Annotated in this window: 50 protein-coding genes; 18 read left to right on the top strand and 32 right to left on the bottom strand. The window is 66.0% G+C overall.

The window, feature by feature from the left end; genetic code table 11:
• Window positions 1-123 precede the first annotated feature (123 nt).
• The 4 genes from DXK93_RS29865 to DXK93_RS29850 form a co-directional block, all read right to left on the bottom strand.
• The gene (locus tag DXK93_RS29865; RefSeq protein WP_119452020.1) at window positions 124-1752 is read right to left on the bottom strand and encodes a PepSY domain-containing protein; all 1629 of its coding nucleotides are present in this window, start codon (window positions 1750-1752) and stop codon (window positions 124-126) included.
• A gap of 15 nt (window positions 1753-1767) precedes the next feature.
• Entirely contained in the window at window positions 1768-2058 is a 291-nt protein-coding gene (locus tag DXK93_RS29860) for a hypothetical protein (protein ID WP_054451890.1), read from the bottom strand.
• Complete coding sequence (locus DXK93_RS29855; protein ID WP_054451891.1) at window positions 2045-2332, bottom strand: hypothetical protein; 288 nt, start codon at window positions 2330-2332, stop codon at window positions 2045-2047. The genes DXK93_RS29860 and DXK93_RS29855 overlap by 14 nt, the downstream gene beginning before the upstream one ends.
• A 91-nt stretch (window positions 2333-2423) precedes the next feature.
• Window positions 2424-4598, bottom strand: coding sequence for a TonB-dependent siderophore receptor (locus DXK93_RS29850; RefSeq protein ID WP_119452019.1), 2175 nt, complete (start codon window positions 4596-4598; stop codon window positions 2424-2426).
• 333 nt (window positions 4599-4931) lie between these two features.
• Between DXK93_RS29850 and DXK93_RS29845 the strand changes: the two genes are divergently transcribed.
• Window positions 4932-5603, top strand: a complete 672-nt coding sequence (locus DXK93_RS29845) for a lysozyme inhibitor LprI family protein (RefSeq protein WP_119452018.1) — start codon at window positions 4932-4934, stop codon at window positions 5601-5603.
• Between the two features lie 27 nt (window positions 5604-5630).
• Here DXK93_RS29845 and DXK93_RS29840 read toward each other — a convergent pair whose 3' ends face one another.
• The gene (locus tag DXK93_RS29840; RefSeq protein WP_119452021.1) at window positions 5631-6530 is read right to left on the bottom strand and encodes an arginase family protein; all 900 of its coding nucleotides are present in this window, start codon (window positions 6528-6530) and stop codon (window positions 5631-5633) included.
• A 147-nt stretch (window positions 6531-6677) separates the two neighbouring features.
• Window positions 6678-7859, bottom strand: coding sequence for an MFS transporter (locus tag DXK93_RS29835; RefSeq protein WP_119452017.1), 1182 nt, complete (start codon window positions 7857-7859; stop codon window positions 6678-6680).
• Between the two features lie 331 nt (window positions 7860-8190).
• Here DXK93_RS29835 and DXK93_RS29830 point away from each other — a divergent pair, with 331 nt between their 5' ends.
• Complete coding sequence (locus tag DXK93_RS29830; protein ID WP_119452016.1) at window positions 8191-9399, top strand: GGDEF domain-containing protein; 1209 nt, start codon at window positions 8191-8193, stop codon at window positions 9397-9399.
• 71 nt (window positions 9400-9470) lie between these two features.
• Here DXK93_RS29830 and DXK93_RS29825 read toward each other — a convergent pair whose 3' ends face one another.
• The 6 genes from DXK93_RS29825 to DXK93_RS29800 all read right to left on the bottom strand — a co-directional run bounded on the left by DXK93_RS29825 (window position 9471) and on the right by DXK93_RS29800 (window position 14428).
• Complete coding sequence (locus DXK93_RS29825) at window positions 9471-10478, bottom strand: hypothetical protein (RefSeq protein WP_233564640.1); 1008 nt, start codon at window positions 10476-10478, stop codon at window positions 9471-9473.
• A gap of 10 nt (window positions 10479-10488) precedes the next feature.
• The gene (locus DXK93_RS29820; protein WP_119452014.1) at window positions 10489-11070 is read right to left on the bottom strand and encodes an SMI1/KNR4 family protein; all 582 of its coding nucleotides are present in this window, start codon (window positions 11068-11070) and stop codon (window positions 10489-10491) included.
• A gap of 142 nt (window positions 11071-11212) precedes the next feature.
• Complete coding sequence (locus DXK93_RS29815; RefSeq protein ID WP_119452013.1) at window positions 11213-11821, bottom strand: hypothetical protein; 609 nt, start codon at window positions 11819-11821, stop codon at window positions 11213-11215.
• Window positions 11822-11958: 137 nt separating this feature from the next.
• Window positions 11959-12357 (bottom strand): hypothetical protein, encoded by a 399-nt coding sequence (locus DXK93_RS29810; RefSeq protein ID WP_119452012.1) that lies wholly within the window; start codon window positions 12355-12357, stop codon window positions 11959-11961.
• An 11-nt stretch (window positions 12358-12368) separates the two neighbouring features.
• Window positions 12369-13298: a DMT family transporter gene (locus tag DXK93_RS29805; RefSeq protein WP_225588888.1), complete on the bottom strand. Its 930-nt coding sequence runs from the start codon at window positions 13296-13298 to the stop codon at window positions 12369-12371.
• 152 nt (window positions 13299-13450) lie between these two features.
• Complete coding sequence (locus DXK93_RS29800; RefSeq protein WP_119452010.1) at window positions 13451-14428, bottom strand: alpha/beta fold hydrolase; 978 nt, start codon at window positions 14426-14428, stop codon at window positions 13451-13453.
• A gap of 71 nt (window positions 14429-14499) precedes the next feature.
• Here DXK93_RS29800 and DXK93_RS29795 point away from each other — a divergent pair, with 71 nt between their 5' ends.
• The gene (locus DXK93_RS29795; RefSeq protein ID WP_119452009.1) at window positions 14500-14925 is read left to right on the top strand and encodes an Rrf2 family transcriptional regulator; all 426 of its coding nucleotides are present in this window, start codon (window positions 14500-14502) and stop codon (window positions 14923-14925) included.
• 51 nt (window positions 14926-14976) lie between these two features.
• On the opposite strand, the gene DXK93_RS29790 is transcribed toward DXK93_RS29795, so the two are convergent.
• Window positions 14977-15960, bottom strand: a complete 984-nt coding sequence (locus tag DXK93_RS29790; protein ID WP_119452008.1) for a tripartite tricarboxylate transporter substrate binding protein — start codon at window positions 15958-15960, stop codon at window positions 14977-14979.
• A 182-nt stretch (window positions 15961-16142) separates the two neighbouring features.
• Window positions 16143-16493, bottom strand: coding sequence for a hypothetical protein (locus tag DXK93_RS29785; RefSeq protein ID WP_119452007.1), 351 nt, complete (start codon window positions 16491-16493; stop codon window positions 16143-16145).
• 369 nt (window positions 16494-16862) lie between these two features.
• Here DXK93_RS29785 and groES point away from each other — a divergent pair, with 369 nt between their 5' ends.
• The 3 genes from groES to DXK93_RS29770 all read left to right on the top strand — a co-directional run bounded on the left by groES (window position 16863) and on the right by DXK93_RS29770 (window position 19946).
• Entirely contained in the window at window positions 16863-17150 is a 288-nt protein-coding gene (gene groES / locus DXK93_RS29780) for a co-chaperone GroES (RefSeq protein WP_006221616.1), read from the top strand.
• A gap of 37 nt (window positions 17151-17187) precedes the next feature.
• Entirely contained in the window at window positions 17188-18828 is a 1641-nt protein-coding gene (groL, locus tag DXK93_RS29775; RefSeq protein WP_054451905.1) for a chaperonin GroEL, read from the top strand.
• 200 nt (window positions 18829-19028) lie between these two features.
• The gene (locus tag DXK93_RS29770) at window positions 19029-19946 is read left to right on the top strand and encodes a YihY/virulence factor BrkB family protein (protein ID WP_054451906.1); all 918 of its coding nucleotides are present in this window, start codon (window positions 19029-19031) and stop codon (window positions 19944-19946) included.
• Window positions 19947-19957: 11 nt separating this feature from the next.
• Here DXK93_RS29770 and DXK93_RS29765 read toward each other — a convergent pair whose 3' ends face one another.
• On the bottom strand, window positions 19958-20449 hold the full coding sequence (locus DXK93_RS29765) for a MarR family winged helix-turn-helix transcriptional regulator (RefSeq protein WP_119452006.1): 492 nt from the start codon (window positions 20447-20449) through the stop codon (window positions 19958-19960).
• 141 nt (window positions 20450-20590) lie between these two features.
• Here DXK93_RS29765 and DXK93_RS29760 point away from each other — a divergent pair, with 141 nt between their 5' ends.
• The 5 genes from DXK93_RS29760 (at window position 20591) to DXK93_RS29740 (ending at window position 25246) form a co-directional block, all read left to right on the top strand.
• A complete protein-coding gene (locus DXK93_RS29760; protein WP_119452005.1) occupies window positions 20591-22048 on the top strand; it encodes a 2-hydroxymuconic semialdehyde dehydrogenase in 1458 nt (485 codons plus the stop codon).
• 24 nt (window positions 22049-22072) lie between these two features.
• On the top strand, window positions 22073-22510 hold the full coding sequence (locus DXK93_RS29755; protein WP_119452004.1) for a RidA family protein: 438 nt from the start codon (window positions 22073-22075) through the stop codon (window positions 22508-22510).
• A gap of 6 nt (window positions 22511-22516) precedes the next feature.
• The gene (locus DXK93_RS29750) at window positions 22517-23485 is read left to right on the top strand and encodes a LysR substrate-binding domain-containing protein (protein ID WP_054451910.1); all 969 of its coding nucleotides are present in this window, start codon (window positions 22517-22519) and stop codon (window positions 23483-23485) included.
• 139 nt (window positions 23486-23624) lie between these two features.
• Complete coding sequence (locus DXK93_RS29745; RefSeq protein ID WP_119452003.1) at window positions 23625-24176, top strand: 3-hydroxyanthranilate 3,4-dioxygenase; 552 nt, start codon at window positions 23625-23627, stop codon at window positions 24174-24176.
• 68 nt (window positions 24177-24244) lie between these two features.
• Entirely contained in the window at window positions 24245-25246 is a 1002-nt protein-coding gene (locus tag DXK93_RS29740) for an amidohydrolase family protein (protein ID WP_119452002.1), read from the top strand.
• A 28-nt stretch (window positions 25247-25274) separates the two neighbouring features.
• Here DXK93_RS29740 and DXK93_RS29735 read toward each other — a convergent pair whose 3' ends face one another.
• From DXK93_RS29735 to DXK93_RS29685, 11 genes are all read right to left on the bottom strand, one after another.
• Complete coding sequence (locus DXK93_RS29735) at window positions 25275-26339, bottom strand: Ldh family oxidoreductase (RefSeq protein WP_119452001.1); 1065 nt, start codon at window positions 26337-26339, stop codon at window positions 25275-25277.
• 40 nt (window positions 26340-26379) lie between these two features.
• Window positions 26380-27942: a mannitol dehydrogenase family protein gene (locus tag DXK93_RS29730; RefSeq protein ID WP_119452000.1), complete on the bottom strand. Its 1563-nt coding sequence runs from the start codon at window positions 27940-27942 to the stop codon at window positions 26380-26382.
• 3 nt (window positions 27943-27945) lie between these two features.
• Window positions 27946-29157 (bottom strand): D-mannonate dehydratase ManD, encoded by a 1212-nt coding sequence (manD, locus tag DXK93_RS29725; protein WP_119451999.1) that lies wholly within the window; start codon window positions 29155-29157, stop codon window positions 27946-27948.
• 46 nt (window positions 29158-29203) lie between these two features.
• Window positions 29204-30739 (bottom strand): UxaA family hydrolase, encoded by a 1536-nt coding sequence (locus DXK93_RS29720; protein ID WP_119451998.1) that lies wholly within the window; start codon window positions 30737-30739, stop codon window positions 29204-29206.
• A 26-nt stretch (window positions 30740-30765) separates the two neighbouring features.
• On the bottom strand, window positions 30766-31632 hold the full coding sequence (locus tag DXK93_RS29715) for a fumarylacetoacetate hydrolase family protein (RefSeq protein ID WP_054451917.1): 867 nt from the start codon (window positions 31630-31632) through the stop codon (window positions 30766-30768).
• 29 nt (window positions 31633-31661) lie between these two features.
• The gene (locus DXK93_RS29710) at window positions 31662-32408 is read right to left on the bottom strand and encodes an SDR family oxidoreductase (RefSeq protein WP_054451918.1); all 747 of its coding nucleotides are present in this window, start codon (window positions 32406-32408) and stop codon (window positions 31662-31664) included.
• A gap of 13 nt (window positions 32409-32421) precedes the next feature.
• Window positions 32422-33828: a TRAP transporter large permease gene (locus DXK93_RS29705; protein WP_054451919.1), complete on the bottom strand. Its 1407-nt coding sequence runs from the start codon at window positions 33826-33828 to the stop codon at window positions 32422-32424.
• Window positions 33829-33872: 44 nt separating this feature from the next.
• Complete coding sequence (locus DXK93_RS29700) at window positions 33873-34499, bottom strand: TRAP transporter small permease (protein WP_119451997.1); 627 nt, start codon at window positions 34497-34499, stop codon at window positions 33873-33875.
• Between the two features lie 63 nt (window positions 34500-34562).
• Window positions 34563-35537 carry a sialic acid TRAP transporter substrate-binding protein SiaP gene (locus tag DXK93_RS29695; protein WP_054451920.1) on the bottom strand — a complete coding sequence of 325 codons (975 nt, stop codon included), beginning with the start codon at window positions 35535-35537 and terminating at the stop codon, window positions 34563-34565.
• 62 nt (window positions 35538-35599) lie between these two features.
• Entirely contained in the window at window positions 35600-36670 is a 1071-nt protein-coding gene (locus DXK93_RS29690) for an L-idonate 5-dehydrogenase (protein WP_342357251.1), read from the bottom strand.
• Between the two features lie 13 nt (window positions 36671-36683).
• Window positions 36684-37421: a FadR/GntR family transcriptional regulator gene (locus DXK93_RS29685; RefSeq protein ID WP_119451995.1), complete on the bottom strand. Its 738-nt coding sequence runs from the start codon at window positions 37419-37421 to the stop codon at window positions 36684-36686.
• Window positions 37422-37603: 182 nt separating this feature from the next.
• Between DXK93_RS29685 and DXK93_RS29680 the strand changes: the two genes are divergently transcribed.
• The 3 genes from DXK93_RS29680 to pyrF are packed head-to-tail and all read left to right on the top strand — an operon-like array spanning window position 37604 to window position 40196.
• Window positions 37604-38002, top strand: a complete 399-nt coding sequence (locus DXK93_RS29680) for a diacylglycerol kinase (protein WP_054451923.1) — start codon at window positions 37604-37606, stop codon at window positions 38000-38002.
• Window positions 38003-38051: 49 nt separating this feature from the next.
• On the top strand, window positions 38052-39371 hold the full coding sequence (locus tag DXK93_RS29675; RefSeq protein WP_054451924.1) for an NAD(P)/FAD-dependent oxidoreductase: 1320 nt from the start codon (window positions 38052-38054) through the stop codon (window positions 39369-39371).
• Between the two features lie 6 nt (window positions 39372-39377).
• Entirely contained in the window at window positions 39378-40196 is an 819-nt protein-coding gene (pyrF, locus tag DXK93_RS29670) for an orotidine-5'-phosphate decarboxylase (RefSeq protein WP_119451994.1), read from the top strand.
• 45 nt (window positions 40197-40241) lie between these two features.
• Here pyrF and DXK93_RS29665 read toward each other — a convergent pair whose 3' ends face one another.
• The 6 genes from DXK93_RS29665 to ribBA all read right to left on the bottom strand — a co-directional run bounded on the left by DXK93_RS29665 (window position 40242) and on the right by ribBA (window position 44740).
• The gene (locus tag DXK93_RS29665; RefSeq protein ID WP_054451926.1) at window positions 40242-40808 is read right to left on the bottom strand and encodes a CinA family protein; all 567 of its coding nucleotides are present in this window, start codon (window positions 40806-40808) and stop codon (window positions 40242-40244) included.
• A complete protein-coding gene (locus DXK93_RS29660; RefSeq protein WP_054452311.1) occupies window positions 40805-41311 on the bottom strand; it encodes a phosphatidylglycerophosphatase A in 507 nt (168 codons plus the stop codon). The genes DXK93_RS29665 and DXK93_RS29660 overlap by 4 nt, the downstream gene beginning before the upstream one ends.
• A gap of 56 nt (window positions 41312-41367) precedes the next feature.
• Complete coding sequence (gene thiL, locus DXK93_RS29655; protein WP_119451993.1) at window positions 41368-42333, bottom strand: thiamine-phosphate kinase; 966 nt, start codon at window positions 42331-42333, stop codon at window positions 41368-41370.
• A gap of 227 nt (window positions 42334-42560) precedes the next feature.
• A complete protein-coding gene (gene nusB / locus DXK93_RS29650) occupies window positions 42561-43055 on the bottom strand; it encodes a transcription antitermination factor NusB (protein ID WP_054451928.1) in 495 nt (164 codons plus the stop codon).
• On the bottom strand, window positions 43024-43554 hold the full coding sequence (ribH, locus tag DXK93_RS29645) for a 6,7-dimethyl-8-ribityllumazine synthase (protein ID WP_006391339.1): 531 nt from the start codon (window positions 43552-43554) through the stop codon (window positions 43024-43026). The genes nusB and ribH overlap by 32 nt, the downstream gene beginning before the upstream one ends.
• 10 nt (window positions 43555-43564) lie before the next feature.
• Window positions 43565-44740 carry a bifunctional 3,4-dihydroxy-2-butanone-4-phosphate synthase/GTP cyclohydrolase II gene (ribBA, locus tag DXK93_RS29640; protein ID WP_054451929.1) on the bottom strand — a complete coding sequence of 392 codons (1176 nt, stop codon included), beginning with the start codon at window positions 44738-44740 and terminating at the stop codon, window positions 43565-43567.
• Window positions 44741-44891: 151 nt separating this feature from the next.
• Here ribBA and DXK93_RS29635 point away from each other — a divergent pair, with 151 nt between their 5' ends.
• From DXK93_RS29635 to DXK93_RS29620, 4 genes are all read left to right on the top strand, one after another.
• A complete protein-coding gene (locus DXK93_RS29635) occupies window positions 44892-45707 on the top strand; it encodes an HAD-IIB family hydrolase (RefSeq protein ID WP_054451930.1) in 816 nt (271 codons plus the stop codon).
• Between the two features lie 12 nt (window positions 45708-45719).
• On the top strand, window positions 45720-46538 hold the full coding sequence (locus DXK93_RS29630) for an IclR family transcriptional regulator (RefSeq protein ID WP_054451931.1): 819 nt from the start codon (window positions 45720-45722) through the stop codon (window positions 46536-46538).
• Between the two features lie 165 nt (window positions 46539-46703).
• Entirely contained in the window at window positions 46704-47702 is a 999-nt protein-coding gene (gene phnD / locus DXK93_RS29625; protein ID WP_054451932.1) for a phosphate/phosphite/phosphonate ABC transporter substrate-binding protein, read from the top strand.
• A 6-nt stretch (window positions 47703-47708) separates the two neighbouring features.
• The coding region (locus tag DXK93_RS29620; protein ID WP_147400299.1) for a phosphonate ABC transporter ATP-binding protein at window positions 47709-48366 on the top strand (658 nt) is incomplete at its 3' end.

The following is a 48366-nucleotide window of genomic DNA, read 5'->3' as shown; positions in this document are numbered from 1 at the left end:
AGATGTGTATAAGAGACAGGACACCGCCAGCGCAGCCGACGACATCCAATCCCGCCATTCCAATCTGTTCTTTTTACGCATGTTCATCCATTCGTTTGTTCACGGCCCGTTCGCGGCGGTCCGCTATCCCTCGCGCGCGGCGAGCCTTCTGGGCGCCCATACGCTGTCCGCGTCGCCCCGTCCGATCCTGCGCGCGCTGGCCTTTGCCATCCAGGCAAATCCCAGCCCTGCCGCCAGGGCCGTCGCGTCCACTGCCAGCGCCGCGGCCGACGTGTGCGCCCAAAGCCCGGAGGCAGGAAACAGCCCGCCCACGAGCGAGGCCGCGGGTATCGCCAGCGTCAATGCTGCCGCGACCCATAGCAGATGCACCCCTGCCGCCGCGCCTCCGCGCAGGAAGGCCCAGGCCAGGCTGGCGAAGAACGCCATGTAGTACAGCGCCCGCAGCCAGGCATTCAGATCGCCGACGTGCCCGCTCAACCCTTTGGACGCGACCATCATCAACGAAATGCCACACACGCATCCCAGGCAGACGCCCACTGTCGCCGACGCCATCAGCCGCGTGTCCAAGCGCTGCACTGGAATCTCGCCCGTCTGCCGGTTGGCGCGCTTGCGGCGGGTTTCTATCCACAGCAGGTTGCCGCTATAGAACAGCCATGCGCCCGCCAGTCCAAGCAGGAAATAAAGCCACTGCACTGCCGCGCCGCCGAAGGAAGCCATGTGCAGCGCGAAGAAACTGCTGACCCAGAGGTTGGGCGCGTCCTGTCCGCCCGGCAGATAGTCGCGGTTGAGCACCTTCCCGCTGTAGGGATCGAGCGCCACGAAGCCGCCTCGCGCCCGCGGCGATACCGCACTGTCGTCCTTGCCCCAGACGCGTACGATGGCGCGCGGGCTGGCGACCTGTTGATACTGCAACCCATAAGGCTCGAAGCCCGGGGCGAGGGCGCGCGCCTGGGCCAGCAGTTCCGCCGGCGTCAGCATGTCTGCAGGATTCCGGACCTCTCCAGCCGGCGCGCCGCCGCCGGACCGCTGGAAGACGGATTCCAGCTTGCCTTCGTACATGAGCTTGTCCTGCAGATCGTAGATTCCGTCGTGGAACGCGAACACGACGGAACTCAGCGCCATGACGATGTGAAATGGCAGCGAAACAATGCCCACCACGTTATGCGCATCCAGCCACATGCGCTTCAGGTTCTTCCCGACCCGCAACGCGAAAAAGTCCTTGGCCAGCGACGGCAGCAGCACGATCACTCCCGACACCAGGGCAATTGCATAGAGCGATGCGACGATGCCCATGAACCAGCGGTTGGGATCGCTGTCGACAGGCAGGCCCACCACGCGGTGAAGCACATCGATGAACGGCATCAGCCCGCTGGGCGCGGCCTCCTCCAACCGCAGCTCGCCGCGCGCATCCAGATAGGCGACATGGTGGCGGATCGACGATTCATCGTGATCGTCGGCCTGCCCGTCACGGACTTCCCAGGACATACGGGCCGGCACGTGCTCGGCGTCCTGCAGATGGATGCTGAACCCCTTGGCCACATCCGGCCGCGCTTGCAGGGTTCTGGCGATAAGGTCGGGCGCTTCTTCCAGCGCCACGGGCGCGACGGCCGCGGGCGGCGTAGCCCAACGGGTCAGCGGCTCTTTGAATACGGTCAGCGCACCGGCGTAGAAGGCGATGAACAGCGCCATGCCGGTCAGGATGCCCGTCCAGGTATGGACGGATTTGTAGATGCGTATGTAGTCGGCTCTCATGATCGCGGACTCCCTTCAGATCGCCTTGACGACAAGCAGTCCGCCATAGAGCAGCACGCAGGCTCCGCCCAGCCAGATCCACGCGCGCAGGCCGCTGGCGAAAAAGTAGACGGTACTCGCGACGCCGAGCCAGACGGGCGGCACCAGCCACATGGCCAGCTGCGAACGCGTCGCCAACGGAATGCCGGCAGTCAATGCGGCCAGCGTTGCGCTGGCGCCCATGGCCAGCGCGAAGCCGAGCAATGCGCCCGCCAGGCTCTTCGATATCCAGTCGCGCCGGATCGGCGCGGGCTTAACGGGCTTCATGCGTATCGCTACCGCGCAGGCCCGCCAGTACGCCCAGGTACGGCATGAGGCTGAAGAACAACATCAAGGCGGTGCAGAAAACGAACACGGCCGCGACGGCAGAGAATGCGCGCAGGCAACCCCAGCCGCCCAGCGCGAGCAGCAGAATGCCAGCGACGCGGGCGGGCAGGACCGGCCAGGACGTGGCGCCCCATCGCTGGTTGGGCGAAGCGCGATAGATACAGAAGCTGCCCAGGAACAGGCTCGCCAGGCTGAAAAGAATCAGGACTTCCATGGTCACCCCAGGATGAATTGCCCGAGACCTGCCTGCCAATCCCTGCTCCGAATCGACTGTCCGGAACAGGGACCGGCAAAACATCCCGCATTCAGAAACTGATGCTGGCGGATGCGGTTACGGTGCGCGCCGGCCCCAGCGTCACGATAGGCGTCGTGTCGCTGAAACTGCCGGCGTAATAGTGCTTGTCGAACACGTTGTTGACATTCAGCCGGTACACGACGTCCCGGCCGTTGATCTGCGTGGCGTAGCGGGCGCCCAGGTCCAGTTGGCCCCAGCCCGGGATCTGCAGTTTGTTGGCCGCATCCGCGTACTGGCTCGAAGTCGCCTGCACGCGCGCGCTCAGCGTCACGCCGGGCACCCACGGCGTGTCCCATTCCAGCCCGGCATTGGCCTGCCAGCGCGGCGCGCCCACCGCGGTATTGCCGTCATAGCGGCCATACGAGGTCTTGACCTGCGTGCCTTGCGTGTAAGTGACGCCGCCCAGCACGCGCACGCCCGCAGCCAACTCGCCGAAGGTATTCCACTCCACGCCGCGGACACGCTTCTCGCCGCCGTCCGCATACGTGGGCTTGGCCGTAGAGCCCTCCGTCACCAGCATGGGTTTGTCTATCTGGAAGAATGCCAGGGTATTGGTGAAAGTGCCGGCATTCCACTTGACGCCCAGCTCCTGCTGCTTGGTCTTGTAGGGCGCGAACACCTGGCCATAGTTGCTGGCGCTGGTGTCCGTGACGCTATCGCCCTTGCTCAGGCCCTGCACGTAGTTGGCATACAGCGAGACGTCCGGTCCCCAAGGTTTGACGACGATGGCGACAGCCGGTGTCACGGCGTCCTCGTCATAGCGGGCCGTCGTCTTGCCGGTCTTGTCGAAGTTCGTCGTCTTCACGCGCTGGTTGCGCAGGCCGCCGGTCAGGAGCAGCTTGTCGTCGAAGAAGGACATGGTATCCACCAGCGCCAGGCTGGACAGCGTGTTCTCCGCCGTCTTGGGCGCGCTGCCCGGCACCGCAGGCATGACCGGCGTGATCGGGTCGTAGATATTCGACCTGAAAGTCGATGCCGGCCCGGTGGCCGACCCGTCCTCCAGCTTCAGCAAGGAAGCCTGGAGCACCAGCTCGTGCCGTACGCTGCCCGTGTTGAACCGCGTGCGCAGCCCGCCCTCGGCCGAGGTGGCATCCGTGTAGGCGCGCTGGCCGATGATGGAGCCGGTGAAATTGCCATTGGCGTCGATCTGCCGCGCGTGGGTGCCATTGATCAGGCCCGATTGATGGCTGTCGCGCCTGCCCACACCGGCAAAGGCCGATACGCTGTCATTGAAGCGGTATTCAGCCCGCGCCATGACGGCGTTGCTCTGGATGCTGCCATAGCCGGTGCTGAACTGGTTGATGCGAGGATCGGGCGCTTCGGGCACGACCGAACCGCCGAACCAGAACATGGCCGGCGTGCCGCCCGAAAACGACTCCTGGCTATGGTAGGCGTCTATCGACGCGCTCAGGGCGCTGCCGCGATAGTCCAGGCCGGCGGACAGGAACTCGCGTTTTCTGGATTGGCCGTCCAGCGTGGTGGCGCCGTCGCTGAAGGAACCGTTGACGCGCGCGCCCCATTCATTGGCCGAGCCGAAACGGCGGCCGGCATCGATGGTCGTGCCCAGCTGGCCGTCGGCCTGCCAGTTCACGCCGAAGGTGGCATTGGGCGTGTCTTCCGCCCGCTTGGGAACCAGGTTGATCGTGCCGCCCACCGCGCCGCTGGGCGCCATGCCGCTGAACAAGGCGTTCGGGCCTTTCAGCACCTCCACCCGCTCGACGAACTCCAGCGGCGTGCGCCCCATGGGCGCCAGGCCATACATGCCGTTGATCGCCACGTCGTTCTGGTTGACGTCGAAGCCGCGGATGCGGAAGTTCTCGTAGGCGTGTCCGCTCGACGTCGTGAACCGCACGGAAGGATCGTTGGCCATCACGTCCGCCAACGTGCGCGCCTGCTGGTTCTGGATCAGCTCGGAGGTATAGCTGGTGACGTTGAATGGCGTATCCATCACGTCCTGATTGCCCATCAGGCCCAGGCGCGCGCCCTGCGCCACCTGCCCGCCGGCATAGGGCGCGGGCAAGTCTTCCTCCGAGACCGAACCCGCGGTCACGGTGACGGGCTGCAGCGTCGTGGTTTGCGCCGCGTTCTGGGCGGCGGCGCTGGCGGGAAGAATCAAGGACAGCGCGACTGCCGGGCTAAAGCACTGGACGCACAGCGAGATAGTCAACTGAGTTTTCTTGGCCACAATTCATCGTTCCGATATCTAAATGCGAATGCTTATCAGATGAATTATATATTTAAGAAAGCACCGTTCGCCAAGAAATCAGGAGTCCGCGGCCAGAATCCGCTCGAATTGGCACGCGATTCAATAAGAATCAAAGGCTTATATTTTTTTGATTGACATCCCAACGCAAAATTCTGCGGCCTCGGTTTGGAAGTCGCCAGCGCGGGCGCGCTTGGCAGAAGCGACAAGGCCATCCCGGCGTCCCCAAGCACAGTCCCCGCCGGTAAACTGCGCAGTCCTCTCGGCGCCGACAGGCCCATCGAACGCTTATATAACCCTGGAGAGCTACACAAGATGATCCGTCATCTGGTCCTTGCAGCATCGTTGGCCGTGGCAGGCAGCGCCGTGGCAGCCCCCTCTTTCAACTGCGCCAAGGCCGCGACTCCGGTCGAAAAAGCCATTTGCGCCCACCCGGCGCTGGCCGACCAGGACGCGGCCATCGCGCAGCAGTACAAGGCGGTACGCGGCAAGCTCGACGCCGAGGCAGTCAAATCGCTGACCGCCGACCAACGTTATTTCCTGGGCGTGCGGGACAATATCTATGCCGAGCCCTTTTCGGGCAGCACGCCGGTCAAGGAGATCGGCACCAGCATGCGCTACCGCCTGAATTTTCTGAAGTCCATCGATCCGCAGCCGCCTGCCGGCTTTGTCGGCAAGTGGAAGAACGTCGAAGGTGAAATTGAAATCACCCGCGGCGCCGACGGCCAACTGCTCGTGGCCGCCAATTCGGCCCAGCCCTACAACGGCCGCTGGGTCTGCGATCTGAGCGGCAAGGCTGTCGCCGTAGGCGACAGCATCATCGTCACCTATCAGGACGGGCCGCCGTGGACGCTGGACCTGACGCGCCGCGGCGCTGTGCTGGTGGTGCGAGAAACGCCGCCCGCCGGGGGCGAGAAAGACGGCTTCGGTCCGCCGTTCTGCGGCATGAACGGCAGCCTGGAGGGAGACTGGTTCGCGGTGCGCTGATCAAAGGCGTGCCGCCGGACACCACGATTACACCGATGACGCAGCCGTTCCGAGGGCTGCGGCCAGCAAATCGGCCAGGCCACGCCCGGCGCCGCCATCTTCATCAAGACGCGGATTGTAGATAGTGATCTCAAGGCCAACGGCCTTGCCGCTCGACAGGGCAATCCGCAGCGCGGCCGTCAGCTCTTCCCACGACAAGCCGCCAGGCACGCGGAAATCGACGGCCGGCATGATGGCGTCGTCAAGACAGTCTGCGTCGAGGTGGATAAAGAAACCATCCAGCTCTGCTCGCGTCAGATGATCGACTGCCTGCCGCGCAGCAGCCTCGATGCCCATCGAACGTACTGCGGGGAGATCAAGCGTCTTGAGCGTTTCAGGGAGCGGCTGGCTGCCGTACTCTTCCTGGTCCTCATGATCGCGATACGCGAACGCAACGGCGTCTTCAGGGCGGACCAACGGCCCGCGCCCTTCGATGTCGGCCAATAACGGCGGACCATGGCCGGTGACGAAGGCAAGATCCATCGAAGCGCCTTCGCCGTTGGGTTCCGCCTCCGGTTGGAAAAAGTCCGCGTTGCCGTCGATGAAGAGCAGACCGTAACGGCCGCGCCTGCGCAACGCGAGCATGGAACCCAGCAGGATTGTGCAATCGCCGCCTAGCAGCACCGGAAACTCGCCCGCATCAAGCAGCGCGCCCACCGCGTCGGCAAGCTTGGGCGACCACACCGCAATGGCCTTGGCGTTCAGGGTGCCGGTCTCGGGATCCGGCGTCGGATTCTTGGGAGGCACGGCAAGTCGCCCGGCGCGGCGTGCATGGATGCGCTCAGCAAGGCCGTAGGCCAGGAGCTGATCAGGCAGGCATTCCACACCGTCGGTCGCCAAGCCTAGCGTGGAAGGGGCTTCGAGGATTGCATAGGAGAGAGTCGGCATCAGCGCCTCCGGGGCGGCCATTCCGCAAAAAATATGATGCCAGACTACAAATTGCGGCGCGAAAGCTCAATCCGACACCGTATCTTCCGTTTCCCTACGGAGACGCGGGCGGCTCCCATGACCCGTGCGAGCCCAGGAGCAAGGCCCTCAAGCCTGCGCGCGGCGCGGCAGCCAGCGCCAGAACACGCCGGCCGCCACCAGCCCCAGCGTGCCAACACCGAACGATGCGCCGCCGAGCGACACCAGGGCGGTCAGCACCGACAGCGCCACGGGTCCGCCGCTTGAGCCAAGGTCGGCCATGAAACGCCAGATGCCAAGGAACTGCGTGCGCGCGCCCGCTGGGGCGGCGTCGGCGCCCAACGTCATGACGATGCCCGATCCGATGCCGTTGCCGAAGCCCAGCAGCGCCGACACCAGGATGAAGCTCGCCACCCCGTCGGTAAGCGGGATCGCCATCAGGCTCAGCCCCATCAGCAGCGTGCAAGGCAATGCCACCCACAAGCGGCCGCGCTGGTCCATCACTTTGCCCGCCGGATAGAACACCGACATATCGACTGCGGCGACCAGCCCGTAGATGAGCGAAGTGGTGGCGGCGTCGAGGCCCAGGTGGTCTGCCCATAGGGGAATCACCACCTGGCGCGACGCGCGCAGCGCGCTGATCAGCATCACGCCCACGCCGAGCGTGGCGTACACGCCGCGATGGTCGCGCGCAACCTCGCCCATGCGTGCGCGCGGCGCGCCCGCGCCCGCGCCCGCCGAAGGCTCGATATCAGGCGCCTTGATGGCGATGAGTCCTGCGCCGAGCATGGCGCAGATGGCAATCCAATAGGCGCCATCCAGCCCCACGAAATGAATCAGGGCCGCACCCGCGAACGGGCCGAAGAAAGTACCGATCCGCGTCGTACCGCCGAGCGTGGACAGGGCGCGCGCCCTGTACGCCAGCGGCACGACCTCGATCATGTAGCTCTGGCGCGCCAGCTGAAACACCGACTGCGCGCATCCTTGCATCAGCATGGCCAACGCCAGCACCCAGAGGTTGGGCACGCCAATCACGAGCAGCAGGCCGACCACGCTCAACACCGCCGCGCCAGCCATGGCGCGCTTCTCGCCGAAGCGATGGGTGATCAGCGCGGACGGAATATTGGAAAGCAGCGAGCCAACCCCGATGAGGGCGGCTATCAGGCCGGCGGTGGCTATCGACGCTCCTTGATCGCGGGCGGTGAGCGCGATCACGGGAAGAATGGCGCCGTTGCTGATGCCATAGAGCAGCGACGGGCCGAACGCCGGCACGGCGATCTGCTTCAGATTGAACGAATCGGGTTGCGACATGGCGGGAGAATGGGAGACCGGCCGCCTGTCCGCCGCCTTGCCACAGGGCACGGGACCGGTCCGGCGGACATTGGCGCGGGATGCCGGAAGTGTAGCTGGCGCCCCTCGCGCCCGCCTGTCGGCTAGCTGACAGCCGCCGCGTCTCTGGCCAGCTGTTCAACGTCCGGCAGATACCGGCTTTCCCTTCCCGGCGAAGCTGGCCGCATCGCTTGACAATCCTTGACTGTTGAGTCCTGGCGATACATTGCAACACACTGTAATCTTTTTCCATACAAATTGTGTCGGCCGAGCATGCGCTCGACTGTGTACCGTTCCACGCATTCGCCTGTCCATGCCCGCAACCCTTCTTGAATGGTCCGTGCCTGCAGCGATCCTGATGTGCGCCATCGGACTCTGCGCTGCACGCTTCATCGGCTTCAATACGCTCCGGTGGGGCTGCGCCCTGGCCAGCCTGGGCACAGGCTACGCCATCATGCTGGTGCAGGCCAGCGCACTTTCCCCATATAAACAGGTTGTCGAGGATGCTTTCATTCTGGGCGGCGTCATCCTCGCCTGTCGCGCCCTCCAGAGCCGCAGGCGCAGCCAGGTTCCCCCCTACTTCGATGCTGCGGTCCTGCTTGCCTCGACGGCGATGGTAGTTGTCTCGGTAGTGCTGTTTGCCAGTGCGAAGCTGGAAACGTTCTTCGTGCAAGCCTGTTGCGCGCTCGTGACCTGGCGGGCCACGCTGTCCTTCGCCAGGCATGCCGTGACCACGTCGGACAGGGTGCTCACCGCCGCGTTCCTCTTCATCTCCCTCGTCTTGACGGGCCAGTGCATCCTGTACATTGCCGCCCCGATTCCGCCGCTCTCAACGGGCGAATGGAGAACGTCGGTCTGGGGCATCCTGATCCAATACACCGGACTGCTCGGGAGCATAGTCCTGACCTTCGCGGTCTTCATCGCGACGAGCTACGACGCCATAGAGAAGTACCGTCGCCACGCCCATACCGACGCCTTGACGGGCCTGCTGAACCGCCAAGGACTCGATAGTCTGCTTGCCTCCGGGCGCGCATTCTCGGATGCGGCGACGCCGACCGCGCTGATCATGGCCGATATCGACAACTTCAAGCGCATCAACGATGTCTTCGGCCACGCGTTTGGCGACATGGTGCTTGCCCGATTCGGCGCCCTGCTCAGGCCGATAGCGGACACCCGCATCCATGCGGCCCGGCTGGGAGGAGAAGAATTCCTGCTGCTGCTGCCCACGGCAAGCCTGGAAAGCGCCACCGCAATCGCCGAAGAGATCCGTGCCAGTTTCGTGGCGCAGCGCTGGACGCCACAGGTTCCAGATTCCTGCTTCACCGCAAGCATGGGAGTGACCGTCGTGCAGGCAGGAGAACCTTTCGCCAGCGCGTTGAAACGGGCAGACGACCTGCTTTACGAGGCGAAGCGACGAGGACGGAACTGCACGGTTGCGGGCATGGCGCCGGCCGATGCCGGGCATGGCCGCCACGCGCCTGGCGACAACGCAAGCACTCAAGCGTGTTGCGCACAGGCATGATGTCGCCGGCGCGGCCCGCGCCGCCCGCAGAGATCCCGGCAGGGTTCAATGCGGCGGGCAGCGCGCCGCGCTCATAGCGTCATGACCGGCTCGTCTTCAACCCGAAAGAACAAGGCGCTCGGCCCCATGATGCCCGTTCCGTCGAGATACTCGAAGGCAACGCGCTGGCCCGGCGCGGCAGCTTGCCCTAAATGCTCGACCCGGTACATCACGCCCCCGATGCGATAGTTGTGAACCAGCGTGGAAATGTTCGAGTTGGACGCGCGCACGCGATAGGTCACGACTTCCTCGACCAAGCCGCGTACCCCGTGCTTGTAGCGGGCCCGCTTCAGCCTGGGGCTGCGCATGCCCAGCACGAATCCCGTGAGAACGAAGAATGCGGCCAGCAGGATCAAGGGCCCCAGGAACAGGCTGCCGACCAGCGGCGCCAGGGCGAGCACGTAGAAGAACTTGCGCAGGCTCAATTCTTCCTTGCGCACGGCGTCGCGGTCGGCATTGCTGACTTCCTCGACCGAATTCCAGGCCTGCGCGCTCATCGGGTACTCGGCCAGCAACAGCACGGGTGGCGCGTCGGGGTCCAGCGTCAGCAAGTGCAGGCGCACGGGTAGGTCCGTCAGCGCCACGGCCGTCACAGGCCGGAAGCCTTCTCGAGTGTCCCTGGCGATCTCGTTCCAAAACGGCAGAGCTACGTCCACGCGCTGTTCGCCGAAGACGTAGCAGATACCGGGACTCCCGGCCGGACCAAAACCGGTCAGGTGTCCGGAAACGATCTGCTTGGGTACACGCCCCTTCAACACCCGATTGAAGCGGCGCCAGGCTTGCGGCAGGCGCAGCAACCTGCGTCCAAGAAAGACCGCGAAGCAAGTCATCGCCACTGTGCACAACAGGATCACCACGCCGTCAGCGCCGCGGCGCAGGCTGCGATCGGACGCGCCAAGCACGACGAACATGATCGCGCTGCTCGCCAGTAGCAGGAACATCAGCCCCGCGAACACGGCCGTCAGGAATCTGCCGCGACGGCCACGGCGCAGCAGCACGATGTCCTCATCGGCCAGGGGTTCTTCTGTGACTTGCAGCATTGCGCTCATGCTAACCCGGCAGCTTGCGCTGCTTGCGCGCCGCGCGTTCGGCCAGCCGCCGCGCCATATCCTGCTGGCGCTGCAGCAGATCGGCTATCTGCTCGGCGTAGAGGTCGGTGAGGTCGCCGGCCAGCGGCTCCACATCGGTCAGGTCATCGATCGCCACGACCGTCCCCGCCTGATCCACGCCCCAGATCCGGCTGCCGTCACCCACGACCTTCAGCACGGGCAGGATGCCGGGCAAACCGGCCTCGGCGAGCTGGCGCTGCTGCGCCGAGATGCTGGCCCATTCGGGCAACTCCGGCGCATCGATGCCCAACAGCACCAGGCCGCGCCAGAAAGTCCAGGCGGGGCCGACTTCGAATTCCTTCGCATGCGGCCAGACTTCCTCGCGCGCCATCACGCACAGGCCGTTGGTACGCTGGCAGAAGGCCGCAAACGCCGAAGGCAGCGGGAAGCCTACAGCGGCTTCCAGCCCGGCGATCGCCTCCGCATCGGGCGCGGGCGCGGCCACGACCTCGAAATGCTCGGTGTCCACGGGATCCAGGATTTCCCACATGCGTTGATGAAACTGTTCGGCGGTCATGGTCATGCAAGCATCCTGAAGCTAAGAAAAGTCCTGGTTCGCCGCGAAAGCGGGAGCCTTGAAAGCGCACCACTATATCTTTGATTGCGGCGGCAAGCGCTTCCACGACCTGCGCACACACCTCGACCTGCCTGGCCGCCATGACCGTTCAGCCCCGCCGGCCAAACAGCATCGCCAATCCGAACAGCGCTCCCAGCCCGCCAACGATAGCCAGCGACATCGACGGTTCGCGCAAGCTCAGCGCCATGACCGCCACACCCGCCCCCAGCACGATGATCAACAGGCCCACCAGGCGTCCTGCCGTGGAACCATAGAAATGTGTGCGGCGCGCCGCCTGCGTACCGGCGGGCTGGCGCGTATGCCACGCCGCCAAGGCCTGCTCAAACTCGCGCAACAGACGTTCACGTGTGGGCCGGTCCACTGCACTGACCAGCAACGTCGGCAGGCCGGGACGGACCAGCTTGAGATAATCGTCGGTGCCCCAGCGGGACAATTGGGCGAAGGCGACGGCAGAGCGGCGCGAAAACTCCAGCCCTTCGGACGTCACCTTGACGGTATTGCGTGTGGGAAAGCCCTTGAACGCCACCAGCGGCGGCACCAGCAACCCCAGCACCGCCAGCACAACCGCCAGAACAATCGGCCCACGGTTGAACACCACCAGCATGAAGCTGCCCGCCGCCAGGGCGAAGGCCAACGGCACCGACAACTGGTGCCATCGGGTATAGACCGAGACCTGAATCCCGTCGTTGCTAGTCATGTTTGAGCCAATTGCATGTCGACTTCTCCGTGAATGACGCACGTGTCACGATCAGAGTGTAATCATGCGCCTGTGCGGAACCTGACGCGGCATTGCCTCCAAGCGCCAAGAGGCCGCTTTGGATACGGTGGCTCGGATCAGGATTCGCAGATGCAGTCCGCAGGCCGGTCATCCGCCGCGAAGCGTACGGCCGGCCAATAGCCATCCATGAACCAGGTCGCGTCGCGCGGCGCCAGATGCAGCACGTAGCCCCCTTCGGCCGCGACGATCAGGTCGGATGGCGTGAAGTGTTCCAGGAACGTCACAGGGGGATCTTCGGGATCGCCGGTGTCGCGTCCCGCCTGCCAGAGGAATTGCAACGCGGCGTCGCGGTGCGTCGCCAGCGCTTGAGCGATCGAGCGGGCCCGCGCCAGCAGCGGCGCCGCCGCCTGCTGATCGGCTGCGAGCAGCACCACGCGCAGCCGGCCTCCGTCGGCGGTCGCGCAGTCCAGCCAAGTCTCCTGGGCCGGCATGTGGTCGTGGGTATAGGGCCGCATGTAAGGTCCGCCTATCGGCGCTGTCGCGCCTCGGCACGACGCCGGCCGACGTGCATGATGGCCATGCCCGAGATCGCAAGGGCGGCGCCGATGAACAGATTCGCGGGCGTGGCTTCGCCCAGCCAAAGGCTGGAGAACAGCACGCCGAAGACGGGCACCAGCGTGATGTAGCCCGACGCCGCGCCGGCGCCCAGCGCCTTCACGCCTTCGAAGTACCAGGCGTAGGCGATCGCGGTCGCCCCGAACGCCAAAGCCAGCAGGCTGCCCCAGGCGCTGGCCGGCGCCTGTTCCAGCTTCTGCCAGGCGGGAACGCCTTCCACGATCAGACTGGTGAGCAGCAGCATCAGCGCGCCAATCACGGTGGTCACCGTGGTGGTGGTCAGGGCGTCCACGCCTTTGAGCACCAGCCGGCCGATCAGGGTGTAGGCCACCCAGCAGGCCACGCAACCGAGCAGCAGCAGTTCGCCGATGCCTACGCCGGAGCCGGCGGCTGCTTGTGAAACCCCGCCGCCGATGGCGATATACGCACCGATGGCCGAAAGAACCATGCCGGCCAGGATGGCTGGATTGAGATGTTCGCGGAACAGGATCGCCGCCAGCAACAGCGTCGCGCCGGGGTTCAGCGTCACCACGATCGCGGCCTTGCCGGCCGGCACCAGCTGCAGGCTCAACATGAAGAAGCTGGAGTAGCCAAAGACGCCCGCCAACGCGGCGGCGGCCAGGCCAAGCCATTGGTTGCGCGTCAGGGACTTCAGGCCGCGCAGCGCCGAGGCGCGATGCATCCACAGAACCAGCACCACGCTGGCGAACAGGAACCGCAGGCTGGCCGCGGCCAATGGAGCCATGGCCTGGGCGACGACCTTGCCCCAGGACCACGACGCGCCCCAGAGCGCGGCCATGCCGACCAGGCGCAGGTGCGTGGCCATCAGCGTATTTTTCATCTGTGCTTCGAAGGTGAGCTGCGGTGGTCGCGCGGGGCGACGGTGAAAAGCAATGCGTCGAGGTTGTCTATCCGTGACAGCCGTCAGCGCGCATGCGGGATTTTAGCTGGCGCAGTTTCAACGCGATATTGCAGTATGGCTTCTTCACACGGTCAAAGGCTCCTCAGGAAATCGACGAGCGCCTTGTTGACTGCCTCGGGGGCTTCCTGTTGCAACCAATGCCCCGCGCCGGGAATGACTTCAGCAGCGCGCAGTTGGGGAACTAGGGCCGGCATGGCCGCGATGATCTGGTCCATGCCGGGAATCGCCAGGCCCGTATCCCTTTCCCCTACGAGATAAAGCGCAGGCACATCCACCGTCTTTCCCTCAAAGGCCCCCTGCAGCGCCCAATTGCGGTCCAGATTCCGGTAATAGTTGAGGCCGCCACGAAAACCGCTGGCGGTGTAGCTTTGGACAAAGGTCGCCAGATCCGACGGAGTAAGCCAGGCCGGCAACGTCTGGGGGACAGGCAGCGAATCGAGCAGGCCACGGCCAGCGGCTACCATGCCAAACGGATTGGGCGTGGCGGGGTCGTCACGCGGCCCGGCGTCGCCCGATGCCGCGAAGTAGATGGCGCGCAGGGTCGCGCTGATGTCGCGCTCGAACTCCTCTTCAGCCACTCCCGGCTCGTTGAAGTAATGCGTGTAAAACGCAGCGGACTCGGTTCTGGGGAAGAGGCGGCTGGGTGCAACCGGCGCTCTGCGCATCATGGGAACGCCCAGGGCGACGACGGCCCGAAAACGGTCCGGACGCAGTTGGGCTGCCTGCCATGCGATGCTGGCGCCCCAATCGCCCCCCACGATCACCGCATCATCGGCCCCCTCGCTTTCGATAAGCGCGACCAGGTCGCCGATGACATCCAATGTTGTGAACGCCGCCACATCCGCCGGACTGTCGCTGGCGCCATAACCGCGCAAATCCGGGGCCACGGCGCGGAATCCCGCACGGGCCAGGGCGGGCAGCTGATGGCGCCAGGCATAAGCGGTCTCGGGAAAGCCATGGCACAGCACGACGAGTGGACCTTCGCCCTGGGCCGTGACATTGAGCGTGATGCCGTTGACGGTCACATCGCGTGTTTCAAGGTCGATCATCGGGCAAGCTCTCAAGAAGTATCCGGTGCAGCTATAATACCGTAACATCTGTAGTTACAGTAATTGATCCCATGGCCAATGACACCCGCCTTGCCCGTCTGCTGCATGTCTTGATCCACATGCATTTGCGCGGCGGCACGACCACTTCTGGAACGCTGGCCCAGATGCTGCATACGAATGAGGTGGTGGTGCGCCGATCCATGGCGGCGCTGCGTACCGCCGGCATGGTGACCTCCACGGGCGGGCGCAACGGCGGCTGGGTACTGGCCAGGGGACTGGAAACCATCACCGCGCGCGATGTCCATGAAGCCATCACCCATGGCACGGTCTTTACCATCGGGCCAGCCGACGACAATCCTGCCTGCCCCGTGGAACGAGCCGCGAACCAATTGGTGGCGGATTCCCTGCGCGAAGGCGAGCATGCCTTGCTGCAACGCTTGGGCGCGGTATCGCTTTCCGAGCTTGCCGCGGAGATTGCCTCGCGCGAGGAAGGATGAAGCCGTAGAGTCGAATGAGCTGCGCAGGCAGAGCGTTTATCGTTGTTCTATCTACTGTTCCTTCAGCCCCAACGACTTCATCAACGGGGCGAACAATTTCTTTTCGTCCTGCACGCGCGCGGCATAGTCCGCCACACGCAGCGGTAGCGCCTCGGCGCCCGCATCGAGAAAGCGCGCCTGGATCTCCGGCCTCGCAAGCACTTTGTTGATTTCGGCGTTCATGCGATCGACCACGTCATCGCGGGTGCCAGCGGCGGCATACACGCCAAACAGGCTGTCTGCGAAAACACCGTCGATGCCGACCTCGGAAAAGGTTCGTATGTCGGGCGCCACGGCAGCGCGTTGCCGGCTTGCCACCGCAAGTACCTTCAGTTTGCCCGCTTGCACCATGGGAAAGACCGTGGCGGGTCCAAACGCGAAGTCGATCTGGCCCGCTGCCAGGTCTTGTATCGCTGGCGCCACGCCGCGATAAGGCGCATGGGTAGCCTGCATGCCAGTAGCCTGCTTGAGCAGCTCGCCGGCCAGATGCGGCGTCGTGCCGTTTCCGGCCGAACCGTAATTGAGAGGAGCGGGCTGCTTGCGCGCGTATGCCACGAACTCTTCGAGCGTATCGACGCCAAGCGAGGACCGGACAAACAGGAACAACTGGCTATTGGCCAGCAAGGCAACCGGCCGCAGGTCCCGCTGCGGATCGAACGGCATGCTGGCGAACATCAGTGGATTGACCGATTCGGTCGTCGATGGATTGAGCAGGAAGGTATGGTTGTCTCCACCGTTGCGCACAACCTCGGCGCCCGCCAAGTTGCCGCCCGCACCGCCCCGATTCTCCACGATAACGGTCTGCTTCAATGCTTCGACCAAGTGCGGCTGCACCGTGCGTGCCAGCACGTCGACCAGCCCTCCGGGCGCCAGCCCCACGACCAGGCGCACGGGCTTGACGGGCCAGGCCTGAGATGGTGTTTGCGCATGACTGCCCGTGGCCCAGCCAGTCAGCGCCAGCACCATCATGGCCAGACAACGTCTACGCAACAGCATTCGATTCTCCCTATGGGGGCTCACCCCGCGATCCCGCGTACGGTGCGTCACATGCCGCACCACGGAGAACCGCCTCGATGCCTCATGCGGCGGCGGTCCTGCGTCTGCCGCTCATTCTTCATAAAAGTTTAGGCTTAAAGAATCCCGGATTACCCTAATTTTCCAGCGGCACGGGCGGCGTATCACGCTACCTCCCACAACGCCGCTGTCACACCCAGCAACAGCAGCATCGCCGACGTAATGAACCACCGCACGGTTTTCCGGTATTCATTCTCGGCTTCATCTTCCAGACGCAAGGCGCGGTAGAGAGCAATTATCTGCAGCAGGCTGGCCAGCAACAGGGACACGCCGGGCAGCACGGACAGCGCGCTCCAATCGCCCGGCGCGTCGAAGCCCCAGTAGCGCAGGAAACCCAGCGAAAACCCCAGCAATACCGTGATGGCCGTAATCAATCCAGCCCGAAAGCCCTGGGGCAGTGGCCCCTGGCTGCGGGTCCGTACCGCGTCGTCGCCTGGCGTTTCCGGTGTCATCATTGAGATATTCCGCACTGAGTACGCTACGGCCCACCCGCTACCGGTTTATGTGGGAGCCAAACCTGAACTCCTGCCTTCACTCGAGGCCAGGTTGAATTGATTATGGCTGCTATCACAGCGTACTGGGGCTGTTTCCCTCCCCGTGTTTGCACGCCTGTCCCTTGTCGCCGTGCTTGCCGGCTGCTCGTCTAACTTCCGCCTCAATGAAGTTAGACGCCATACAGCTCCCCAATATGTAACAACCAGCCCCCTCCCCCTTGAACCCTAGAACATCATCCCTATAATTAGCACTCGACACCGGTGAGTGCTAACAAGCGTTCCCGGGCCTAACCGATCATTTCCTTCTCTTTTTTGCAACAGGAGTTCCTCATGGCCTTGCGTCCCCTGGGCGATCGCGTGATCGTCAAACGCCTCGAAAACGAGCGCAAGACTGCATCGGGCATCGTTATCCCCGACAGCGCCGCTGAAAAGCCCGACCAGGGTGAAGTCGTGGCCGTCGGCCCCGGCAAGAAGACCGAAGACGGCAAGATCCTGCCGGTCGACCTGAAGGCTGGCGACAAGGTGCTGTTCGGCAAGTACGCCGGCCAGTCCGTGAAGGTTGACGGCGAAGAGCTGCTCGTCATCCGCGAGGACGAAATCCTCGCCGTGGTCCAGTAAACCCCGCCTCAAACGAATTTTCGAAGGAAGCTAAGAAATGGCTGCCAAGCAAGTATTGTTCGGTGACGACGCCCGCGTGCGCATCGTCCGCGGCGTGAATGTTCTCGCCAACGCTGTCAAGACCACCCTGGGCCCCAAGGGTCGCAACGTCGTGCTGGAGCGCTCGTTCGGCGCCCCGACCGTGACCAAGGACGGCGTGTCCGTCGCCAAGGAAATCGAACTGAAGGACAAGTTCGAAAACATCGGCGCCCAGCTGGTCAAGGACGTTGCCTCCAAGACCTCCGACAACGCCGGTGACGGCACCACCACCGCCACCGTGCTGGCCCAGGCCATCGTCATGGAAGGCCTGAAGTACGTTGCCGCCGGTTTCAACCCGATCGACCTGAAGCGCGGCATCGACAAGGCTGTCGCCGCCGCCGTCGCTGAACTGAAGAAGCAATCCAAGCCGGTCACGACCAGCAAGGAAATCGCCCAGGTCGGCTCGATCTCCGCCAACAGCGACACCTCCATCGGCCAGATCATCGCTGACGCGATGGACAAGGTCGGCAAGGAAGGCGTCATCACCGTCGAAGACGGCAAGTCGCTGGAAAACGAGCTGGACGTCGTCGAAGGCATGCAATTCGACCGCGGCTACCTGTCGCCCTACTTCATCAACAACCCGGACAAGCAAGTTGCCGCTCTGGAAGATCCGTTTGTCCTGATTTTCGACAAGAAGATCAGCAACATCCGCGACCTGCTGCCCGTGCTGGAACAAGTTGCCAAGTCGAGCCGTCCGCTGCTGATCATCGCTGAAGACGTCGAAGGCGAAGCCCTGGCTACCCTGGTTGTGAACAACATCCGCGGCATCCTGAAGACGACCGCCGTCAAGGCTCCTGGCTTCGGCGACCGCCGCAAGGCCATGCTGGAAGACATCGCCATCCTGACGGGCGGCACGGTGATCTCCGAAGAAACCGGCATGTCGCTGGAAAAGGCCGGCCTGGCTGAACTGGGCCAAGCCAAGCGCATCGAAGTGGGCAAGGAAAACACGACCATCATCGACGGCGCTGGCGACAGCAAGTCGATCGAAGCTCGCGTCAAGCAAATCCGCGTCCAGATCGAAGAAGCCACGTCCGACTACGACCGTGAAAAGCTGCAAGAACGCGTGGCCAAGCTGGCCGGCGGCGTTGCCGTGATTCGCGTTGGCGCTGCCACCGAAGTCGAAATGAAGGAAAAGAAGGCTCGCGTCGAAGACGCCCTGCACGCCACCCGCGCTGCAGTGGAAGAAGGCGTTGTGGCTGGCGGCGGCGTTGCTCTGCTGCGCGCCAAGCAAGCCATCGCTGACCTGAAGGGCGACACGCCTGACCAGAACGCCGGCATCAAGCTGATCCTGCGTGCTGTGGAAGAGCCGCTGCGCACCATCGTCACCAACGCCGGCGAAGAAGCCAGCGTGGTCGTCAACACCGTGCTGAACGGCAAGGGCAACTACGGCTACAACGCCGCGACCGGCGAGTACACCGACCTGGTCGAGCAAGGCGTGCTGGATCCCACCAAGGTGACCCGCACCGCCCTGCAGAACGCCGCTTCCGTCGCCAGCCTGCTGCTGACCGCCGAAGCTGCCGTGGTCGAACTGGCCGAAGACAAGCCCGCTGCTCCGGCCATGCCCGGCGGCATGGGCGGCATGGGCGGCATGGACTTCTAAGTCCCGCCATCCTTGCAAGGCCTCCCCGGCTCCGGCCGGGGAATGCAGTATCCCGAAAAACCCCCGGTCCTTCGCCCCGGGGGTTTTTCTTTTTTCCGCAACGCGGCCTCGCCAAAGAACACGTTTGCGCACAATCTGCGGGTTTCGCCGCAGCGCATGCGTCCCTACAATGAAGGCTCCCCCAGAACGAGCCGAGTCCCATGCGTTTGCCCCCGACCCTGTTGCGCGCCCTGCGTCCGTCCGAAATCGGCGGGCTGTTGATGGACTCGGCCAAACAGTGGTCCACCCATCGCGCCTCCAGCAAGGGCGCGGCGCTGGCGCTGTACATGGTGTTTTCGCTTGCGCCCATGCTGATCCTGGTGATCGCGGTGGCGGGCGCGTTCTTCGGCGAAGACGCGGTGCGCTCGGAGTTGTTCTCACAACTGCGCGAGCTGACCGGCGAGCGCGGCGCTGAAGTCATCCAGACGGTGCTGGCCAGCGCCCATGAATCAGGCAAGGGCTGGATCGCGGCGCTGATCTCGATCTTCGTGCTGATCTTCAGCGCCACCACGGCCTTCGCGGAACTGAAGGCCAGCCTGGACGAACTGTGGGAAGTCTCCGCCAACCAGAAAGGCGGGCTGCACGGCATGGTCCGCAGCCGCATGCTGTCGTTCGGCCTGGTGCTGGTGCTGGCGCTATTCCTCTTGATATCGCTGACGGTGAACGCCGCGCTCGGAGCCGCACGGGGTTATTACGGCGATCTCTGGACGGCTTCGTCCTTCGCCCTGGTGGCGGAGTGGATTTCCAGCCTGTTTTCCTTCTCCATCGTGGTGGCGCTGTTCGCGGTCATCTACAAGCTGCTGCCGAGCGCGAAGATCTCGTGGCCGGACGTGATCCCGGGCGCCATCGTGACCGCGGCGCTGTTCCTGGTGGGCAAGTGGGGCATCGGCGTCTATCTCAGCCGGGGCGCGGCGGTGTCGGCCTACGGCGCGGCGGGGTCGCTGATCGCGCTGCTGCTGTGGATCTACTATTCGGCGCAGATCTTCTTCTTCGGTGCGGTGTTCACGCGCCAGTTCGCGCTGCGCTTCGGCAGGAAGAGCGCGCCCGCGTCGGACTCGGCGCCTGCAGCGGACGCCTGAATCAGACGCGCTCAGGCATCGTCCTGCTGCTCCAGCCCCGCCATCAGGCGCAGGCATTTCAGGAACACGGGCCGCAAATCCTCAGGGATGGGGGCCAGGACCTCCGCCTCCACCGCGGCATCCTGCGGCAGGATGCGCGCCAACAGGGCTATGCCCTCTTCCGTGATCTCGAGCGCATAGGCGCGCCCATCCTGGGCTGAGCGCTTGCGGCGCACATAGCCCTTCTTGGTCATGCGCGCGATCATTTCAGCGAAGGAATTGCGGTCCAGCGCGATCAGTTCGGCGATGCGGTTCTGGGTCGCGCCCGGATTCTGATAGACGGTGATAAGCAACGCCTTCTGGCGCGGGGTCAGGTCTTCGTCGGGAAAGGCCTGGGCGAACAGGGCTTCGGCCCGGAAATGGGCCCGGCGCAGCAGATGGGATGCGACCTGGGTCAGGTCGAACGCCTGCAGGGCCTGGGGTGCGGCCTGCTTGGCACGGGCGGGTCTGGCGTTGGCGGTCATCGGGCTTCCAAGGAATACGCCTGGCGATTGTAGGCGCAGGCGTGCGCAAAGTCGGAGATGGCGAGGAAACCTTGCGCTTCTCCGGATCCGCCAATATAGTACGTATACGTATTTATTTTGCATCCAGACCGAGCCCTGCACATGACGATCCGACAATTGCGCAACTACATCGACGGCCGCTTCGAAGACGGCGCGTCCACCTTCGACAAGCACAGCCCGGTGGACGGGCACCTGGTCGCCCAGGTCCACGAAGCCAACCGCGACCAGATCGACCGCGCGGTGGCGGCGGCGCACCGAGCCCTGCCCGCCTGGGCGGGGCTGTCGGTGGCCGAGCGCACCGATCATCTGCTGGCCCTGGCCGACGGCATCACGCGGCGCTTCGACGACTTCCTGCAGGCCGAGATCGGCGACACCGGCAAACCGGTGGGCTGGGCCGGCAAGATCGACATTCCGCGCGGAGCCGCCAATTTCCGCGCCTTCGCGGAACTGGCGCGCACGCTGGACATGGAAAGCTACATGACGGATACGCCCGATGGCCGCCAGGCGCTGAACTACGCCTACCGCAAGCCGCTGGGCGTGGTGGGCGTGATTTCGCCCTGGAACCTGCCGCTCCTGTTGCTGACCTGGAAGGTGGCGCCGGCGCTGGCATTCGGCAATACGGTGATCATGAAGCCGTCCGAAGTCACGCCCTCCACGGCCACGCTGCTGGCCGAGGTCGCGCATGAGGCCGGACTGCCTGCCGGCGTGCTGAACCTGGCGCATGGCTTCGGACCTGGCTCGGCGGGCGAATTCATGACCACCCATCCGGACATCGACGGCATCACCTTCACGGGCGAGTCGGCCACGGGCGCGGCCATCATGCGAGCCGTGGCGCCGGGCGTGAAGCCGGTGTCGTTCGAGCTGGGCGGCAAGAACGCGGCGCTGGTGTTCGCCGATGCCGACTTCGATGCGGCCGTGGATGGCGTGACGCAATCGGTGTTCGCCAATTGCGGGCAGGTCTGCCTGTGCACCGAGCGCGTCTATGTCGAGCGCCCGATTTACGAACGCTTCGTCGCGGCGCTGGCCGCTCGCGCCGACGCCTTGCGCATCGGCTGGCCCATGGATCCCGCCACCGAGATGGGACCGCTGGTGTCGCGCGAGCATCGCGAGAAGGTGCTGTCGTACTTCGCCCTGGCGCGAGAGGAAGGCGCGACGGTGGTGTCCGGCGGCGGCGTGCCGATATTCGGCGATGCGCGCGACGAAGGCGCCTACGTGCAGCCCACGATCTGGACCGGCCTGCCCGAGACCGCCCGCTGCATCAAGGAGGAAGTCTTCGGCCCGGTCTGCCACGTGGCGCCCTTCGACACCGAAGAAGAAGCCATCAGACTGGCCAACGACACGCGCTACGGCCTGGCTGCGGCCGTCTGGACGCAGAACCTCACGCGCGGCCACCGCGTGGCGCAGGCCATGAAGGTCGGCCTGGCCTGGGTCAATTGCTGGTTCCTGCGCGACCTGCGCACACCGTTCGGCGGCAGCGGCCTTTCGGGCATCGGCCGTGAAGGCGGACGCCATTCGCTGCATTTCTATACCGAACCCACCAATGTCTGCATTAAGCTCTGACCACCCCACGCAAAGGAAGACGCGATGAACCAACCCCAGCCCGGCGTCAGCGCCACCGTCGTCGCCGGCAAGGCCACGCCCCGCGGCAAGTATCCGCACATCAAGCGCGCCGGCGATTTCCTGTATGTCTCCGGCACCAGCTCCCGCTTGCCCGACAACCGCATCGCGGGCGCCGAGGTCGACGCCATGGGCACCGCCACGCTGGACATCCGGGTGCAGACGCGCGCCGTCATCGAGAACATTCGCGACATCCTGGCCACGGCCGATGCGACGCTGGCCGACGTGGTCGAGATCAGCACCTTCCTCGTCAACATGAATGATTTCGGCGGCTACAACCAGGTGTACGGCGAGTACTTCGACTCCGACGGTCCGGCCCGTACCACCGTCGCCGTGCATCAGCTGCCGCACCCGCAGCTGCTGATCGAGATCAAGGCGGTCGCCTACAAGCCGCAAGTGCGCTAGCGGCGCATGTCGGACTTCCGCATCACGCCCAACGCGCTCAGCCGCAAGCTGAAGCTGCACCAATTGCAGGTGTTCGAGCGCGTGCTGGCATGCCGTTCGCTGTCGCGCGCCGCCAGCGAGCTGCATCTGACCCAGCCCACCGTCACCAAGGCCATCCACGAACTGGAGTCCTTCTTCGGCGCGTCGTTGTTCGACCGTTCCAACCGCGGCGTGACGCCGACGGAGCTGGCCGTGGTGCTGGGCCGCCGGGTCCAGGCCATGATGGCCGAGATCCGCTACATGGCCGACGACATCGACGCGGTGCTGGGCGGGGCCAGCGGCCATGTGGTGGTGGGTACGCTCATCGCTGCGTCGGCCAAGCTGCTGCCCGAGGCGATTGCGCGCCTGATGACCGCGCACCCCGGCATCCAGGTCAGCGTGCGCGAAGGGCCGACCTCCCAGTTGCTGCCGGCGCTGGCCACGGGCGACCTGGACATCGTGGTGGGCCGCCTGCCCGGCGCCGACATGGCATCGATCTCCGGCGTGGCGGTGGACCATCACAAGCTGTACCGCGAGGAGCTGTGCCTGGTGGCGCGCGCCGCCCATCCCCTGGCCGGCGCGCCGTCCGCACCGCTGGCCGCGCTGACCGATCACATCTGGATCCTGCCCGCCGCCAGCTCGCCGCTGCGCGCTTCGATCGAGCGCAGCTTCCTGGACGCCGGCCTGCGCCTGCCGGCCCGGCATGTCGAATCTCTATCGCTCCTGACCAATATCGGCGTGCTCATGCACAGCGACGCGCTGGCGCTGCTGCCTTACGACGCAGCAGCGCCATTCCTGGCCACGGGCATGCTCGCGCGCCTGCCCACCGACGCCTTCGGCGCATTCGGCGACGTGGGCTACTCGGTGCGCGCGGACCGCCCGCTGACGCCGGCCTGCCAGCGCCTGGTGGACCATCTGAAGCAGATCGCGGCGCAGCGCGCTGAAGCCGTCGGTTGACAGACAGGTCAGGGTTATCCCGCCATAGACAAGCCGCATACCCGGCGGCGTAATTTCTATTGTGCAGGCCCGCAAGGTCCCGCCTAGACTGCGGGCTATGGGGCAGCCCCGGTCCGCCCCCAGACTTCCGGAGATCCGCATGCCTGCCTATGGCCCGCCGTTGAACTTCCAGCGCTGGATAGACGACCACGCGCACCTGCTCAAGCCACCGGTCGGCAACCAGCAGATCTGGCAGGACGCCGACTTCATCGTCACCGTGGTCGGCGGCCCGAACCACCGCACCGACTACCACGACGACCCGCTGGAAGAGTTCTTCTACCAATTGCGCGGCAACGCCTGGCTGTCGCTGTGGGTGGACGGCAAGCCCGAGCGCGTGGATCTGAAGGAAGGCGATATTTTCCTTCTGCCGCCGCACGTGCGGCATTCGCCGCAACGACCCGAGACCGACAGCGCCTGCCTGGTCATCGAACGCCAGCGCCCTGAAGGCCTGCTGGACGGCTTCGAATGGTATTGCCCGCAATGCCGCAGCCTGGTGCACCGCGTGGAGGTACAGCTCAAGAGCATCGTGACCGACCTGCCGCCGCTGTTCCAGGCCTTTTATTCCAGCACCGAGAAACGCACCTGTCCCAGCTGCGGCGAGATCCATCCGGGCAAGGGGCATGCGCCCTCCGCGCAGGCGGCCCCGGCCTAGGGGCGTTTCCTTTTGCCCAATCTTGCGCCACACCGCCACGCGCCCGACCGACTTCTTTTCCTTTGCACATGACCCAGAAAATCGACATGCACGCGCACTTCTTCCCGCCGATCACCCGGCAGGAAGCGGCGGCGCTGGACCCCGTCAACGCGCCCTGGCTGCGGCTGGACGGCGACGGTTCGAGCGGCCAGATCATGGCGGGTGACCGCCCGTTCCGCCCGGTGGACGCCACCTTGTGGGCCCCGGCCCTGCGCCTGGAACAGATGGACCGCAACGGCGTAGACCTGCAGATCCTCTGCGCGACGCCCATCATGTTCGGCTACTCCTATCCGGCCCGGGCCGCCGCCGACTGGGCGGCGCGCATGAACGACCTGGCGCTGGAACACTGCGCCCATGCGCCAGCGCGCCTGAAGGCGCTGGCGCAGGTGCCGCTGCAGGATCTGGAGCTGGCCTGCAAGGAAGCGTCGCGCGCCCGCGCCGCCGGCCACCTGGGTGTGCAGATCGGCAACCACGTCGGCCCGCGCGACCTGGACGACGAGACCCTGGTGCAGTTCCTGATCCACTGCGCCAACGATCACATCCCGGTGCTGGTGCATCCCTGGGACATGATGACCGACGGCCGCATGAAGAAATGGATGTTGCCGTGGCTGGTCTCCATGCCCGCTGAAACCCAGCTGGGCATCCTGTCGCTGATCCTGTCCGGCGCGTTCGAGCGCATCCCGCGCAGCCTGAAGCTCTGTTTCGCGCACGGCGGCGGCAGCTTCGCCTTCCTGCTGGGCCGCGTGGACAATGCCTGGCGCCATCGCGACATCATCCGCCAGGACTGTCCGCAGCTGCCCTCTTCGTACACCGACCGCTTCTACACCGACAGCGCGGTGTTCGACCCGCGCGCGCTGCGCCTGCTGATCGACGTAATGGGCGAAGACCGGGTGCTGCTGGGTTCCGACTACCCCTATCCCCTGGGCGAACAGGAAGTGGGCAAGCTGGTGACCCACGCTGGCCTGCTGCCGGACGTGCAGCAGAAGATTCTGAGCCGCAACACGATGGAGTTCTTCGGCCTGGTCCGCTGACGCTTCCTGCGTAGCGGGACGGCTGCGCTCAGGCCTGGCCGTCCAGCGGTGTGAACGGCGGCAGCGCAAGCCCCAACCTGGCGCTCCATTCGGCCATTTCGGCCTTCAAGGCCGGCGGCACCGGAATCCCCGCGGCCTGGCGCTGCGCCTGCGAGGCCAGTTCGGGATCGCCCGGCATGCATGGCGAACCGGGCTGCGCCACCAGTTCGGCCGCCATGCCCGCCACCACGGCGGCCAACGTCGCGCCGCCCGCGAACCGGGCGGGATCGATGACGATGAAGAACGCCCCGAGTTCGCGTGGACGATCCAGCTGCTCGTACATGGGACCGATGTGCGGTCCATGGGGATTGCCGTTGAGCGGCCCGCACAAGAGTTCGACCATCATCGCCAGGCCGTAGCCCTTGTGGCCGTAGTCGCCGCCCAAGGGCGTCAAGGCGCGGACACGCCGCGCGTCGGTCACGCTACGTCCCTCGGCGTCCAGCGCCACGCCTCCGGGCAGTTCTGCGCCGTCGCGGCGCGCGTTCATGACGCGATTCCATGGGATTGAGGTCGTCGCCATGTCCAGGCACAGCGGCTCGCCATCCTGTCTGGGGAAAGCGCAGGAAATGGGGTTGGTGCCGAAATACGGTTGCCGGCCGCCGAACGGCGCGGCAATGGAATCGGAATGCGTGTAGGCCATGCCGATCAGCCCTTGCCGAGCGGCCGCGCGCGTGTACAGGCCGATGGCTCCGCAATGCGAAGAGTCGCTGACGCCGACGGCGCCCACGCCCGCCTCGCGCGCCAGCGCCATGGCCGTCTCGTTGGCCCGGTGCGCCACCACGATGCCATGGCCCCTGCCGCCATGCACCTGCGCACAAGCCGCCCCGCTCTGCTCGATACGGATTTGTGGCCGCGCCAGGATGGAGCCATGGACGACCCGGTTCAGGTAGTGCGGCAGCCGCGCGATGCCATGCGAGTCAATGCCCCACAGGCTGGTCTGCGCCAGGCTGGACGCCAGGCAGTGGCCGTCGTCTTCATTGAAATCCAGGACCCGCAAGCACGCTTCGCCCCATTCCTGCCAATGCGCCGCGCCCACGCCTTCCGACCTTGCCATGCTGCGCTCCTTATGGATGCTGGCGGCGCGCCGCCAGCGGTCAAGCGGCCGGCACGGGCTGCGCCGAGTCTTCCCTCGCCGCGTCCTGCTCCAGGGCCTCCAGCGCGCCCAGCACGCCCAGCGTGCGCAGGCGTTCCAGCTGCAGGGCCAGCGCCTCGACAAAAGCGGGCTTGCTGCCCAGATCGCCGAACACAGGCCGGAATCCCGCCATCACAGTGGCTCGCCGATGCGCTGCCTGGGAAGGGGCCGAAGCCGTTGCGGCCACCTCGGCGCGCGCCAGCAGTTTGGCAAGCGCGCTGGCCAGCGGATCCTGGATGGCATAAGTGTTGCCCAGCTCGTCGTATCCGCGCAGGTAATGCAGCCAGGCGGCTACGGACATGGCCAGCCGGCTGAAATCGTCGCCCCGTTGCTTGCGGTCGCGGATGGCGGCCAGCAGGCGCTGCGGCACCTTCTGCGAACCATCCATCGCGACCTGCCGGGTGAGGTGAGGCAGCGCCGGATTGGACACGCGCGCCAGGAAGCGCTGGCGATACTCATCCAGCCCTGATCCCGGAACGCCGCGCAGCGTGGGCGCAAGCTCCAGCCGCATCATGTCGTCGACATAGCGGCGCAGCGCCGGCGTCGCGGCGGCTTCGCTATTGGTGCGCAGACCCAGCATCGAGCCCAGGTACGCGAACGCGGAATGCGGCGCGTTGACCATGCGCAGCTTCAGGCGTTCGTATGGCGCCGCGTTGCGCACGAAGTTCGCGCCGGCCGCGTCCCAGGCAGGCCTGCCGGCCGCGAACTTGTCCTCGATGACCCAGTTGAGGAAGGGTTCACCCACCACCGGCCAGGCGTCCTCGAATCCCAGGCGCTTTGCCACGCGCGCGCGGTCTTCGTCCTGCGTGCCCGGCACGATGCGGTCCACCATGGAATTCGGAAAAGTGCAGTTGTTGTCTATCCATGCGGTCAGGCCCACGTCGACCCGCAAGGCGAAGGCCAGCACCAGGCTGCGCAGCGTGTCACCGTTGGCGTGCAGGTTGTCGCAGGACAGCAGCGTGACGGGGGGCAAGCTGCGTTCGCGCCGCAGCGCCAGGCCGTACACCAGGATGCCGATGGTGCTGCGCGGCCTGACCGGATGCGCAAGGTCGTGCACGATGTCCGGGTCATCCCAGCGCAGGTGGCCGGTGGACGGTTCGTGGCTGTAGCCCTTCTCGGTGACGGTCAGGCTGACGATGCGCGTCTGGGCGGACGCGATGCGCTCCAGCACCGCCTGGGGATCTTCCTCGGCCACCACGACCCGCAACACCGACCCGACCACCCGCAACTGTTCCCGCAACTGCCCATCCGGGCCGGCGTCGCGCAGCGCCAGGGCGTACAGGCCGTCTTGCGGCGTCAGCGCGTCGCGCGTGGCGGGGCTGCGCAGCGAAACGCCCACGATGCCCCAACTCAGGTCCCCGCTGGCGGCCATGGCCAAGTCCGTCACCACCGCCTGGTGGGCGCGGTGGAAAGCGCCTATGCCCAGATGCACGATGCCGGGCGTGACCCGGCTGCGGTCATAGGCGGGAGATTCCACGTCCTCGGGCAGATGCGCCAGGGACTCCGAATTCAAACGTTCGAGCATGGATTACCAGTGCCATAGTGCGCCATCATGCGCCTGCCGGTTGACCGGCAGGTAGGCGCGTTGGTAGGGATATCTGGCGGCGAGCTTTTCGTCGATGTCGACACCATGGCCCGGCGCGTCGCCAGGGTATAGCATGCCCTGATTGAAGCTGTAAGCATGGGGAAACACTGCGTCCGTTTCGTCCGTGTGCCGCATGTACTCCTGGATGCCGAAATTCGGCACCCACAGGTCGAAATGCAGAGCGGCTCCCATGCAGGCTGGCGACAGGTCGGTGGCGCCATGGCAGCCGGTCCGCACCTGATAGAGCGCGGCCAGGTCGGCAATGCGGCGCAGATGCGTGATGCCGCCCGCATGCACCACCGTGGCGCGGATGTAGTCGATCAGCTGGTTTTCGATCAGGTCCTTGCAGTCCCAGATAGTGTTGAAAACTTCGCCCACGGCCAGCGGCGTGACCGTGTGCTGGCGGATCAGCCGGAAGGCTTCCTGGTTTTCCGCGGGCGTGGCGTCCTCCATCCAGAACAGGCGGTAGGGCTCCAGCGACTTGCCCAGGCGGCCGGCCTCGATGGGCGTGAGCCGGTGATGCACATCGTGCAGCAGATGGGGGTCCCAGCCTACGGCGTCGCGCACCCGCTGGAACAGGCGCGGCGCGTGGTCCAGGTATTTCTCCGTGGACCAATCGTGCTCGGACGGCAGGGAGCCGTCGGCAGGTTCGTAGAACATGCGGCCGCGCCCCACCCCGTAGACCGAATTCAGGCCCGGCACCCCGCTTTGCGCACGGATGGCCAGGTAGCCCATTTCGCGGTAGCGCAGCACCTCGTCCACGGTTTCGTCGATGTCGCGGCCATTGGCGTGGCCGTAGACCATGACGCCCGAGCGGCTCTTGCCGCCCAGCAACTGGTACAGCGGCATGCCTGCGGCCTTGGCCTTGATATCCCACAAGGCCGTGTCCACGGCGGCGATCGCGGACATGGTGACCGGACCGCGCCGCCAATATGCGCCACGGTACAGGTACTGCCAGATGTCTTCGATCTGCTGCGGATCGCGGCCGATCAGGCAGGGAATCACGTGCTCGGTGAGGTAGGCCGCCACGGCCAGCTCGCGGCCATTCAGCGTGGCATCGCCGATGCCGTACAGGCCTTCATCGGTTTCGATCTTCAAGGTAACGAAATTGCGGCCGGGGCTGCAGACGATGACGCGCGCTTGGGTAATCTTCATGGATGGTCCTGTGGAATGCTGGAAACCCCTGGCCGACGCCGGGCGCCTACATCACCGCGCCCAACTGCCAAGGCACGAACTCGTTCTGGCCGTAGCCATGTTCCTCGCTGCGCGTGCGTCGGCCCGAGGCTGTTTCCAGCATCAGACGGAATATGCGCTCGCCCATGCCGGCCACGCTTTGCGCGCCGTCAACCACTTCGCCGCAATTGATGTCGATGTCGTCGGACTGCCGTTGCCACAGCGCCGTGTTGGTCGACAGCTTCAAGGACGGCGCGGGCGCACAGCCGTAGGCCGAGCCGCGGCCGGTGGTGAAGCAGATCAGGTTGGCGCCGCCCGCGACCTGGCCGGTGGCGGACACCGGGTCGTAGCCCGGCGTATCCATGAACACCAGCCCGCGCGCCCTCACCGTTTCGGCGTATTCGTACACGTCGGCCAGGCGGGTCGTGCCGCTCTTGGCGATGGCGCCCAGGGATTTCTCCAGGATGGTGGTCAGCCCGCCCGCCTTGTTGCCGGCCGAGGGGTTGTTGTCCATTTCCGCATCGTTGCGGGCGCAGTAGTCCTCCCACCAGCGCAGCCGGGCCAGCAGCTTGGCCGCGACTTCGGGCGTGGCGGCGCGCCGGGTCAGCAGGTGCTCGCCGCCATAGATCTCCGGCGTCTCCGACAGGATGGCGCTGCCGCCATGGCGTACCAGCAGGTCCACCGCGGCGCCCAGCGCCGGGTTGGCGCTGATGCCCGAATAGCCGTCGGACCCGCCGCATTGCAGGCCCACGGTCAACATGCTTGCAGGCACGGGCTGGCGCTGGACGCGGTCGGCCTGGGCCAGCATGGCGCGCACCAGTTCAATGCCATGCTCCACGGTCTTGCGCGTGCCGCCGGTCTCCTGGATGTTGAAGGTATGCAGCAAGCCGCTCTCGCGCAGCCCCTCCTGCTCCATCAGGCCGCCGATCTGGTTGGTTTCGCAGCCCAGGCCCAGCACCAGCAGGCCCGCGAAATTGGGATGGCGGGCGTAGCCGCCCAGCGTGCGGCGCAAGAGGCGCAGCGGTTCGCCCTCGCTGCCCGTGGCGCAGCCGGCGCCATGCGTCAGCGCCACCACTCCGTCCACGTTGGGATAGGCCGCCAGCGCGTCCGGATGGATATCGCGACGGAAATGGTCGGCGATCGCGCGCGCGGCGGTGGCCGAACAGTTCACGCTGGTGAGGATGCCGATGTAGTTGCGCGTGGCGACGCGGCCGTCGGCGCGCACGATGCCGTCGAACTGCGCGGGCGCGTCGACGTAATCGGTGGCGCGCGCGTCGACGCCCACGGCGTAATCGCGCTCGAAGTCGGAGAACTCCAGGTTGTGCGTGTGGACATGCGCGCCGGGCGCGATGTCGCAGCGCGCGACACCGATGATCTGGTTGTAGCGGCGCACCGGCTCGCCCGCGGCGATGGCGCGCGTTGCCACCTTGTGGCCTGGCGGCACCAGGCCGCGCACGACGACGTCTTCGCCAGCCAGGCGCGTGCCGCCGGCCAGCTGGCGCCTGGCGATCACCACATTGTCCGCCGGGTGGATGCGTATGACGGCGGTATCGGTTTCAGACATGAATGCCTCCTGGCGTTCTCGCGCCGCTAACCGTCGATCAGCGCAGGATCCCAGGCGTGGACGCGCTGCTGCTGTTCGCCCAGGCCGGCAATGCCCAGCCGCATCTCGTCGCCGGCCTTCAGGTACACGGGCGCCGGCTTCTGGCCCATGCCCACGCCCGGCGGCGTGCCGGTGCTGATCAGGTCTCCCGGGTACAGGGTCATGAAGCGGCTGACGTAGGACACCAGTTGCGCCACGCCGAACACCATGGTGCGGGTGCTGCCGTTCTGATAGCGCTTGCCATTGACGTCCAGCCACATGTCCAGCGCCTGCGGGTCGGCGATCTCGTCGGCGGTGACCAGCCACGGGCCGACCGGGCCGAAGGTATCGCAGCCCTTGCCCTTGTCCCAGGTACCGCCGCGCTCGATCTGGTATTCACGCTCGGACACGTCGTTGACCACGCAATAACCGGCCACGTGCTTCATGGCGTCCGCCTCGCTGACGTAGCGGGCCCGCTCGCCGATCACCACGCCCAGCTCGACTTCCCAGTCGGTCTTGACGGAGTCCTGCGGCAGCACCACAGGATCGTTGCAGCCGACCACGGCCGAGGTGGGCTTCATGAAGACCACAGGCTCGGCCGGCACCGGCAGGCCCGACTCCGCTGCGTGGTCGGCGTAGTTCAGACCGATGCAGATGAACTTGCCCATGCCGCTCCAGGGTGGAGCCAGGCGGCCCGGGCGATCCACCAGCGGCAGGCTGGCCGGGTCCAGCGCGCGCAGCGGCGCAAGGCCGGCGCGCGTGAGCGTGGCGGCGCCTATGTCCGGCAGGACCGCCGACAGGTCCCGCACCTGCCCGCGGGCGTCCAGCATTCCGGGCTTCTCCGCGCCTTTCGCACCATAGCGCAACAGTTTCATCGCATGTTCCTCATGTGTGTAGTAAATGTTCAGTTCGACCAGCCGCCGTCGATGACCTGGGCGGTGCCGGTGGTGAAGGCGGACTCGTCGCTGGCAAGGTACACCGCCAGCAGGGCGATTTCCTCGGCGCTGCCGATGCGGCCCATGGGCTGGCGGGCGACGAAGGCGGCCTCCACCGCGGCCAGCGTCTGCCCGCCGGCGCTGGCCTGCGCCTCGATGCGCTGGCGCAGCGAAGGCGATTCCACCGTGCCCGGGCAGATGGCGTTGCAGCGTATGCCCTGCCCCACGTAGTCCGCGGCCACGGACTTGGTCAGCCCGATCACCGCCGCCTTGGTGGCGCCGTAGACGCAGCGGTTGGGCGCGCCCTTGATGCTGGACGCCACCGAGGCCATGTTGACGATGGAGCCGCCGCCCCGCGCCAGCATGCCGGGCAGGCAGGCGCGGATCATGCGGTACATGGATTTCACATTCAGTTCGAACGAGAAGTCCCAGGCTTTTTCATCGCAGTCCAGGATGGTTCCGGCATGCACGAAACCGGCGCCGTTGAACAGCGCGTCCACCGGCCCCGCCTCGGCGACCAGCGCGCCGATGGCGGCTGCGTCGGTCACGTCCAGCGTGCGGCGCCGGCATCCCGCCAGCGTCTCCAGCGCCCCGCCGTTGATGTCCAGCGCCAGCACGTCGGCGCCTTCGCGGACGTAGGCCTCGGCCACGGCGCGGCCTATGCCTTGACCGGCAGCGGTGACGATGGCGGTCTTGCCTTGCAGCCTTCCTGTCATGACGTCTTCCTTTTTACTTGGCCATGCCCATGACGCCGGGCAGCCAGAGAGTGATCTGGGGGATATAGGTAATGGCGATCAACGCCAGGAACAGCGGCACCAGCCACGGCAGGATCGCGACCGTGGTCCGTTCCACCGACAGCTTGGACACGCGCGCCAGCACGAACAGCACCATGCCCATGGGCGGATGCAGCAGGCCGATCATCAGGTTCAGCGTCATGATCAGGCCGAAATGGATCGGGTCGATGCCGAGCTTGAGCACGATGGGCAGCAGGATAGGCACCAGGATGGTGATGGCGGCGATAGTGTCGATGAAGCAGCCCACGATCAGGATCAGGACGTTGGCCATCAGCAGGAACACCCATTTGTTCTGGGTCACGCTGAGTATGCCGTCGGTCAGCGCCTGGGCCGCCTGGGTGGTGGTCAGCAACCAGGCGAACACCGAGGCTGCTGTGACGATGAACAGCACCGACGCCGTGGTCTCGATGGTGTCGAAAGTCGCCTTGGCCAAGGTCCGCAAGGTCATGGAGCGATAGCGCACCAGTCCCAGGAACAACGCCCATATCACCGCGGCCACCGCGGCCTCCGTGGGCGTGAACCAGCCCAGCGTCATGCCGCCGATCAGGATGACGGGCGCCATCAGCGCCATCACCGCCGAAAAGTTGTAGCGCCAGTCCAGCGCCAGCAACACGGCAAAGGCGATGCCTGCGGCCAGGTTCGCCGACATGCCGGCCTCGGTCATGAGCCAGATCGCCAGCGGGAACGCCAGCACGATGCCGACTTCCAGCCCGGCGGCGCCCAGGCGCTTCCAGTCGAAGGACACGTCGCCGCCCCAGTTGTTGCGGCGCGCGTAATAGGCCACGGTCAGCATCATCAGCACGGTCAGGACTGCGCCGGGAATCAGGCCGGCCAGGAACAGCGAGCCGATCGACACGTTGGCCATCATGCCGTAGATGACGAAGGGCAGCGACGGCGGAATGATGGGACCCAGCGTGGCCGAGGCGGCCGTCACCCCCACCGCGAACTCGGTTTCGTAGCCGTGATCCTTCATGGCCTTGATTTCGATGGTGCCCAGGCCCGCGGCGTCGGCAATGGCCGTACCCGACATGCCGGCGAACACCACCGAACCGATGATGTTCACCTGCCCCAGTCCGCCGCGCATCCAGCCCACCAGCGCAACCGCGAAGTTATAGATGCGGCCGGTGATGCCCGCGATGTTCATCAGGTTGCCGGCCAGGATGAAGAACGGCACGGCCAGCAGGGGGAAGGACTCCACCCCTGCGATCATGCGCTGCGCCACCACCACGTCGGGCACGCTGCCCGAAATCAGCACGAACAGCAGCGATGCGCCTGCCATGGCCACCGCCACCGGCAGGCCGAAGATCATCAACAGCAGAAAGGTTCCGATCAGTATGCCCATGTCTCGCTTCCGGTTGTCGTTGTCGGATTCCGGGGCCGCCCCGGCTAGTCCTGCGACTCGTAGGCCGCGGGGTTTTCCAGGATGGAGTAGCCCTGGCGCCAATTGCAGATCGACACCTGCACCGAGCGCAGGAACATCAGGACGAATCCCGCCAACGCCATCCAGTAGACATAGGCCTTGTTCCAGAACAGCGTGGTCATGGGCTCGTCGCCCACCAGCGCGATGTAGCGGTAAGTGAGCCACACCGCATAACCGAAGAACGCCGTGCGCAGCAGGTCGATGATGGTGGCCAGCGTGCGGCCGACGGGGCGCGGCAGGTAGCGGTACAGGAAATCCACCTGGATGTGGCGGCAGGCGCGCACGCACATGGCCGAGCCGATGAACACCACGCCGATCAGGCAATAGACGGCCAGTTCCTCGGTCCAGGCGTAGGAGTCGTTAAGCACATAGCGCGAAAAGAACTGCAGGAAGACCAGCAGCGCCATGGTCCAGAAAATACCCAGGCAGATCCAGTCCTCGGGCTGGTAGCCCGCCAGGCTGACCTCGTGATGATCGGCTTCCTCGAAACTCTGGACGATCTCCTGCGCCGTGGCGGGCGGCTGGTGCCCCGCGGGATGGACAGGGTTGTTGCTGGCGGCCGCCATCACGGCGGCCTTGGCATCGGAATGCATGGCGTTCCCCTTGTGCGGAGTCGGACGGGTCGATGCGGGGCCGCGGGGCGGCCCCGGGCGCGCTTACTTCACGGCCTGGATCCGTTCCCAATCCGATTTTTCGTAGCCGTACTGCTTGAACGGCACTTTCTCCAGCACGGTGTCGCGGAAGTCCTGGACGTTCACCTCCGCCACGTTCAGGCCGCGCTTGCGAAACACCTCGACCATCTTCTTCTCGCTTTCGGCGACCTCGGCGGAAGCCTTCTCGGCCGCCTGCTGCGCCACTTCGGCAAAGATCTTCTTGTCTTCGTCGGACAGGCTCTTCCACAGCTTGCCCGAGATCACCGTGTTCAGGTGATCGACGATATGGCCGGTGAGGATGATGTTCTTCTGCACTTCGTAGAACTTCTTGGCCTCGATGGTGGTGAGCGGGTTCTCCTGCGCCTCAACGGTGCCGTTCTGCAAAGCCAGGTAGACCTCGGCGAAGGCGATCGGCGCGGTGTTGGCCCCGCAGGCGCGCGGCATGGCCAGATAGGCGGCCACGTCAGGCACGCGGATCTTCAGGCCCTTCATTTCGGAACACTTGGTGAATGGTCGGTTGGACGTGGTCTGGCGCGTGCCGTAGTAGGTGGTGGCGACGATGTGGTTGCCGCTTTTCTCGTCGTAGCCGCGCGTGAGTTCCTTGTAGATATCGCTCTTGGTGTAGGCGATCAGGTGCTCTGGATTGCGGAAGATGTAGGGGTAGTAGGTGACGCCGATACGGGGAAAGCTCTTGGCCGCGAAGCTGGAGCCGGAGATGATCATGTCCACCGTACCGAGGGTCAGGCCCTGGTTGATGTCGTTTTCCTTGCCCAGCTGCGAGGCCGGGTATACGTCGATCTGGTAACGGCCGTTGGTGCGCTTGCCGATTTCCTGCGCCGCCCAGACGGAGGCGGTATGGAAGGGTTCGGATGTTTCGTACACGTGGGCCCACTTGAGCTTGGTTTGCGCCACTACGCTGCCGCTGGCGGCGAGCGCCAGGGCGGCAACCAGCGCCTTGACGGCGTTGCCTAGGTTCATGTCGTCTCCTCGTTGTTTTTTGAATGCCCGGCGTGGCGGCCCATGGTGAGCCGCCAGCGGGGTCACGCTTCAACTACAAGTTGCACCTTGGTACTGCGACTGCGATCCGCCGCCAGCTCGAAGGCCTCGAACGCCTGCGACAACGGCAACTGCGCGCTCATCAGGGGCCGCACGTCCACCTTGCGCGTACGCAGGTAGGACACGGCCCAATCGAACTCCACGCCCGCGCGGAACGCGCCGACGTAGTCGAGCTCCCGCGCCATGATGTTGTTGGCCGGAAACGCGATGCCCTCGGCGGGCAACGTTCCCACTTGCACGATGCGGCCGCCGCGCCGCGTCGCCGTGAGGCAGGTCGCCAGCGCCGCAGGGCTGCCGGCGGCCTCGATGCTGATGTCGGCGATATCGGTCAGATCGGCGGGCGCGAGCTGGTCGCTGCGCACGGCCAGGTCGGCGCCGACCTGGCGCGCCATGTCCAGCGGCCGGTCGGCCACGTCCGCCACGGTCACGTGGGCCGCGCCCGCCAGCCTGGCGGCGAGCACGGTCATGCAACCTATGGTGCCGCCGCCCGTCACCAGCACGCGCTTGCCCATCATGGGACCCGCCCGGTTGACGCCATGCAGGCCGATGGACAGCGGCTCGGCACAGGCGATCTCGCCCAGCGTAACGTCTGCTTCCGGCACCGGCGTGAGTTGGCGTTCGCCCATGACGAAGCGCTCGCGGAACATGCCTTGCACGTGCGGATAGATGCTGGCGCTGCCGAGAAAGCGCATGTTGCGGCAAAGATTGTCGCGGCCGGCGCGGCAGTAATCGCAGCCGCCGCAAGGATGGGAAGGATTGATGGCGACCTTCATGCCCGGCGCCACCGACCGCACGGCATCGCCCGTGCGCAGCACGACGCCCGACGCCTCATGACCGGGGATGAGGGGTTCGCGGATGACGAAGGCCCCCACGCGGCCATGCAGGAAATAGTGCAGGTCGGATCCGCAGATGCCCGCGGCGCCCAGCCTCAGCTCCACCTCGTGCGGCGCCAGCGGCGCGACTTCGTCCGGTTCCAGGCGCAAGTCGCGCGCCCCGTGGATGCGACAGGCCAGCGTCATGGCGACTTGCTCCTTGGCGTTCCGAACATCGGGCATCTGCGTGCGATGCTCATGATTCCGTCTGCTCCCGGCTATCCAAGAGCTGACCGGACGCGTCCGCGCCGGGCCAGCTTGCGGTAAGACGGTCGTGCGAGCAGGCCAGATGGTGGTGCATGGCGGCGCGCGCGCCGCGGTCGTCGCCGGCGCGGATGGCGTCGATCACCTTGCGGTGCTCGGCGATGGCGGCCGCCCAGCTGGAAGGATTCTCGAAGTAGTCGCCCAGCTTCACGGACAGCGGATTGTGGCGCTCGTCGAACAGTTCGCTCACCACGCGCACCAGCACGGCGTTGTTCGCCATCTCGGCCACGCGCAGATGGAACAGCCGGTCTCCGCGGATCGGCACGTTGCCGGCCAGCGCCTCGTCTTCCATGGTGCCGACGGCTTCGGCCAGGCCATCCACCAGCGCGGGCGTATTGCGCAACGCGGCCTGCGCGGCCAGCTCGCCTTCGATCACCTGGCGGGCGCGTATGGTTTCCAGCGGGCTCTCTGCCGTCAGGCTGGCGCGCGGCCCGCCGGCCAGGCTTTGCACATAGACGCCCGAACCCATGCGGACTTCCACCCAGCCTTCGACCTCCAGCGCGATCAGCGCCTCGCGCACCGAAGGGCGGGACACGCCGAGCTTGAGCGCCAGATCGCGCTCGGGCGGCAGACGCGCGCCGGCGGGGAACTCGCCCGACTCGATCAGCAGGCGCAGCTGGTCGGCGATCTGGCGATACAGGCGGCGGGGTTCGATGGTCTGAATGGGCATGGACTACGGTGGCGTCAGTCGAAAATTCAGGCCAAAAGGTAAAGTGGCCTTACCAATTGACCAAATCTTGCGCCCGCGCCGGATACGTCACAATTAGGGTTTGCCCAAAGATGCGTGCGATGGCTTCGCGGGCAATGCATATCTGTTAAAAAGCCGCCACACCCAGCCCATTTTCCGCACCCATGTCACAGAATCCGCATCATTCGCCCTACAAAAGCACCGGGGGCCTGCGCCGCATCCTGAATGCGCTGCGCTACTCCCTGCAGGGTCTGCAGGCCGCGATCAAATACGAGGCGGCGTTCCGCCAGGAGCTGGCGCTGGCCGTCCTGATGATCCCGGCCGCGTTCTTCCTCGGCCGCACGACGGTTGAAGTGTTTTTCCTGGTGGGCACGGTCATCATGGTGCTGGCGGCGGAGCTGCTGAATTCCGCCATCGAGGCGCTGGCCGACGCGCTTTCCGTCGAATCGCACCCGCTCCTGGGGCGGGCCAAGGACCTGGGCAGCGCCGCCGTGATGCTGCTGCTGATCTTCGCCGGGACAGTCTGGGTAGGCGTGGCCATCAGCCGTTTCGTCATGCATTGACACCGCTAGTCATCTCCCGGGAGATGCGCCGCTATTTATACTGGAGGCCATGATGCCTAGATCGACGCCCGACTCCTCTGAGCGCATTGTCATCGTCGGCGGCGGCGCCGGCGGCCTGGAATTGGCGGCCAAGCTGGGCCGCGTGCATGGCCGGCAGCACATCACGCTGGTCGACAGCCGCCCCTTCCATATCTGGAAGCCCTCGCTGCACGAAGCGGCCGCCGGCACACTGGACATCCACCAGGAAGGCCTGTCCTACCTGATGCTGGCCCACATGAACGGGTTTTCGTTCGCGCAGGGCCGCCTGGAACACATCGACCGCGAGCAGCGCCGCATCACCGTGGACGCGGTGAACGACGCGCAAGGCCAGGAAGTCCTGCCACGCCGCGAGCTCGCCTACGACACGCTGGTCCTGGCTCTGGGCAGCACGTCCAACTTCTTCAATACACCCGGCGCGGCCGAACATGCGGTCACGCTGGATTCCACCGAAAACGCGGAGCAGTTCCGCCTGACCATGCTCAAGGCCATGGCCCTGGTGGATCAGGCCAAGGTGCGCAATCCCTCGGCCCGCCTGGATCTGGTGATCGTGGGCGGCGGGGCCACCGGCGTCGAGCTGGCCGTGGAGCTGGTCGAGGCCAGCCACGTGGTCAGCGCCTACGGCCTGCCGAATTTCCGCGCCGAACGCGATCTGGCCATCACCCTGGTGGAAGGCGCCCCGCGCATCCTGTCGGCCCTACCCGAGAAGATCTCGGTCGCGGCCACCAACCGCCTGACGGAACTGGGCATCCGGGTGGAAGCGTCCTGCCGGGTCTCGGAAGTCACCGCCGACAGCGTCAAGACGGCCGACGGCCGCGAGTTCCCGGCCCAGCTCTGCATGTGGGCGGCAGGCATCCAGGGCCCGGCCCTGCTGGCCGGCCTGGACCTGCCGCTGAACAGGGTGGGCCAGGTGGAGGTGAACGAACGGCTGGAAACCGCCGATCCGCACATCCTGGCGCTGGGCGACTGCTGCGCCGCGCCGTGGCGCGACGGCCGCAGCGTGCCGGCCCGCGCGCAAGCCGCGCACCAGCAGGCCGACTATCTGGCCAAGAAACTCACCGCGCGCCTGCGCCATACGCCCGAGCCCACCACGCCCTATGTCTACGAGGACCACGGCTCGCTGGTGTCGCTGGGCCAGGACGCCGGCGTCGGCAGCCTGATGGGCAAGCTGGCCGGACGGGGACTGTTCGTAAGCGGTACACTGGCACGCCTGATGTACATGAGCCTGCACCTGATGCACCACAAAGCGGTGCTCGGCATCTCGCGTACCGCCTCCCTTGCCCTGGCCCGCCTGCTCATGCGGCGCACGCGCCCGCGGGTCAAACTGCACTGAACTCCCATGAATTTCCTGCAAAAACTCGAACACGCCTGGACCACCAGCAACTCGCTCCTGCAAGTCGGACTGGATCCCGACCCGCAGCGCTTCCCCCGCGAACTGCAGGACAAGCCCGAAGCCATCTTCCAGTTCTGCCGCGACATCGTGGACGCCACCGCGCCCTATGCCTGCAGCTTCAAGCCGCAGATCGCCTACTTCGCCGCCCATCGCGCCGAAGACCAGCTGGAAGCGCTGTGCCAGCACATCCGCGAAAAACACCCTGACCTGCCCATCGTGCTGGACGCCAAGCGCGGCGACATCGGCTCCACCGCCGAGAACTACGCCCGCGAAGCCTACGAACGCTACCAGGCGCACGCGCTGACGGTCAGCCCCTACATGGGCCTGGACTCGGTCGAGCCCTATCTTGCGTGGCGCGACCGCGGCGTGATCGTGCTGTGCCGCACCTCCAACCCCGGCGGTTCGGACCTGCAATTCCTGAAGATGGACAATGGCGAGCCGCTGTACCTGCACGTCGCGGGCCTGGTCGCCGACAAGTGGAACGCCAATGGCCAGTGCGGCCTGGTGGTGGGCGCGACCTTCCCGAATGAGCTGGCCGCGGTGCGCGCACGCATCGGCGACGCGGTGCCCCTGCTGGTGCCAGGTATCGGCGCCCAGGGCGGCGACATCACCGCCACCGTGAACGCCGGCGCCAACGCGGCCCGCAGCGGCATGATGATCAACTCGTCCCGCGCCATCATCTACGCCAGCGGCGGCGACGACTGGCGCGAGGCCGCCGGCACGGCGGCCAAGGGCCTGCGCGACGCGATCAACGCAGTGCGCTGATCCGGGGCATGGGGGCCGGCAGCCCCCTGCCGCGCAATCCGTTTCTCAGCGCCGGTTGACCGGCGCGCCCAACAATTCCAGCAACCCGCGCAGCGCGTAGTCCACCGCCGCCTGGCGCACCTGCGCACGGTCGCCGGGGAACACGTGCGTGACGGCGCGACTGCTGATGCCTTCGCCCGAACGCTGCGCAAAGCCGAAGCACACCATGCCCACCGGCTTGCCCGGCGTCGCGCCGCCCGGCCCGGCGATGCCGGTCGTGGACACCGCCACATGCGCGGCGGGAGACGCCAGCAGCACGCCGTTGGCCATCTCCAGCGCCACCGGTTCACTGACGGCGCCGAAGTGGTGCAAGGCGTCGGGCGATACGTCCAGTTCAGCAACCTTGGCCTCGTTGCTGTAGGTCACGAAGCCGCGCTCGAACCAGTCGCTGGAACCGGCCACCGCCGTCATCGCGCCGGCCAGGAGGCCTCCGGTGCAGGATTCGGCCGTGCCCAGCATCCAGCCCTTGCGCCGCAGCGTTTCGCCCAGCCGTTCAACCAGCGCCAGCGAAGTGGCTTGCGCCAGTTGTTCGGCCGACAGATTGGGCCGGGTGCTTTCTTGTTGTCCGCTCATCCCAAGACTCCTGTGCGCACGACCAGCGCCATGACCAGCAGGGCGTATCCGGCCGCCACGATATCGTCCCACATCACGCCGAAACCGCCTTTGATATGGGCGTCAAAGAACTTGATGGGAGGCGGCTTGACGATGTCGAACGTGCGGAACAGCACGAACGCCAGCGCCTGCGGCAACCAGCCCGCGGGCGTCAGCCAGAGCACCAGCCAGAACGCCACCATCTCGTCCCAGACCATTCCGACATGATCCGACTGCTGGAGTTCACGCCCGACGCGATGGCAGGCCCAGCAGCCATACAAAAAAGCCAGCGCCAGGAATGCACCGATCGCCCAATCCGAGGCTGCGGGCGCGGCGGCGACCCAGATCGCCCAGGCCAGCAGCGTGCCCCAGGTACCGGAGGCCGGCCGGATCAGGCCGCTGCCAAAGCCAAAGGCGATGAGCCGGCCCGGATCGCGGCAGACCCAGGACAGCGGCGGGTATGCGGTCCGGGCTCGGTCGCGCATGGAGGTGGGACGGTTGTCGGTCGACGGCATGGGTATGCGGGTTGGGACGCGGCGGATCAGGCCGCGGGAAAGTGATCGAAACCGGCCGGCAGCTCGGCGAGAGGCTGGCCCTGGCCGTCCAGCACGGACAGGCCCGGCTGCGCCTGGATCTGCCCCACGCGGGTCACGCGCGCGCCGGCCGCAGCCGCCGCCGCAAGCACGGCCTCGCGCCGGGAGGCGGGCGCGGTGAAGCATAGCTGGTAGACGTCGCCGCCGCCCAGCACCGCGCGGCGCAGCGGCGCTTCTTGCAAGCCAGCCAGGGCGGGCGACACAGGCATCGCGGCGTAATGCAACATGGCACCCACGCTGCTGGCAGCCAGGATATGACCCAGGTCCTGCAGCAGTCCGTCGGAAATGTCGATGGCGGCATGGGCGATGCCGCGCAAGGCCAGGCCCAGCGCGACCTGAGGCTCAGGCCATTCCAGCGCGCCGCGCGTCGCCGCCAGCAGCGCCGCGTCAGAGGGGTATTGCCCGTCCAGCAGGCGGTAGGCCACGTCGGCCGCCCCCAGCTCGCCGGACACCCAAATGTCGTCGCCAGCCCGGGCGCCATCGCGGCGCAAGGCCTGCCCGGCCGGCACGGCGCCGAACACAGTGACGCTGATGGCAAGGTCATGCGCGCTGCGCGTCGTATCGCCGCCGATCAGCGGGCAACCGTGAGCCGCAGCCAGCGCATGGAAGCCTGCGGCAAAAGCCGCAAGCCAGGGCTCGTCCAGCCGCGGCAAGGCCAGGCCCAGCACGCAGCCGATGGGGCGTGCGCCCATTGCAGCAAGGTCGGAAAGGTTCACCGCCAGGGCCTTATGCCCCAGCGCTTGCGGATCCACATCGGGAAAGAAATGGCGGCCTTCCAGCAGCAGGTCCGTGCTGGTGGCCACCTGTTCGCCGGGCGGGACCGGGAACAGGGCGCAATCATCGCCCACGCCCAGCAGGCCGGCAGGGGCCGCGCGGGTGAAATAGCGCGCGATCAGATCAAATTCGGACGCCAAGGCAACTCCGCAGTCCGGCACGGCAGGCCGGCATTGAAACCTACGGGGGCTTGCCGCCCCCACAAATCATGCGGCACCCCGCACAACCAGGAAGAAACCCCAACCCACTCCTCACGCGGCAAGAAACAGGTGCCCCCCAAATCCGGGCCGCGCGGATCCGGCTCTGCCGGTCCGCAGCGGCGCCCCCCTGGGGGGGAAGCGCGCAGCGCTTCGGGGGGGAGAGGAAGCTACCTCTTGTTGACTTCGTGGGCGCGGACGTCGGCCGCCAGCTTGTCGAGCACGCCGTTGACGAACTTGAAGCCGTCGGTGCCGCCGAACGACTTGGCCAGTTCGACGGCTTCATTGATGGCGACCTTGTACGGCACTTCGACGTGATGAATCAGTTCGAAGCTGCCGATCAGCAGGATGCCATGCTCGACAGGCGACAGTTCGGCCAGCGGACGGTCGACGTAGGGCGTGAAACGCTCACGCAGCGCGGGCGCTTCGCGCAGCACGCCATGCAGCAAGGTCTTGAACCACTGCGCGTCGGCCTCGGAAAAATCCTCGGTGTCGCGCAGATGGGCGTCGATCTCGCCGGCGTCCTGCGTGCCTTCGCCGCCGCGCAGCAGCCACGCGTACACGCCCTGCAGGGCGAATTCGCGTGCGCGGCGGCGCGCGCTGCGCGCGTTGGCGCGGGCCTGCGCCGCGCTATCAGCGCTGGTCGTCGTCTTCTTCGTCGTCAAAATCTTCGTCCTCGTCTTCGTCGTCTTCGTCTTCTTCCTCGGGTTCCAGGGCCGCCACCAGGTTGGCCATTTCAACGGCCACCTGGGCGCAATCGCGGCCCTTGCCGGCCGCGCGCGCCTGCGCCTGCTCGTCGGTGTCGACGGTCAGCACGCCGTTGGCGACGGGGATGCCGGTTTCCAGGGAAATACGGGTGATTGCAGTGGCCATTTCATTGCTGACCACTTCAAAGTGATAGGTCTCGCCGCGGATGACCGCGCCCAGCGCGATCAGGGCGTCGAATTCAAACGTTTCGGCCATATGGGACAGGGCCACGCCCAGTTCCAGGGCGCCGGGAACGGTGGCGACCATCACGTCGCGCTCGTCCACGCCCAGTTCGGCCAGTTCCTTCAGGCACGCTTCGAGTTCGGCCTGGCCGATTTCTTCATTGAAGCGGGCGCGTACGATGCCGATGTGCAGCCCTTCGCCGTTCAGGTCGGGGGTAAGGATGTAAGGGTTCATAGGTCGGCCTTCAGTGTGTTGCGGGAGTATTCGGAGGGTCGCAATCGTAACCCGTAATGGTGAGCGAGAAGCCCGCCATGCTGGGCATCTTGCGCGGCCGGGCCAGCAGCTTCATCTGGCCCACGTTCAGGTCACGCAGAATCTGGGCGCCAATCCCGTAGGTACGCAGGCCGTAGCGGTCGGCGTTGCCGGGGTTGGCCTGGGCCTTGGAGTCGTTCCAACCGGCGATCTGGCCAAACAGGTGTTCCGTGGACGACTGGCAGTTCATCAGCACCAGCACGCCGGCGGGCGAGGCCGCGATGGCCTGCAAGGCCTGCGCCACGCCCCAGCTGTGCGGGCTGGCGCCGGTGTCCAGCACGTCCAGCACGGAGGCCGGCTCGTGCACGCGCACCAGCGTCTCGGCGTCGGGAGTCACGTTACCATGCACCAGCGCCAAATGGGCGGAGCCGGTGGCGGCGTCTTCATAGGCCACGGCCTCGAATTCGCCCCAGGCGGTCTGCATGGTGCGCTTGCCCACGCGCTTGACGATGGATTCGTGTTCGCTACGGTACTGGATCAGGTCGGCGATGGTGCCGATCTTCAGGCCGTGTTCGCGGGCGAACTGCACCAGGTCCGGCAGGCGGGCCATGGTGCCGTCCGGCTTGAGGATTTCACAGATCACGGCGGCGGGCGTCAGGCCGGCCATGGCGGTCAGGTCGCAGCCCGCCTCGGTGTGGCCGGCACGGACCAGCACGCCACCGGGCACGGCGCGCACCGGGAAGATGTGGCCGGGCTGGACCAGGTCCGCGGGCTTGGCGTCGCGCGCCACCGCCACCTGGATGGTGCGGGCGCGGTCGGCGGCCGAAATGCCGGTCTCGACGCCTTCGGCGGCCTCGATCGACTGGGTGAAGTTGGTGCCGTAGCGCGTGCCGTTGCGGGCCGCCATCAGGGGCAGGTCCAGTTGGCGGCAGCGCTCTTCGGTCAAGGTCAGGCACACCAGGCCGCGGCCGTGCGTCACCATGAAGTTGATGGCTTCGGGCGTGACGAATTCGGCGGCCATGACCAGGTCGCCCTCGTTTTCACGGTCTTCTTCGTCAACCAGGATGACGATGCGGCCGGCGCGCAGCTCGGCGATGATTTCGGCAACAGAGGCGATGCCGAAGGATTCCGGCTCGGAGCCGGGCAAAGGGGACAACTGGACGGACATGGCGGGCACGTAAACCAGGCGGGAAAGCCCGGATTTTACCGCCCCTGGAGGCGGAACCCCTATCCGGCCCTGCCAGCCCCGCCGGCCGGGGGTGTCCGGTAAACTTTCGCCCGGAGACCACCCCTAAAAAACCGAGCCAAGGAAACCCCACATGCAAGCCCTTGCGGCCATGCCTTTGACCGTCGCGGCGGCCGTCCGCGTCGTGCTGACCGACATCGACGACACGCTGACCACCGAGGGCCGCCTGCCGGCGGACGCCTATGCGGCGCTGGAGCGCCTGGAACAGGCCGGCATCCAGGTCGTGCCCATTACCGGCCGCCCCGCCGGCTGGTGCGACCACATCGCCCGCATGTGGCCGGTGCGCGCCGTGGTCGGCGAAAACGGCGCCTTCTATTACGCCTATGACCGCCAGGCCCGCCGCATGACCACCCACTACTGGACCGACGCCGCCTCGCGCCAGGCCAGCCGCCGGAAGCTGGACGCCATCCGCGACCGCGTCCTGGCCGAAGTGCCCGGCGCCGCCGTGGCCAGCGACCAGGACTACCGCGTGGCCGACCTGGCCATCGATTTCTGCGAGGACGTGCCCGCCCTGCCCGATACAGCGATCACCCGGATTGTCCAGATCTTCGAGGAAGCCGGCGCCCAGGCCAAGGTCAGTTCCATCCACGTCAACGGCTGGTTCGGCGACTACGACAAACTCACCATGACGCGCACCATGTTCCAGCGCGAGTTCGGCGCGGACGTGGCCGGCGCCCTGGACAGCACCCTGTTCATCGGCGACTCGCCCAACGACGAACCCATGTTCGCCTACTTCCCGATTTCGGTCGGCGTGGCCAACATCCAGGCCCAGCTGCACCGCCTGACGCACCGCCCCGCCTTCGTCGCCGCCTACCATGGCGGCGCGGGCTTCGTGGAAATGGCCGACCGGCTGCTGGCCGCGCGGTCCCCCCAAGCACAGCCGGCCTGAGGTCCGCATACCGTGGCGACATCCCCTTCCGCTTCCTCTCCGGCCGCCAACGACGGCCGCCGCAGCATCCAGTCGATCGAGGTGGGCGTGCCGCTGCTGGCCGCCCTGGTCGACGCCGGCAAGCCCCTGACCCTGCGCGACCTGGCCGCGGGCGCCGGCATGACCTCGGCCAAGGCGCACCCCTACCTGGTCAGCTTCATCCGCGTCGGCCTGGTGCAGCAGGACGCCATCACCGGCCAGTACGAACTGGGCCCCTTCGCTCTGCAGATGGGCCTGGTCAGCCTGCAGCGCCTGGACCCCGTGCGCGTCGCCATGCCGGAAATCGCCAAGCTGCAATCGGAAATCGGCCACACGCTGGGCATTGCCGTGCTCGGTTCGCACGGCCCCACCATGATCCACATGACCGAAGCCAGCTACCCGGTCCACGTGAACATGCGCAAGGGCACGGTGATGTCCATGCTGCACACGGCCACTGGCCTGGTGTTCGCGGCCTGGCTGCCGCCCAAGGTCAGCGAGCACTACATCGCGCGCGAGGAAGGCGACACGGCCGTCATCGCCAGCATGCCGCCGCCGCGCAAGGCGTCCCGCGCCAACATCGAGGCGCAACTGGCCGACATCCGCGTGCACGGCATGGCGCGCGCCCTGGGCAACCCGCTGCCAGGCGTGGACGCGCTGTCGGTGCCGGTCTTCGACAACACCGGCAATATCGCCCTGGCCCTGACCAGCCTGGGCCCCACGGGACTGTTCGATGTGGCCTGGGACGGCGCCATCGCCCGGCCGCTGCTGGCCTGCGCGCAGGAAATCTCGCGCAAGCTCGGTTACCGGAGCTGAGCCAAACGGCGAATTTCGCGCAAAAACGAACATAAATCGAACAAAGCGAACAAAAGCCGAAAAGAAACACAGGGACTTTCCCGAGTGCGTCCCCTCCTCTTCCATGTTTGAATTCAGGTTGAATTAAGTGACACGTCACACAAACAAAGAAAGAGGAGACACAAGATGCAAGCTCTGCGCCTGCTTCAAGCGGCCACGCTGGCCGCCTTCGCCCTGGGCACGTCCGCCGCGCAAGCCGCCGACGCCTGCACCAACCGCGGCGACCTGGACCAGATGTACTGCGACGCCAACAAGGACCTGGTGGCCGACACGCCCACCGATCCGGCCAAGCTGAAGACCCCGTCCACCCTGGTGTTCACCTACACCCCGGTGGAAGACCCGGCGGTCTACGAAGACATCTTCAAGCCCTTCACCAAGCACCTGTCCGAATGCACGGGCAAGCGCGTGGTGTTCTATCAGGTGCAGAGCAATGCCGCGGAAATCGAGGCCATGCGCTCGGGCCGCCTGCACGTGGGCGGCTTCTCGACCGGCCCCACCGCCTTCGCCGTGAACATCGCGGGCGCCGTGCCGTTCGCGGTCAAGGGCTATGCCGACGGCTTCCAGGGCTACAACCTGATCGTCATCGTCAAGAAGGACAGCCCCTACCAGAAGCTGACCGACCTGAAGGGCAAGAAGCTCGCGCACACTGCCCCCTCGTCGAACTCGGGCCACATGGCGCCTGTCGCGCTGTTCCCCAAGGAAGGCCTGACTCCCGACAAGGACTACAAGGTCATCTTCTCCGGCAAGCACGACCAGTCCGTCATGGGCGTGAACTCCGGCGACTACGACGCCGCTGCCGTGGCCTCGGACGTGTTCAAGCGCATGGTCGAGCGCGGCCAGGTCAAGGAAGCCGACTTCCGCGTGATCTACAAGAGCGAGAAATTCCCGACCTCGTCGTTCGCCTACGCGCATGACCTGGAGCCCAAGTTCCGCGACCAGATGCTCAAGTGCTTCTACGACTACCGCTTCCCCGCGGAAATGTCCAAGGCCTTCGACGGCGCCGACCGCTTCTACCCGGTGACCTACGAGAAGGACTGGGCCATCGTGCGCCAGGTCGCCGAATCCGGCGGCGAAAGTTTCAACCGCGCTGCCTACGACCGCGAATCCGCCAAGAGCAAGAAGTAATTCCGTATGACGACGTCGCTACGCATTTCCGGCCTGGTGAAGGAATACCGGGCCGGCCGGCCGGTACTCAACGGCATCGACCTGCAGATCGCGGGACAGGGGCTTACAGCCATCATCGGCCCCTCGGGCACCGGTAAAAGCACGCTACTGCGTTGCATCAACCGGCTGATCGAACCCACCAAGGGCGAGATCGTGCTGCAGTCGAAGGACGGGTCCGTGGACCTGGCCCGCGTGCGCGGCGCGTCGCTGCGCCGCGCACGCCGCCGCATCGGCATGGTGTTCCAGGAATACAACCTGGTCGAACGCCTGACGGTCATGGAAAACCTCCTGACCGGACGGTTGGGCTACACCTCCGCCGTGAAGGCCTGGATGCGCCGCTTCGAGCCCGAGGACATCCAGCACGCCTACAAGCTGCTGGACACCGTGGGCCTGGCGGGTTTCGCCGACCAGCGCGCCGATGCGCTGTCGGGTGGCCAGCGCCAGCGCGTGGGCATTGCCCGCGCGCTGATGCAGCGCCCGCAGCTGCTGCTGGCCGACGAGCCCACGTCCTCGCTCGACCCCAAGACCTCCGTCGAGATCATGGAACTGCTGTCCGAACAGGGCAGCGCCACGGGCATTCCCGTCATCGTCAACATCCACGACGTCCTGTCTCTTATACACATCT

Source organism: Achromobacter sp. K91, assembly GCF_003576205.1.
Lineage (GTDB): Bacteria > Pseudomonadota > Gammaproteobacteria > Burkholderiales > Burkholderiaceae_B > Achromobacter > Achromobacter aegrifaciens.
The sequence above is the reverse complement of the archived record's forward strand: the minus strand, read 5'-3'. Positions and strand labels throughout refer to the sequence as shown.

Bases quoted from the DNA above. Each gene is read 5' to 3' on its own strand.
- DXK93_RS29695 (WP_054451920.1), bottom strand. From the start codon at position 35,537: ATGAACCTAGGCAACGCCGTCAAGGCGCTGGTTGCCGCCCTGGCGCTC.
- DXK93_RS29735 (WP_119452001.1), bottom strand. From the start codon at position 26,339: ATGGCAAGGTCGGAAGGCGTGGGCGCGGCGCATTGGCAGGAATGGGGC.
- DXK93_RS29705 (WP_054451919.1), bottom strand. From the start codon at position 33,828: ATGGGCATACTGATCGGAACCTTTCTGCTGTTGATGATCTTCGGCCTG.
- DXK93_RS29700 (WP_119451997.1), bottom strand. From the start codon at position 34,499: ATGCATTCCGATGCCAAGGCCGCCGTGATGGCGGCCGCCAGCAACAAC.
- DXK93_RS29815 (WP_119452013.1), bottom strand. From the start codon at position 11,821: ATGACTAGCAACGACGGGATTCAGGTCTCGGTCTATACCCGATGGCAC.
- DXK93_RS29720 (WP_119451998.1), bottom strand. From the start codon at position 30,739: ATGTCTGAAACCGATACCGCCGTCATACGCATCCACCCGGCGGACAAT.
- DXK93_RS29765 (WP_119452006.1), bottom strand. From the start codon at position 20,449: ATGACCGCCAACGCCAGACCCGCCCGTGCCAAGCAGGCCGCACCCCAG.
- DXK93_RS29740 (WP_119452002.1), top strand. From the start codon at position 24,245: ATGACCCAGAAAATCGACATGCACGCGCACTTCTTCCCGCCGATCACC.
- DXK93_RS29710 (WP_054451918.1), bottom strand. From the start codon at position 32,408: ATGACAGGAAGGCTGCAAGGCAAGACCGCCATCGTCACCGCTGCCGGT.
- DXK93_RS29675 (WP_054451924.1), top strand. From the start codon at position 38,052: ATGATGCCTAGATCGACGCCCGACTCCTCTGAGCGCATTGTCATCGTC.
- DXK93_RS29770 (WP_054451906.1), top strand. From the start codon at position 19,029: ATGCGTTTGCCCCCGACCCTGTTGCGCGCCCTGCGTCCGTCCGAAATC.
- manD (WP_119451999.1), bottom strand. From the start codon at position 29,157: ATGAAGATTACCCAAGCGCGCGTCATCGTCTGCAGCCCCGGCCGCAAT.
- DXK93_RS29845 (WP_119452018.1), top strand. From the start codon at position 4,932: ATGATCCGTCATCTGGTCCTTGCAGCATCGTTGGCCGTGGCAGGCAGC.
- DXK93_RS29750 (WP_054451910.1), top strand. From the start codon at position 22,517: ATGTCGGACTTCCGCATCACGCCCAACGCGCTCAGCCGCAAGCTGAAG.
- DXK93_RS29795 (WP_119452009.1), top strand. From the start codon at position 14,500: ATGGCCAATGACACCCGCCTTGCCCGTCTGCTGCATGTCTTGATCCAC.
- DXK93_RS29680 (WP_054451923.1), top strand. From the start codon at position 37,604: ATGTCACAGAATCCGCATCATTCGCCCTACAAAAGCACCGGGGGCCTG.
- DXK93_RS29830 (WP_119452016.1), top strand. From the start codon at position 8,191: ATGCCCGCAACCCTTCTTGAATGGTCCGTGCCTGCAGCGATCCTGATG.
- DXK93_RS29665 (WP_054451926.1), bottom strand. From the start codon at position 40,808: ATGAGCGGACAACAAGAAAGCACCCGGCCCAATCTGTCGGCCGAACAA.
- DXK93_RS29755 (WP_119452004.1), top strand. From the start codon at position 22,073: ATGAACCAACCCCAGCCCGGCGTCAGCGCCACCGTCGTCGCCGGCAAG.
- DXK93_RS29685 (WP_119451995.1), bottom strand. From the start codon at position 37,421: ATGCCCATTCAGACCATCGAACCCCGCCGCCTGTATCGCCAGATCGCC.
- DXK93_RS29805 (WP_225588888.1), bottom strand. From the start codon at position 13,298: ATGAAAAATACGCTGATGGCCACGCACCTGCGCCTGGTCGGCATGGCC.
- ribH (WP_006391339.1), bottom strand. From the start codon at position 43,554: ATGAACCCTTACATCCTTACCCCCGACCTGAACGGCGAAGGGCTGCAC.
- ribBA (WP_054451929.1), bottom strand. From the start codon at position 44,740: ATGTCCGTCCAGTTGTCCCCTTTGCCCGGCTCCGAGCCGGAATCCTTC.
- DXK93_RS29865 (WP_119452020.1), bottom strand. From the start codon at position 1,752: ATGAGAGCCGACTACATACGCATCTACAAATCCGTCCATACCTGGACG.
- DXK93_RS29635 (WP_054451930.1), top strand. From the start codon at position 44,892: ATGCAAGCCCTTGCGGCCATGCCTTTGACCGTCGCGGCGGCCGTCCGC.
- DXK93_RS29855 (WP_054451891.1), bottom strand. From the start codon at position 2,332: ATGGAAGTCCTGATTCTTTTCAGCCTGGCGAGCCTGTTCCTGGGCAGC.
- DXK93_RS29825 (WP_233564640.1), bottom strand. From the start codon at position 10,478: ATGCTGCAAGTCACAGAAGAACCCCTGGCCGATGAGGACATCGTGCTG.
- pyrF (WP_119451994.1), top strand. From the start codon at position 39,378: ATGAATTTCCTGCAAAAACTCGAACACGCCTGGACCACCAGCAACTCG.
- groL (WP_054451905.1), top strand. From the start codon at position 17,188: ATGGCTGCCAAGCAAGTATTGTTCGGTGACGACGCCCGCGTGCGCATC.
- DXK93_RS29760 (WP_119452005.1), top strand. From the start codon at position 20,591: ATGACGATCCGACAATTGCGCAACTACATCGACGGCCGCTTCGAAGAC.
- DXK93_RS29810 (WP_119452012.1), bottom strand. From the start codon at position 12,357: ATGCGGCCCTATACCCACGACCACATGCCGGCCCAGGAGACTTGGCTG.
- DXK93_RS29690 (WP_342357251.1), bottom strand. From the start codon at position 36,670: ATGCCCGATGTTCGGAACGCCAAGGAGCAAGTCGCCATGACGCTGGCC.
- DXK93_RS29820 (WP_119452014.1), bottom strand. From the start codon at position 11,070: ATGACCATGACCGCCGAACAGTTTCATCAACGCATGTGGGAAATCCTG.
- groES (WP_006221616.1), top strand. From the start codon at position 16,863: ATGGCCTTGCGTCCCCTGGGCGATCGCGTGATCGTCAAACGCCTCGAA.
- DXK93_RS29730 (WP_119452000.1), bottom strand. From the start codon at position 27,942: ATGCTCGAACGTTTGAATTCGGAGTCCCTGGCGCATCTGCCCGAGGAC.
- DXK93_RS29840 (WP_119452021.1), bottom strand. From the start codon at position 6,530: ATGCCGACTCTCTCCTATGCAATCCTCGAAGCCCCTTCCACGCTAGGC.
- DXK93_RS29715 (WP_054451917.1), bottom strand. From the start codon at position 31,632: ATGAAACTGTTGCGCTATGGTGCGAAAGGCGCGGAGAAGCCCGGAATG.
- DXK93_RS29800 (WP_119452010.1), bottom strand. From the start codon at position 14,428: ATGATCGACCTTGAAACACGCGATGTGACCGTCAACGGCATCACGCTC.
- DXK93_RS29660 (WP_054452311.1), bottom strand. From the start codon at position 41,311: ATGCGCGACCGAGCCCGGACCGCATACCCGCCGCTGTCCTGGGTCTGC.
- DXK93_RS29835 (WP_119452017.1), bottom strand. From the start codon at position 7,859: ATGTCGCAACCCGATTCGTTCAATCTGAAGCAGATCGCCGTGCCGGCG.
- DXK93_RS29790 (WP_119452008.1), bottom strand. From the start codon at position 15,960: ATGCTGTTGCGTAGACGTTGTCTGGCCATGATGGTGCTGGCGCTGACT.
- DXK93_RS29785 (WP_119452007.1), bottom strand. From the start codon at position 16,493: ATGATGACACCGGAAACGCCAGGCGACGACGCGGTACGGACCCGCAGC.
- DXK93_RS29860 (WP_054451890.1), bottom strand. From the start codon at position 2,058: ATGAAGCCCGTTAAGCCCGCGCCGATCCGGCGCGACTGGATATCGAAG.
- DXK93_RS29745 (WP_119452003.1), top strand. From the start codon at position 23,625: ATGCCTGCCTATGGCCCGCCGTTGAACTTCCAGCGCTGGATAGACGAC.
- phnD (WP_054451932.1), top strand. From the start codon at position 46,704: ATGCAAGCTCTGCGCCTGCTTCAAGCGGCCACGCTGGCCGCCTTCGCC.